We start from the raw sequence: 54,278 nt of genomic DNA on the forward strand, positions 1-54,278 counted from the left end.
CACCCCGCCCGCCCCCGCCGCCGAGCCCGGCGGCAACGCCGCGCTCACCTCGCGCTGGCAGGGCGCCCTGATGGACAACTACGGCACCCCGCGGCTGCCCCTGGTCCGCGGCGAGGGCGCCGTCCTCACCGACGCCGAGGGCGCCACCTACCTCGACCTGGTCGGCGGCATCGCCGTCAACGCCCTCGGCCACGGCCACCCGGCCGTCGTCGAGGCGGTCAGCCGCCAGATCGCCTCCCTCGGCCACGTCTCCAACCTCTTCACCGCCGAGCCGCCCGTCGCCCTCGCCGAGGAACTGCTCCGCCTCCTCGGCCGCCCCGGCCGCGTCTTCTTCGCCAACTCCGGCGCCGAGGCCAACGAGGCCGCCTTCAAGATCGGGCGGCTCACCGGCCGTACCCACACGGTGGCCACCGAGGGCGGCTTCCACGGCCGCACAATGGGCGCCCTCGCCCTCACCGGCCAGCCCGCCAAGCAGGCCCCCTTCCTGCCGCTGCCCGGCGAGGTCACCCACGTGCCGTACGGGGACGCCGACGCCCTGCGCGCCGCCGTCACCGAGGAGACCGCCGCCGTCTTCCTGGAGCCGATCCAGGGCGAGAACGGCGTGGTCGTCCCGCCCGCCGGCTACCTCAGGGCGGCCCGCGAGATCACCCGCGCCACCGGCACCCTCCTCGTCCTGGACGAGGTGCAGACCGGCATCGGCCGCACCGGCCACTGGTTCGAGCACCAGGCCCACGAAGGCGTCGACCCCGACGTCGTGACCCTCGCCAAGGGGCTCGGCGGCGGCCTGCCCATCGGCGCCACCGTCGCCTTCGGCCCCGCCGCCGACCTGCTCCGTCCCGGCCAGCACGGCACCACCTTCGGGGGTAACCCCGTCGCCTGCGCCGCGGGGCTCGCCGTCCTGTCGACCATCGCCGCCGACGGCCTCCTCGACCAGGTGAAGCGGGTCGGCGAGCGGCTGCGCGCCGGAATCGAGGGGCTCGGCCACCCGCTCGTCGGCCACGTCCGTGGTGCGGGCCTGCTGCTGGGTATCGTGCTCACCGAGCCGCTCGCACCCACCGTCCAGCAAGCGGCCCAGGACGCCGGCCTGCTGGTCAACGCGCCCGCCCCCGACGTCGTACGGCTGATGCCGCCGCTGGTGTTCACCGACGAGGAGGCGGACACCTTCCTGCGGGCCCTGCCCGGCGTCCTCGACACCGCGCGGGAGACCGCTCGCACGACCGACCAGGGGGAACGATGAGCCGCAGAACGGGACGACGACGATGAGCCAGGCGCACGAGAACGAGAGCGCCCAGGCGGTGCCGCAGACCCGCACCGCCCGCCACCGCCGGATCGTGGACATCCTCAACCGGCAACCGGTGCGCTCCCAGAGCCAGCTGGCCAAGCTCCTGGCCGACGACGGACTGAGCGTCACCCAGGCCACCCTCTCCCGCGACCTCGACGAGCTGAACGCCGTCAAGATCCGCAACGCCGAGGGCGACCTGATCTACGCCGTGCCGAGCGAAGGCGGCTTCCGCACACCGCGCGCCCCGCTCGGGGAGTCCGCCAAGGAGGAGCGGATGCGGCGGCTCTCCGGCGAACTGCTGATCTCCGCCGAGGCCTCGGCCAACCTGGTGGTGCTGCGGACCCCGCCGGGCGCCGCCCAGTTCCTCGCCTCCGCCATCGACCAGGCCGAACTCCACGACGTGCTGGGCACCATCGCGGGCGACGACACGCTGATGCTCATCAGCCGCGCCCCCGAAGGCGGCCAGGCCCTCGCCGAGCACCTGCTGCGGCTCGCCCAGAACGACCACTGAGCCCCGCGCGCCCGCCCGCTCCCGCACCGGGGGCGGGCGGACGCGTACCCCAGCGGTCGACAGGGCCGTACCCCACCGGACGTAGCGGCGGCCCGTACGGTTCGCCCCCGGGGCCGAGGACGGGACGGGCCGCCCGTCCTACGCTGGCCGCATGCCCTCCCCAGCCCGGAGCCGCCTCCGGCTCCCGCGAGGCCGCGCCGCCGACGCCGCCCTCGCCTCGGGGCTCTTCCTGGTGGTCGGCCTCGGGACGCTGCGCTCCCTGATCGGCGCCCGCGAGGAGCCCTGGGCGGTCACCGCCGCCAACTGGGTGCTGATCGCGGTGGCCTGCGGCGCCCTCTACTTCAGCTCCCGCCGCCCGGTGGCCGCCGCCTCGGTCGCCGCCCTCGCCACCGCCGTCTACTACGTCACCAGCGCCTACGACGGGCCGCTGCTGCTCGCCGTGGTGGTGGCCCTCTTCCTGGTGGCCGCCGCCGGACGGCTGCACGCCGCCGTGGTCATCGCCGCCCTCTGCCTCCTCGGCACCGCGCTGGGCACCATCCGGGGCAACGGCGACGTCAACCAGGTCGCGCTCTTCATGCTCACCGGCTGGTTCGTCGCCATGATCACCCTCGGCGGGCTCCGCCACAGCCACCTCGCCCGCGCCCGGGAGACCGAGGAACGGGCCGCTGCCCAGGAACGGCTGCGGATCGCCCGCGAACTCCACGACGTGGTCGGCCACCACCTCTCCCTCATCAACGTCCAGTCCACCGCCGCCCTGCGCCGCCTCACCAAGGACCCCGCCGCCGGGGCGGACCAGGCCACCGAGGCGCTCGGCGCCGTCAAGGACGCCAGCCGCGAGGCCCTGCGGGAACTCCGCGCCACCCTCGGCGTGCTGCGCGAGGCCGGGGAGGCCGCGCCGACCGCGCCCGCCCCCGGCCTCGGCCGGCTCGGCGAACTCACCGACGCGGCCGGCGCCGCCGGCCTCGCCGTCACCGTCCACCGCACCGGCGACACCGGGCCGCTCCCGGTCGAGGCGGACCTCGCCGCCTACCGCATCGTGCAGGAGTCGCTGACCAACGTCGCCCGGCACGCCCGCGCCACCCGCGCCGACATCCACCTCGACGGCGTCGGCTGCCGGCTGACCGTCACCGTCACCGACGACGGGCGCGGCCCGGCCGCCGACCCCGCGCGCACCGGCCCGCCCGGATCGGGCATCACGGGGATGCGCGAGCGCGCCCGCGCCCTCGGCGGCGACCTCACCGCCGGACCCGCCCCGGGCGGCGGCTTCAGCGTCCGCGCCACCCTGCCACTCGCCCGTACGACCGCCACGGAGGAACCCCGCCGATGATCACGGTGCTGCTCGCCGACGACCAGCGGCTCGTCCGCGCCGGATTCCGGTCGATCCTGGAGGACGAGGAGGGCATCGAGGTGGTCGGCGAGGCCGCCGACGGGGAGGAGGCCGTCGCCGCCGCCCGGGCGCTGCGGCCCGACGTCGTCCTCATGGACATCCGGATGCCCGGCACCGACGGCCTGGAGGCGGCCCGCCGCATCACCGCCGACCCGCGCCTGGAGACGGTCCGCGTCGTCATTCTCACCACCTTCGACCTGGACGAGTACGTCTACCGGGCGCTGCGCGAGGGCGTCACCGGCTTCCTCGTCAAGGACACCGAACCCGAGGAACTGGCCCACGCCATCCGCGTCGCCGCCCGGGGCGACGCCCTGATCAGCCCCTCGGTCACCCGGCGTCTCATCGCCGAGTTCGCCGGCCGTGTCGCCCCGCCCCCGCCCGACCCCCGGCTGAACGCCCTCACCGACCGCGAACGCGAGGTGCTGCGCCTGGTCGCCGGCGGTCTCACCAACGACCGGATCGCCGCCACCCTCGTCGTCAGCCCGGCCACCGCCAAGACCCACGTCAGCCGCGTCATGACCAAACTCGGCGTCCGCGACCGCTCCCAGCTCGTCGTGCTCGCCTACGAGTCGGGGCTGGTGTCGCCGGGGTGGCTCGGCGGCTGAACGCGAGCCCCACGGGCGTACGCCGCGCGCCGCCGGGGACGCCCGGGGGAGTACCCGGCCCGCAACCCGGGGCGGACGCGCGGCGGGTGACCCCCGGCCCAGGCTCGGTGGCATGACACCACACACCTCCGCGCCGGGCAGGGCACCGGCCGCCGCGACGGGCCTTCTCGTCGGCGGCGCCGCCGGATTCCTGCTCACCGAAGCCGTCGCCGTCCTGGCCGGCCTGGCCCTCGGCGAACCCCTCGACGTGGGCGGCGGCGGTCCCCTGCGGGCCGTCCTCGTGGCCGCCGTGCTGCTCTGCGCCCTCGCCGGAGCCGTGACCGGACTCCGCCGCGCCGGCCGCCCCGGACCGCGCCCGGAAGGGGGCCGCTGAGATGGCACGCACCGAAGCCGCCCCGGCCTCCGCCGCCGCGACCCCGCCCCCCGGCCGCCTCGGCCGGATCGCCGCCGGGTCGATGCGGCACCGCAGGACCGCCCTGCTGCTCTGGCTGGTCCTGGTCGCCGTCCTCACCGCCGGCGCCCAGGTCGCCGGGGACGGCTACCGCAACGACCACTCGCTGCCCGGCACCGACTCCCAGGCCGCCGCCGACCTCCTCGCCGCGCACGGGGCCGAGCCGGAGGACCGCACCGCCCGTGTCCTGCTGAAGCACGCGGACGGACTGGACGCCGACCGGGACCGGATCGCCGCCCTCCTCGACCAGGTGAAGGCGCTGCCCTCGGTCGACTCCGTGCAGGACCCCTGGTCCGCGGGGGGTGCCGTCTCGCGGGACGGCACGATCGGCTACGCCACCGTCGCCCTCGACGAGGGGGACGACCCGCTCCCCGCCGAGGACCTGACCCGGCTGCTGGACACCGTCCGGGAGGCCGGCGGCGACGGGCTGGTGACCGCCGTCGGCGGCGAGGCCACCCGGGGCGCCGAGGAGGCGGGCGGCGGGGCCGCCGAGGGCGCGGGGATGCTCGCCGCCCTCGTCGTCCTGGTCCTCTTCTTCGGCTCGCTGGTCGCGGCCGCCGTCCCCCTGGTCACCGCCGTCTTCGCGGTCGGCGGCGCGCTCGGGCTGATCGGGCTCGCCGCGCACCTCTTCACCGTCGCCGACTTCACCCCGCCGGTGATGATGCTGGTCGGCCTCGGCGTGGGCGTCGACTACGCCCTGCTGATCTTCCACCGCTACCGCACCGAACTGCTGGCCGGAGCCGACCGGCACCACGCCGCCGTACGGGCCATGGACGTGGCCGGGCGCACCGTCCTCTTCGCCGGCTGCACCGTCATCATCGCCCTGCTCGGCCTGGTCGTCCTCGGCCTCGGCGCCCTCCAGGGCGTCGCCCTCGCCGTCGCGCTGACCGTCTTGGTGACCATGGCGGCCTCGGTCACCCTGCTGCCTGCCCTGCTCGCCCTCGCCGGAGCCCGGATCGAGCGGCACGTCCGGGCCCGGGAGACGAAGCGGCGCACCCGGCGCGGGGAGGCCGGCGCGGACCCGGCGGACGGCGGACGCTGGGCCGCCCTCGCCACGGCCGTCGGGCGCCGCCCGCTGCCCGTGCTGCTCGCCGGGGTCGCGGTGCTGGTGGCGCTCTCGGCACCGGTGCTCGGGATGCGGCTCGGCTTCGCCGACGCCGGGACCGATCCGGCCGGGTCGAGCAGCCGCACCGCGTACGACCTGACGGCGGAAGGGTTCGGGCCCGGCTTCAACGGGCCGCTGGTGGTCGTCGCGGAGGGCGGTGACGGAGCCTCGGGGAAGGAGCTGGCCACGGCGCTCGGCGAGGCGCAGGGCGTGGCGGCGGTCCAGGGTCCGTTCCCCGCCGGGGGCGGGGAGGTCGCCACCGTGCTGGCCTTCCCGGAGGCCGGGCCGCAGGACGAGGCCACCGCGGAGCTGGTGCGCGAGCTGCGCGCCGAGGTGCTGGCGCCGCTCGCCACCGAGACGGGGGCGCGCTACCTGGTGGGCGGGCCGACCGCCGCCGCGCTGGACTTCGCCGACTCGGTCTCGGCGCGGATGCCGCTCTTCGTCGCCGTGGTCGTGGGCCTCTCCACGCTGCTGCTGCTCGCGGTCTTCCGCTCGCTGCTGGTCCCGCTGAAGGCGGCGGTGCTCAACCTGCTCTCCATCTCGGCGGCGCTCGGCGTCATCACGCTGGTCTTCCAGAACGGCTGGTTCGGGGCGAGCAGCGGGCCGGTGGAGGCGTTCATCCCCGTGATGGTCTTCGCCATCGTCTTCGGCCTCTCCATGGACTACGAGGTCTTCCTCGTCTCCCGGATGCGTGAGGCGTGGCTGCGCACCGGGGACGCGCGGCCGGCGGTGGGGGAGGGGCTGGCCGCCACCGGCAAGGTGATCACGGCGGCCGCCGCCATCATGATCGTGGTCTTCGCCGCCTTCGTGCTGAGCCCGAGCCGGATGCTCCAGCAGTTCGGCCTCGCCCTCGCGGTGGCCGTCCTGCTGGACGCGGTGGTGATCCGCTGCCTCATCGTCCCGGCGGTGATGCGGCTGCTGGGCGCCCACGCCTGGTGGCTGCCCGGGCCGCTCGCCCGCGTACTGCCCAGGTCGGGGGCAGGGGAGGGCTGAGCTACGAGGGGCCCGCACCTCGGGGGAGGTGCGGGCCCCTCGTCCGTGCCGGGCGGTCTCAGGTGGCCGGTGCCCCGGCCGCCTCCAGGGCCTCGGTGCGGCGGGCCCGGTGGGCCATCCAGGCCGCGACCAGGGCGCCGGAGACGTTGTGCCAGACGGAGAAGACGGCTGCGGGCAGGGCGGCCATCGGGGAGAAGTGGGCGGTGGCCAGGGAGGCGGCGAGGCCGGAGTTCTGCATGCCGACCTCGAAGGACATGGCGCGGCTGGCGGGGGCGCCGAGGCCGAAGAGGCGACCCGCCCCGTAACCGAGCGCGAGTCCCAGGCCGTTGTGGAGGACCACCGCGAGGATCACGGTGAGCGCCGCCGACTTGATGGCGTCGGCGCTGCCGGAGACCACCGCCGCGACGATGGCGGCGATGGCGAGCGAGGAGAGCCACGGCATGGCGGGCAGCACCCGGTCGACGTACCGGCCGGCGACGAGGCGGACCAGGACACCGGCGATCACCGGCAGCAGCACGGTCTTGAGGATGTCGCCGACCATCGCGCCCGCGTCCACCGGCAGGTACTCGCCGGCCAGCAGCAGCGTGAGCGGCGGGGTGATGAGCGGGGCCAGCACGGTGGAGACGGTGGCGACCGAGACGGAGAGGGCCACGTCGCCCCGGGCGAGGTAGGTGACCACGTTGGAGGCGGTGCCGCTGGGCGCGCAGCCGACCAGGATCACGCCCGCCGCCAGCGCCGGCGGCAGGGAGAGCGCGTGGGCGACGAGCCAGCCGAGCCCCGGCATGATCACGTAGTGCGCGACCAGGCCGAGCGCCACCGCCCACGGCCGCTTGACCACGCCCTGGAAGTCCAGCGGCGTCATGGTCAGGCCCATGCAGAACATCACGCAGCCGAGCAGGTACGGCACGCCGCTCGTCCACCCGGCGAAGAGGGAGGGGGTGGCGAGGCCGAGGGCCCCGGCGGCGAGCACGAGGAGCGGGAAGAGCGTGACGGCGTGGCGGGCCGCGCGGTCCTTGGCGCCGTCACCGGCGCCGCTGCGGGGGGTCATCTGTTCGGACTGCACGCCCGCGATGCAACGCCCGGCGGGCGGGCACCGCAAGCGTGTCTCGTCATGTGGTCACTACATCTACCCCGGGCGTCCTCATCCGTCCTCGCCCCCGGCGGTGACCGGGCCGGTGCGCGGCGGCAGGGGCAGCGGCAGCCCCGGCAGCCCGTCCATGCTGGTGCGGATGTGCTCCTTCTGCGCGAAGTACGCGCCGAGCGAGGCGTCGTCCTCGCGGGAGAACCGCTTGGCGTGCAGGTCCCGGTCCGACTCGTACGCCATGAAGGGCACCGCGTAGCCGCAGGAGTCGCGGATCGTCTCGGCGTGCACCACGATCACGGCGCGCAGGCCGTGCGGGACCGGGTCGACGCCCGGGAAGCGGGCGACCAGTTCCTCGAAGCGCGGGTCGTCGCGGAATACGGGTTCGCCCCTGCCGTGCACCCGCACGATGGTGGGCGGGCCCTGGAAGGCGCACCACATCAGCGTGATGCGGCCGTTCTCGCGGAGGTGGGCGATGGTCTCGGAGTGGCTGCCGGCGAAGTCCAGGTAGGCCAGGGTGAGCGGGTCGAGCACGGTGAAGGAGCCGCTGACGCCCTTCGGGGAGAGGTTGACGGTGCCGTCCCCGGCGAGCGGGGCACTGGCCGTGAAGAACACCGGCTGGGCCTCGATGAAGGTGCGGAGGCGGCCTTCGACGCGTGCGTATTCCTTACCCATGCGGGTCATTATTCGCTTCCCTGTGCGGCCCTGGCAGAGTTTTTCGGGCCACGGGGGCGTCGCGCTTTGACGAAACATACGGAGGGGTGCATAGTTATGCCTATCGGTGTGCACCGTAGGGGGAGTCTCGCCCGGCGGCCCGCGCCACCGGCACACCCACTCCGTCCGCGCGAGGAAGCGAGTACAGCAGTGAGCAGCAACAACGGTGACGTCCGCCTCTGGGGCGGCCGGTTCGCGGACGGCCCCGCCGAGGCGCTGGCCAAGCTCTCCGCCTCGGTCCACTTCGACTGGCGGCTCGCCCCGTACGACATCGCGGGCTCCCGCGCCCACGCCCGTGTGCTGCACACCGCAGGCCTGCTCACCGAGGACGAGCTGACCCGGATGCTGGCCGGCCTCGACCAGCTGGAGGCGGACGTCGCCGACGGCTCGTTCACCGGTACCATCGCCGACGAGGACGTCCACACCGCCCTGGAGCGCGGCCTGCTGGAGCGGCTCGGCCCCGACCTCGGCGGCAAGCTGCGCGCCGGACGCTCCCGCAACGACCAGGTCGCCACCCTCTTCCGGATGTACCTGCGCGACCACGCCCGGGTCGTCGGCGGCCTGCTCGCCGAACTCCAGGACGCGCTGGTCGGCCTCGCCGAGGCCCACCCGGACGTGGCCATGCCCGGCCGCACCCACCTCCAGCACGCCCAGCCGGTGCTTTTCGCCCACCACGTCCTCGCCCACGTCCAGTCGCTCTCCCGGGACGCCGAGCGGCTGCGCCAGTGGGACACCCGCACCGCCGTCTCCCCGTACGGCTCGGGCGCGCTGGCCGGCTCCTCCCTCGGCCTCGACCCGCAGGCGGTCGCCAAGGACCTCGGCTTCGAGCGCGGCTCCTCGGGCAACTCCATCGACGGCACGGCCTCCCGGGACTTCGTCGCCGAGTTCGCCTTCATCACCGCGATGGTGGGGGTCAACCTCTCCCGGATCGCCGAGGAGGTCATTCTCTGGAACACGAAGGAGTTCTCCTTCGTCACCCTCCACGACGCCTTCTCCACCGGCTCCTCGATCATGCCGCAGAAGAAGAACCCGGACATCGCCGAGCTGGCCCGGGGCAAGTCCGGCCGCCTCATCGGCAACCTCACCGGCCTGCTCGCCACCCTCAAGGCGCTGCCGCTGGCGTACAACCGGGACCTCCAGGAGGACAAGGAGCCGGTCTTCGACTCCGTCGACCAGCTGGAGATCCTGCTGCCCGCCTTCACCGGCATGATGGCCACCCTCACCGTCCACCGGGAGCGGATGGAGGAGCTGGCGCCCGCCGGGTTCTCGCTCGCCACCGACATCGCCGAGTGGCTGGTCCGCCAGGGTGTGCCGTTCCGGGTCGCCCACGAGGTGGCCGGCGAGTGCGTCAAGGTCTGCGAGGCCGAGGGGATCGAGCTGGACCAGCTCACCGACGAGCAGTTCGCCAAGATCTCCGAGCACCTGACGCCCGAGGTCCGCACCGTCCTGAACGTCCCCGGCGCCCTCGCCTCACGCAGCGGCCGCGGCGGCACCGCGCCCTCCGCCGTCGCCGCCCAGCTGGTCGAGGTCAAGGCCGACCTGGTCGTCCAGCACGCCTGGGCCGAGGCGAAGCAGCCGGCCGGCAGCTGACCCGTATCCCTCCCGTGGACCCCGTACCGGCGCGCCGGTACGGGGTCCACGTGCGAAAAGATCTTGCCCGCCCCTGCCCTGAACTGCTGAGATGCCCCGACGCGCGGGCACCGGTCCGCGTGCGGAGGCGGGAGGCGGCGCGATGCGCGAGGGGTACGGCACCAGGGCACCCAGGGCCGAGGAGGCCGAGCAGGTCGCGGCCCTGGTCCACGAGGCCGAGCGCAGCCAGGACCCGACGGCGGGGGCCCGCACCCCGGCCGAGTTCCGGGCTGTCTGGTCCCGGCTGGACCTGGCCCGCGACGCCCGGGTGGCCACCGCCCCCGACGGCACCCTCGCCGGGTACGCCCAGGTCGACGTGGTCCGCCCCGGCCGGTTGCACGCCGACGGCTACACCCGTCCCGGCCACCTCGGCACCGGGATCGGCGCCGCCCTGATCGACTGGTCCGGCGACCGGGCCCGCCGGCTGGCCTCCACCGCGCCCCACGCGGGCGCCCCGGCGACCCTCCTCCACTACGTGATGCTGGACGGGGCCGCCGACCGGATGCTCCGCGCCCGCGACTACCGCCTCGTCCGCGTCCACCAGCGGATGCGCCGCTCCCTGACCGGGCCGTTGCCCGCGCCCCGGTGGCCCGAGGGCGTCACCGTCCGCCCCTGCGACGGCACCCCCGAGGAGCTGCGGCGCGTCCACGCCTGCGCGGAGGAGGCGTTCGCCGACCGGTACGAGGGGGTGGGCCGCACCTTCGAGCGGTGGAGCGCCGACCTGGTCCACGAGCGGACCGACCCGGCCCTGTGGGTCCTCGCCGAGCGCGCCGGGCGGATCGTCGGCGTCGCCGTCTGCGACCTGACCACGGTCCAGGGCGCGCCCTCCGGCGAGGTCTGCCAGCTCGCCGTCGCCCGCGAGGCGCGCCGGACCGGCCTCGGTAAGGCCCTGCTGCTGGCCGCCTTCGCCCGCTTCGCCGACCGTGGTGTCACCACCGTCGGCCTCGACGTGGACAGCGAGAGCCCGACCGGCGCCCACCGCCTGTACGCGGGTGCCCAGATGGCGGTCACCGCGACCATCGGCCAGTTCGAGCTCGGCCTGCCCGCCCGCTGAGCCGGGGCCGAGGGGTCAGCCGGCGTCCGCCCACCGCTCCAGCCGGTCGAAGTCGGCCTGCCGCAGGCCCACGCTCCGGTCGATCTGCAGCAGCAGGGCGGGCGCCGGGTGGTGGCGCCGGGCCCACAGGTCGTCGGCCTCCGTGAGGTCGTCGTCCACCCACGCGAACCGGCGGCCGTCGGCGTAGGCGAGCAGGCGGCGGGTCTTCCAGAAGGTCCCGGCCGGTCCCGGCACGGCGGGGGCCGGGAAGTCGACGTACGGCAGCGGCGGCAGGCCGAGCACCGGGGCGATCCAGGCGTTGGCCTCGTCCTCCCAGGTCGTCGCCCAGACCAGCTCGTAGCGGCGCTGGAGCGCGCGCAGCCGCGTGCCGTGGTCCGGGTCGAGGAGCACCGTCAGCGGTTCGGGCCAGCTCCAGCCCGCCGGGCGCATCCGGTGCGGGTGGAAGCCGTCCGGCGGCGCGGGCGCGCTGAGGGCCCCGTACGGGTTGAGGGGCCCGTCCACGTCCAGGAACAGCAGCGGCTTCATCACCCCAGGGTGCCCGCTCGGCCCCGGGGAGGCGGGACGCGGCCCCGGACTGCTCGCCGCACGGCGTGTCGTACGCCCTTGCGGTGAGACGCATGCATCTCCAGTGAGACATCACTGTCTCACGTGGGCTATGGTTGTCCCATGTCCGTAGACCGTGACCAGATGCTGCGTGCCGCTGCCACGCTCCTCTCCCGCAAGCCGGGCGCCCCCATGGACGAGGTGGCCCGCGCCGCCGGCGTGGGCCGGGCGACGCTGCACCGGCACTTCGCCGGGCGGGACGCCCTCGTGCGCGCCCTGGAGGAGCGGGGCATCGCCGAGTTCGGCGCGGCCATGGACGCCGCCCGCCTCGACGAGGGCAGCTCCGAGGAGGCGCTGCGGCGGCTCATCGCCGCCCTGGAGCCCGGCGCCCAGCTCTACGGCTTCCTGGTCAACGAGGCCCAGCTCTTCCAGGAGGACGTCAACGAGGGCTGGGACCGCCTCGACGCCCGGATCGCCGCCTTCTTCCGGCAGGGCCAGGAGCGCGGCGAGTTCCGCATCGACCTGCCCGCCGCCTGGCTGACCGAGGCGCTCTACGGCCTCCTCGGCGCCGCGGTCTTCGCGGTCCAGCAGGGCCGCGTCGCCGCCAACGACTTCACCTACCTCATGGCCGAGCTGCTGCTCGGCGGAGCACGCCGGAGCGTGACCGCATGACCGCCCCCCTTTCCACCCCGACCCAGCACGAGGAACTCAGCCGGCCCGGCCGGTGGATCGCCCTCTCCGTCCTGGTCCTCGCCGTCCTGCTGGTGGCCGTGGACGCCACCGTGCTGGGGCTCGCCACCCCGTTCCTCAGCGAGGACCTCAAGCCCACCGGCACCCAGCTGCTGTGGATCGGCGACGTCTACTCCTTCGTCATCGCCGGCCTGCTGGTCTCCATGGGCAGCCTCGGCGACCGCATCGGCCGCAAGAAGCTGCTGCTCACCGGCGCCACCGCCTTCGGCCTGGTCTCGGTCCTCAACGCCTACGCCACCTCGCCCGAGCTGATGATCGTGGCCCGCGCCCTGCTCGGCGTCGCCGGTGCCACCCTGATGCCCTCCACGCTGGCGCTGATCCGCAACATCTTCCACGACGCCCGCGAACGCAGCGTCGCCATCGGCATCTGGGGCGCGGCCGCCTCGGCCGGTGCCGCCGTCGGCCCGGTCGTCGGCGGGTTCCTGCTGGAGCACTTCTGGTGGGGCTCGGTCTTCCTCATCAACCTGCCGGTGATGGCCGTCCTGGTGGTCGTCGGCGTCAAGCTGCTCCCCGAGTCGAAGAACCCCGCCCCCGGCCCGTGGGACCTGGCCAGCGTCGGCCTCTCGCTGATCGGCATCATCGCCGTCGTCTACGCGATCAAGGAAGGCGCGGTGCACGGCGTCTCGTGGGGCGTCGGCGCGGCCGCCGTGGCCGGTGTCGCCACCCTGGCCTGGTTCGTCCGCCGCCAGCTGACCCTGAAGTCGCCGCTGCTGGACATGCACCTCTTCCGCAACCGGGGCTTCTCGGCGGCGGTCCTCGCCGACCTGCTGACCATCCTGGGCCTCGCCGGCCTGGTCTTCTTCCTCTCCCAGTACCTCCAGCTCGTCCAGGGCAGGCGGCCGCTGGAGGCCGGGCTCGCCGAACTCCCGGCCGCGATCGGCGCCGTCGTCGCCGGTCTCCTCGCGGGCCGGGCCGCGCGCCGCTTCTCGGTCCGGGCGGTGGTCTCCGGCGGCCTCGCCGCGATCGGTCTGGCGCTGGGGGCCATCACCCTGGTCGGCCAGAACACGGGTTACCCGCTGCTCGGCGCGATCCTGCTGGTGGTCGGCGTCGGCGCGGGTCTCGCCTTCACCGTGACCGCCGACGTGATCCTCTCCTCCGTGCCCAAGGAGCAGGCCGGTTCGGCCTCGGCCGTCTCGGAGACCGCCTACGAACTGGGCGCCGCCCTCGGCATCGCCCTGCTCGGCTCCATCGTCACCGGCGTCTACCGCGGCTTCCCGGTCCCCGAGGGGACGCCGGGCCCGGTCGCCGACGCCGCCCACGAGTCGCTGGGGGGCGCCGTCGAGGCCGCCTCCGCCCTGCCGGGACAGACCGGGGCCGAACTGGTCGCCGCCGCCCAGCGGGCCTTCGTCGACGGCCTGCACACCGCCTCGTCGATCGGCTGCGTGGTCCTGGTCGCCACGGCCGTGGCCGCCTGGTTCCTGCTGCGCGGGCAGCGGCTGGAGGACGGGGCCGGGGCGCACCACTGAGCCGCCCGTCCCAGGACGCGCGAGAGGGCCCCGCTGCCGCAGCGGGGCCCTCTCGCGTCTTCGCCTGCCGACGGGTCAGGCCGCCTTCGCCTTGGTGGCGTACATGTCCACGTACTCCTGGCCGGAGAGCCGCATGACCTCGGTCATCACCGAGTCGGTGACGGCGCGCAGGACGTACCGGTCGCGGTCCATGCCGTCGTAGCGGGAGAACTCCATCGGCTCGCCGAAGCGGATGGTGACCTTGCCGGGGCGCGGCATCCCCTTGCCGCCCGGCTGGATCTTGTCGGTGCCGATGACGGCGAACGGCACCACGGGCGCGCCGGTCATCAGGGTGAGGCGGGCGATGCCGGTACGCCCCCGGTAGAGGCGGCCGTCGGGGGAGCGGGTGCCCTCCGGGTAGATGGAGAAGACCTTGCCCTCCTCCAGCACCCGGCGGCCCGTCATCAGCGCCGCCACGCCGCCGCGTCCGCCGTCCCGGTCCACCGGGATCATCCCCGCGCCCCGGAAGAACCAGGCCATCGCCCGGCCCTTGATCCCCTTGCCCGTCACGTACTCGTCCTTGCCGATGAAGTAGACCGGCCGCTCGCAGCAGACCGGAAGGATCAGCGAGTCGATGAAGGTGAGGTGGTTTCCGGCCAGAATGACCGGCCCGGTGCCGGGAATGTTCTCCGCCCCCTCCACCTGCGGCCGGAACATCAGGCGCAGAACGGGGCCGAGGGTGGCCCTCATGAACGCGAGGCTGGACAAGTGGCCCTCCGATGGCTCGGGTTGGCTGGCAGGTCGGCGCGAACGCCCGCCGTCACCCGGGGGCGGCGGGGCCCGGCGCGGCGGGCCGGGCGGTCACCCGGCACGGAACCACGCAGGTGAGGACGATACTCGCGGTTCGCCGCGGTGCGCACATCGGGTTGATGAACCCGATACGCAGTGTTGACCTGTGTTGGTCCGCCGTTCGGCCCAGGGTCTCCCGCAGGCAAGCGGAGCGCCCCTACGATCGAGCCGCTTTGTCAGGTTCGGGACACCCAGTGAAACGGAGTCGCTCCATGCCGAAGTCCTCCTCCGGACAGCCCCCCGCCGCCGGCGCCCCGCGCCGCGCCCTGCTCGGAGCCACCGTCGCCTCCGCCGCGGGCCTCGCCCTCGGCCTTCCGCAGGCCGCGCAGGCCGCCGAGGCGGCCGCGAGGAAGCGCCCCGGCTCCTTCCGCGACCTGCCGTACCCGACCGTCATCGCCCACCGCGGCGCCAGCGGCTACCGGCCCGAACACACCCTCGGCGCCTACCAGCTCGCCCTCGACATGGGCGCCCACATCGTCGAGCAGGACCTGGTGCCCACCAAGGACGGCCATCTCGTATGCCGTCACGAGAACGACATCACCGGCACCACCGACGTCGCCGACCGCCCCGAGTTCGCCGGCCGCAAGGCCACCAAGTCCATCGACGGGGTGAAGCTCACAGGCTGGTTCACCGAGGACTTCACCCTCGCCGAACTGAAGACGCTGCGCGCCACCGAGCGCATCCCCGGCACCCGGCAGCACAACACCCTCTACGACGGCCGGTGGTCCGTGCCCACCTTCGAGGAGGTGCTGCGCTGGGCCGACCGGGCGGGCAAGGAGCGCGGCGCGCCCGTCTGGCTCCACGTGGAGACCAAGCACCCCACCTACTTCCGCTCGCTCGGCCTCGGCCTGGAGGAGCCGCTGGCCCGGCTGCTGCGCAAGTACCGCCGCGACCGCGCCACCTCGCCCCTCTTCGTCCAGTCCTTCGAGCCGACCAGCATCGAGAAGCTCCACCGGCTCGTCGCCACCCCCGGTGTCGTCCTGCTCTCCGGCGCGAACACCCGCCCCTGGGACTTCGTCGACTCCGGCGACGCGCGCACCGTCGCCGACCTCATCACCCCGGCCGGGCTGAAGGAGATCGCCCGCTACGCCAAGGGGATCGGCCCCACCCTCGACCTGGTCATCCCGCGCCGCGCCGACGGCAGCCTCGGCACCCCCTCCACGCTGGTCGCCGACGCGCACGCCAAGGGGCTGATCCTGCACCCGTACACGATGCGCAACGAGAACCAGTTCCTGCCCGCGGAGTTCCGCCGGGGCACCGACCCCAACGCCTACGGCGACGCCTTCGGCGCCTTCCGGGCCTACTTCGAGACCGGGATCGACGGCATCTTCTCCGACCAGTGCGACACCGCGCTGCTCGCCGCCGCCGAACACCGGCGGCGCTGACCCGCATCCCCGCGCCGCCCACGAGGCGGTACGCGCCCCCCAGGTGTCCACCGGCGTACGCCGGGTGTCACCGGAGGGGGTGACAGGCGGCCGCCCGGAGCAACCGACCGGGGGGCCGCCTCGTCACGCCGGGCATGACGAAGACCGACCCCGCCGGGTGGCTGACCCGTGACGCCTACACCGCGCTCCGGCCGCCGCTGGCCCGGGCGGCGGCCGCGGAGGCCGTCCTGACCGGACTGGACGCCGCCGACCTCGAACAGGCCGCCTGGCTGCGGCTGCTGGAACAGGCCAAGGCCCAGGGCCCGCCCGCCGACCCGCGCCCCGGACTGCTCGCCGCTGTCCGCAGCGAGGCGCGGGCGGCCCTGGGGGCCCTGCGGCGCGAGGGGGCAGGACCACGGCGGCCCCGCCCGCTGGCCACCGGGCCCGGCGGCTGCCCCGAGGGCCGGTTCCTGAGCCGGGAGGCCGCCGCCGAGTTCCGCCGGGCGGTCGACGCGCTCACCCCGCGCTGCCGCACCCTGGTCGCCGCCCTGCTCTCCGGGCGCGATCTCACGTACCGCGAAATCGCAGGAACGTTGGGTATCTCACAGGGCAGCGTGGGGCCGGAACGTTCCCGTTGCCTGGGATGCCTGCGCAGAATGCTCGCGACGGAGGTTGGAGCTCCTGGCGCGGGGGGAATGGAGCGATAGACAACCGGCGGAACAGGTGAGCGAGAGGCATGCACACATGGGCATGAGTGTGATCGTCGCTGCGGCGCGGGAGAGCGACGCCGAGCAGATCTTCCGGCTGCAGTACCTGTGCTTCCAGAGCGAGGCCGAGCGGTACGGCAACTACCGCATCGAGGCGCTGGTCGAGTCCCTCGACTCGGTCCGGGCCTCGGTGGGCCGGGACTGCGTCTTCGTGGCCCGCCTCGGCGACGAGGTGGTCGGCGCCGTCACCGGCACGGTCGGCGAGGACGGCACCGCGCGGATCGGCAAACTCTGCGTCCATCCCCGTCTCCAGCGGCACGGCCTCGGCGCCCGCCTGCTGCTCGCCGTGGAACGGGCCCTGACCACCGAGCGCGGCGCCAGCCTGCTGAGGCTGCACACCGGTCACCGCAGCGACCTCAACCTCCGCCTCTACCGGCGCGCCGGATACGCGGCCGTGGGAGACACCACGGTCGACGGCGTCCAGCAGATCGTGCTGGAGAAGGCCGCGCCCACCGGGCAGGAGTACGCCGCCAGCGCCTGACGGCCGCCTGGCCGCCCCGGACACGCGGACGGCCCGCCTCCGGTGAGGAGACGGGCCGCCCGGCCGCGGTCGCGCGGGGAACTCAGGCGCGCGGGCGCCGCAGCCACAGGATGCCGGTCACCGGCAGGATCACCGGGATGAAGAGGTAGCCCCGGCCGAACTCCGACCAGACCGTGGAGTCCGGGAAGGCCGAGGGGTCCGCCAGCGTCCAGATCCCGACCAGCACCACACCGGCCAGCTCCACCGCGCAGCAGACCAGCGCCGCCACCCGGGCGCGCTCGCCGCCGCGGACCAGCGTGTAGGTGATGAAGGCGTACACCACGGCGGCCACCGCCGAGAGCGTGTACGCCAGCGGGGCCCGGTCGAACTCGGTGGCGATCTGGTAGGCCGAGCGCGAGACCGCGCCGACCACCATGACGCCGTAGACCCAGACCAGCAGCGTGCCGGGGCCCGTGACCAGCTTGCGGCGGGGTTCCGCGGCCGCCTCGCCGGCGGGCTCCGGGCCCTGTCGCGTCTCGCTCATCCTCAGCCTCCCCAGATGTCGTAGAGCCGTACTTGGAGGACGGCGAGGACCACGCCGCCGGCCAGGACCGTCATCGAGCCCCAGCGGGTCCGCTCGGCCAGCGACATGAAGCCGGCGGCCGGGACACAGGCGGCGGCGCCCAGCAGGTACGAGACGAAGAGCACGGTGCCCTGCTCCGGCGACTGGCCCCGGGCCAGCTGCACCACGCCGACGACCAGCTGCGCGACGGCCAGCAGCGACACCACGGCCATGCCGATGAAGTGCCAGTCCTTGGTCGGCTCGTGGCGGGCGAACGCCAGGCCGCACCAGGCGGCGAGCAGCAGCGCGCAGACCGCGGTCGCGATCGTCAGGGCATCCAGCATGCGGCGAACCCTATTACGGGCCATTTCACCCGCCGTCGGCGGCCCACCCCCTGCACGGGCCGGACCGGCGGCCGCCGGTCGTACAGTCGGGCACCATGAAGATCGAAGCCGATGCCCTGCTGTTCGACAACGACGGAACCCTCGTCTCCTCCGTGGACTCCGCGCTGCGGTGCTGGACCCGCTGGGCCGAGGAGGCGGGGCTGACCGCCGCCGACTTCGCCCGGGTCCCGATGCACGGCAGGCCGTCCGCCGAGATCGTCGCCGACCTCATACCGGCCGCCGGGGTGCCCGCCGCCGTCGCCCGGATCGAGGACCTGGAGGTCGAGGCGGTGGCCGAAGGGGTCGAGCCGGTGCCCGGCGCCCTCGCCCTGCTCGGCTCGCTCGCCGCCGGCCGGTGGGCCGTGGTCACCTCCGCCAGCCGCCGCCTCGCCGAGGCGAGGCTGGCCGCCGTCGGCATCCACCCGCCCACCGTGATCGCCGCCGACGACATCACCCGGGGCAAGCCCGACCCGGAGCCCTTCCTGCTGGCCGCCGCCCGCCTCGGCGTCGCACCCGAGCGGTGCGTGGTCTTCGAGGACGCCCCGGCCGGACTCGCCTCCGGCCGGGCGGCGGGCATGCGGACCGTGGCCTTAACCACATCGCACCCTGCGGCCGAGCTGACGGCCGACGCCGTGGTGAGCGACCTGACGGCCGTGTCCGTGCAGGTCAACGGGGGTTCGCTGGAAATCCTCGTAGCGGACTGACGGGCTCCGGTTGGCGGTCCGCGCGCTGTCCACGGCTGTCCGGCATGCGGACAGTCGTGACCGCGCCGGTCCGCTTGTCTGCTTTACTGGTCCGCATGACCACGACGAGCAACCGCGTACCCGCGACCGAGGCGATCACCACGCCCGGTGCTCGTTGTCTGCGCACCCGCCGAATGCGCGCCTTCTGAGGGCCCCTGCCGCATCTCTCGCGCCCCGAAGCGAGACGGCTGAGGCGCCACGCCTGTCCCACGCCCCGTAGCGGGCCGGACGCCGCACGCGCCCACCCCACCCGGACACGGTTCCCCGCGGTCTTCGCCGCGCCCCGGACCGTGCCGCGTTCCCCACGAATGCCCCCGCGTCCGGCGTACGCGCCGCCGCGCACTCGACAGTGATGGATACCCCTGTGATCACCACATCGGGACTGACCAAGACCTACCGCACCCGCGGCCGCGAGGTCACCGCCGTCGACGACGTCGACCTCACGGTGCGCGAGGGAGAGGTGTACGGCGTCATCGGCCAGAGCGGCGCCGGCAAATCCTCCCTCATCCGCTGCGTCAACCTCCTGGAGCGCCCCACCTCCGGGACGGTCACGGTCGACGGCACCGACCTCACCGCGCTCGCCGGGCGCGGCAACCGCGCCGGCCGCGAACTGCGCCGCGCCCGCAGCCGTATCGGCATGGTCTTCCAGCACTTCAACCTGCTGTCGACCCGCACCGTGCAGGACAACATCGAGCTGCCGCTGGAGATCCTGGGCCACTCCGGTGCCGCCCGCTCCCGCAAGGCGCTCGAACTCCTCGACCTGGTCGGCCTCGCCGACAAGGCCAAGGCGTACCCGGCGCAGCTCTCCGGCGGGCAGAAGCAGCGCGTCGGGATCGCCCGCGCCCTGGCCGGGGACCCGAAGGTGCTCCTCTCCGACGAGGCCACCAGCGCGCTCGACCCGGAGACCACCCGCTCCATCCTCCAGCTCCTGCGCGACCTCGGGCAGCAGCTCGGGCTGACCGTGCTGCTCATCACCCACGAGATGGACGTGGTCAAGTCCATCTGCGACTCGGCCGCGCTGATGGAGCGGGGCCGGATCATCGAGTCCGGCACCGTCCCCGAACTGCTGGCCACCCCCGGCTCGCAGCTGGCCTCCGCCCTCTTCCCGGTGAGCGGCGAGTCCGGCGACCCCGAGCGGACCGTCCTCGACGTCACCTTCCTCGGTGAGTCGACCTCCCGGCCGGTCATCTCGCAGCTCTCCCGTACGTACAACATCGACATCTCGATCCTCGGCGCCGCCATGGACACCGTGGCCGGACGCCAGGTCGGCCGGATGCGGATCGAACTGCCCGGCCGCTACGAGGACAACGTCGTGCCGATCGGCTTCCTGCGCGAGCAGGGTCTGCACGTCGAGAACGCAGCGGACGCGGCGGACGCGGCCCCCTCGGTCGCCGAGGCCGCCCCCGCGCTGGTGAAGGAAGGTGCCAAGTGACCTGGTCCGAGATGCAGCCCCTGCTGGAGCAGGCGAGCTGGGACACGCTGTACATGGTCGGCTGGTCCACCGTCATCGCCGTCCTGCTCGGCCTGCCGCTGGGCATCCTGCTGGTCCTCACCGACCGGGGCGGGCTGCTCCAGAACTCGGTGGCCAACAAGGTCATCGGGCAGATCGTGAACATCGCCCGCTCGATGCCGTTCATCATCCTGATGGTCGCGCTGATGGGCTTCACCCGCTGGCTCACCGGCACCACCATCGGCCGCGAGGCCGCCATCGTGCCGCTGGCCATCGGCGCCATCCCGTTCTTCGCCCGGCTCGTGGAGACCTCCGTACGCGAGGTCGACTCCGGCCTGGTCGAGGCGGTCCAGTCGATGGGCGGCTCGACCTGGACCGTGGTCCGCAAGGTCCTGGTCCCCGAGTCCCTGCCGTCGATGATCGCCGGTGTCACCACCACGATCGTGACCCTCATCGGCTACTCGGCGATGGCCGGCACCGTCGGCGCCGGCGGCCTCGGCGACATCGCCATCCGCTACGGCTACCAGCGCTTCGAGTCCGGCCTGATGTGGATCACCGTCGCGGTCCTGGCCGTCGTCATCTCCCTCATCCAGTTCGCTGGCGACTTCGCCGCCCGGGGCCTGCACCGCCGGGGCGGACGTTCCGGCGCCGCCCCCAAGCTGCGCTTCCTGCGCGACCGCACCCCGGCCGCCACCGGGAAGACCGGTACCGAGCCGGAACTCACCAAGGCTTCCTGACCCACCGCACCACCCCGTCCCCAGCCTGTGACCCCTTGTTCTAAGGGCGAGGCCGACACCCTGAAAGAGGCACTTGTCGTGCGTAAGAACCTGAAGATCACCACCGCTTTCCTCGCCACCGGCGCCCTCGCCCTCGGCCTCTCCGCCTGCGGCGGCTCCGAGTCCGACTCGGCCGGCGGTGACAAGGACGGTCCGCTGACCGTGGCGGCCAGCCCCACGCCGCACGCCGTCATCCTCGACTACGTCAAGAAGAACCTGGCGAAGGACGCCGGGCTCGAACTGGACGTCAAGGAGTTCACGGACTACGTCCTGCCGAACACCGCCACCGAGGACGGCTCGGTCGACGCCAACTTCTTCCAGCACCAGCCCTACCTGGACGACTTCCAGAAGAAGAACGGCACCCACCTGAAGTCGCTGGTCCCGGTCCACCTGGAGCCGCTCGGCCTCTACTCGAACAAGATCAAGAGCGCCGGCGACCTGAAGAAGGGCGCCACGATCGCCCTGCCCAACGACACCACCAACGAGGCGCGCGCCCTCCAGCTCCTCGCCGACGAGGGCATCATCGAGCTGAAGAAGGGCGCCGGCGAGTCCGCGACCCCCAAGGACATCGCGAAGAACCCGAAGGACCTCCAGTTCAAGGAGCTGGAGGCCGCGCAGGTGCCGCGCTCCCTGGACGACGTGGACGCCGCGATCGTCAACGGCAACTACGCCGTCGAGGCCGACCTCAGCCCCAAGGACGACTCGCTGATCCTGGAGAAGGCCGAGGGCAACCCGTACGCCAACCTCCTGGTGGTCAAGGAGGGCGAGGAGAACGACCCGCGCGTCAAGAAGCTCGCCGAGCTGCTCAACTCGCCCGAGGTGAAGAAGTTCATCGAGGACGAGTTCAAGGGCTCCGTCCTCCCGGCCTTCTGAGCCCCGCAGCGGTCACGAGAGAGCGAGACAGCACCATGCGCAAGACCCTGCTCACCGCCGCGGCGGGCGCCCTCACCCTGGGCCTGACCCTCACCGCGTGCGGCTCGGGCTCCGGCCCGGACGACGCGTCCGGCGCCGAAGGCCCCCTGGTCGTCGGAGCCACCCCCACCCCGGCCGGGGAGATCCTCGAGTACGTCAGGAAGAACCTGGCGAAGGACGCCGGACTCGACCTGGACGTCAAGGAGTTCACGGACTACGTCCTGCCGAACACCGCCCTCCAGGAGGGGACCCTCGACGCCAACCTGTACCAGCACAAGCCCTACCTGGACGAGTTCAACCAGTCCAAGGGCACCGAGCTGGTCGCGCTGGACGAGATCTACCTGCCGCCGACCGGTGTCTACTCCGAGAAGGTCAAGGACATCGCCGACCTCCGGAAGGGCGCCACCGTCGCGGTGCCCAACGACGTCACCAACGAGGGCCGTGCCCTCAACCTCCTCGCCGAGGAAGGGCTCATCGAGCTGAAGAAGGGCGCCGGCGCCGACGCCAGCCCCTCCGACATCGCGAAGAACCCCAAGAACATCACCATCAAGGAGCTGGACCCCGCCCAGCTCCCGCGTTCCCTCAGCGACGTCGACGCCGCCGCGATCAACAACAACTTCGCCCTCGACGCGGGTCTGAGCCCCCGCGAGGACGCCATCCTCCTGGAGGAGGCGAAGGACAACCCGTACAACAACGTCCTCGCCGTCAAGAAGGGCAACGAGAACGACCCGCGGGTCAAGAAGCTCGCCGAGCTGCTCACCTCGCCCGAGGTGAAGAAGTTCATCGAGGACACCTACAAGGGCTCCGTCATCCCGGCCACCGCCGGCTGACCCACCCTCACCCACCGGCCGCGCCACGGCACTCCGCTCTCCGCGAAGGGAGCGCGACCCCGTGGTGCGGCCGAGTGCCGTGATGCTGCATGCTGGGCACTCGGCCAGGCCAAGAAGGTTACGGAGAGCGGCGCATGACAACCACCTTCCCGGACATCTCCCTCAGCACCGAACGGCTGGTGCTGCGCCCCCTGGAAGTGGCGGACATCCCCCCGTTCACCGAGATGATGAACGACGAACTGGTCACCGCCTGGACCACCGCCCCGCACCCCTACACCGAGGGCGACGCCCACGACTGGATCACCCGGGCCGCCCCCGCCGAGCGGCTCCGCGGGCGCGGCATCGTCCTGGCCGTCACCGAGTTCCTCACCCAGCGCCTGGTCGGCACCGTCCACCTGCGCCACGTCGACCGCCGCGTCCGCTCCGCCGAACTCTCCTGCGTCGTCGCCCCCTGGGCCCGCGGCGAGGGGTACGCCTGCGAGGCCGTCGTCGCCCTCGCCCAGTGGCTCTTCGGCGACCAGCGCTTCGAACGCCTGGAGATGCGCACCGCCGCCGGGAACACCGCCGCCCAGCAGGTCGCCCAGAAGACCGGCTGCATCAGCGAGGGCGTGCTGCGCGGCGCCCGGATAGCGCGGACCCGCACCGAGGACGGCAGCTGGGCGGAGTTCCGCACCGACCTGATCGTGTGGAGCCTGCTCCCCGAGGACCTCGAAGGCGTCGGCGAGCAGCTCGCCGAGTCCGGCGGCTACCCGGCGTACTCCGACTGGAACTGACCCCGCACCCCGCACCCCCGCACCCCGCACCCCCGCACCCCGCGTTCCCGCCCCCACCTCCGCCGTCGTCGGCCACCCGGTACCCTGCACCCCCGGACCGCCGGGCACCCCCACCTCCGCACGCCCCCACCAGCGCCCCGGCGCAGAGTTCAGGAGAGAGACGACGATGGCCGACCGGGTCACGGTGATCGGCTGGGACGGTACCCCCCTGACCGAGGCGGCCCGCTCCGCCCTCGCCGCCGCCACCCTGGTGGCCGGCGCCGCCCACCATCTCGCCCTGCCCGAGGTCCCCGCCCGCGCCGAACAGGTGCGGCTGGGCTCCGTCCACCTCGCCGCCCGGCGCATCGCCGCCCACCGCGGCACCGCCGTCGTCCTCGCCGACGGCGACCCCGGCTTCTTCGGCGTGGTCCGCGCCCTGCGCGCCCCCGAACACGGGCTGGAGGTCGAGGTCGTCCCCGCCGTCTCGCTGGTCGCCACCGCCTTCGCCCGCGCCGGGATGCCCTGGGACGACGCCGAGATCGTCGTCGCCCACCGGCGCACCCTGCGCCGCGCGGTCAACATCTGCCGCGCCCACACCAAGGTCGCCGTGCTCACCTCGCCCGGCGCCGGACCCGCCGAACTCGGCCTGCTGCTCGGCGACATCCACCGCACCTTCGTGATCTGCGAGGAACTGGGCACCGACCGCGAGCAGGTCACCGTCGTCACCTCCGACCGGGCCGCCGACCACAGCTGGCGCGACCCCAACATCGTCCTGGTGGTCGGCGGCACCGCCGCCCAGAGCCCCGACGGCGGCTGGCGGGCCGGCCGCGACCTCACCCGCAACCGCCGCGGCTGGGCCCTGCCCGGCGCCGGGCAGGACGGTCCGGCCGGCCACGAGGGCGAGGGCCAGCGGCTGCGCGCCTGCCAGCTGGCGCTGCTCGGGCCGCGCCCCGGCGACCTGGTCTGGGACATCGGCTGCGGCTCGGGGGCGGTCGCCGTCGACGCCGCCCTGTTCGGGGCCGCCGTCATCGCCGTCGACGCCGACCGCGCCGCCTGCGAACGCACCGCCGAGGCCGCCCGGCGCGACGGCGTCCAGCTCCAGACCGTCCACGGCAGCGCCCCGCACGTCCTGGAGGACCTGCCCGAGCCCGATGTGGTCCGGATCGGCGGCGGCGGGCCCGCGGTGGTCTCCGCCGTCGCCGACCGGCGCCCCGCCCGCCTGGTCACCCACGCCTCCACCAGGGACGCGGCGGAACTCGTCGGCCGCGACCTGACCGCCCACGGCTACCGGGTCTCCTGCTCCCTGCTCCAGTCGGTGGAGCTGTCCACCGACACCTGGAGCGAGCGGGAACGCACCGTGGTCTTCCTGCTCTCCGGAGAGCTGCCCGACCGCGCCCCGTGACGGGCTCCGTACCCGGCGCGCGGTAGGCTGGCGGATCGTTGTACCGCACGCGGGCCCGTGGCGCTTCCTCCGGCGATATCCGGACAAGGGGCACCGAAGGCCCGGGCCGTCGCGGTAGGACAGGCCGGGGGGAGCGCGACGTGGCGCACTCCGCAGCGGGCCACGGGGCCGGCCGCCGCAGCAGCGGCGGACAGCAGCCGCTGCCCGTCCGGTACGTGCCGCGCGGCACGGCCGCTCGTTGACACGACGGGCGGACGGCGCCGAGGGCCGCGTCCGCCGGGGCAGGGCCGTCAGGAGAGTTACGACGCACATGGGCGAGGGGTACGCATGACCGACACCGGCCAGATTCCGGGTGAGGATTTCCCGGGCAACGCGGGTGCGGTGCCGCAGCAGGGCTCCGTCCCCGGGACCACGCACGCCCCCCGGCGCGGCGAGGACGAACTCCTCATGCCCGGCGCCCAGGGCGCCTGGAGCGAGTACCCGGCATCCGAGTGGTCCACCGGCCAGTTCCCGGCCGGCGACGGGCAGCAGCACGCCACCGGGCAGTACGCCACGGGCCACGAGCAGCCGTACCCCGCCGAGGGCCTGCCGTACGCCGCCGGCCGGGCCCCCGAGGCCGAGCCGCAGCCGTACGCCGAGGCCCCGGCCCAGGAGGCCCAGCCCCACGAGGCCGGTGCCCACGAGCGCGCGGGCCGGGACAGCGGCGCCGTCGACCTCTCCGCCGTCCGGGCCGCCGAGGCCGCCCAGACCCCGCCGCCGCGCCGCCCGCTCCACATGGGCCCGCCCGTCCCCGGCGGCACCAGCGGCAGCCAGGTCCGCTCCCTCGCCGACCGGGGCCCCGCCGCCCACCCGGCGCCCGCCCGGCAGGCCGCCCCGGCCACGACCGGCCCCGAGTACCTCGACCAGCCCGACCCGGCCACCCTGCCCGGCCCCCAGCTGGGCGCCCTGCCGGAGACCGACCCGGCCTGGACCGGCGGCCAGGACGCCTCCTGGAACACCGGGCAGCACGCCTCGTACGGCGACGCGGCACCGGTCGGCCCGGCCTACGCGCCGGACCACTCCGGCCACACGCCGCTGCCCGCGCAGCCGGAGGCCGCGGCCCACGACACCGCCCCGCAGGCCCCGCACACCGAGGCACAGCCCTTCCCGGAGGCCCCGGACGCCTCCACCGCCACCTACCAGGACGCCTCCGGCACGGCGGAGTACGTGCCCGCCGGGCAGGACCCGGCCGCCGCTGCCGTGGAACTCCCCGGGCAGCGGACCGGCGCCGCTCCGGAGGCCGAGGCCGCCGAGCCCGTCGAGCCGCAGGCGCCGCCGGTGGAGGAGAACCCGGCGGCCGAGCCCGTACAGCTGCCCGCCGACGCCTCGCTCGGCCAGTTCGTCGCCGTCCCCGGTGCCGTGCCGACCGACGGTCACCTCGCGCCCGCCGAGACCCTGCCCGAGTGGGGGACACCGCCGGCCGGGGTGCCGGTCGAGGCGGTCACCGAGGCCGCGTCCGCCCCCGCCCCGGTCCAGGCGGCGGCCGGGACCGTGGCCGAGCCGGAGGAGGCCGCCCCGGAACAGGCCGCCCCCGAGGCTGCGGAGGCCGAGGAGCCCCAGCCTCAGGCCGTCGTGGAGACCGCGCCCGTTCCCGTCACCGAGGAGGCCGGGCAGGCTCCGGCGGCGGACGAGACCGCCGCGGAGGCTCCCGCCGAGGTCCAGGTCCCCGCCGAGGTTCCGGTGCCCGCAGAAACGGTCCCTGAGACCGCCGAGCCGCAGGACGCCGAGCCGGAGGCGGGGGCTCCCGAGGCCGTCCCCGCCGAGCCCGTCGCCGTCGAGGCCGCTGAGGCCGGGTCCCCCCAGGAGACCCAGGTCGCGGAGGAGGAGGCCGTCCCCGGGGAGGAGACGCCCGCCGGACTCCCGCAGGAGGCGCCCCGGCCCGCCGCCCCCGGCTACGCCGAGGCCGAGCGGGACGCCGTGCTGCGCGTGATGCGCGAGCGGCGCGACATCCGTAACGGCTTCCGCTCCGACCCCATCCCGCACGACGTGCTGCTGCGGGTCCTGGAGGCGGCGCACACCGCGCCCAGCGTCGGCCACTCCCAGCCCTGGGACTTCGTCGTCATCCGCTCCGCCGACACCCGGCGGGCCATGCACGAACTGGCCGAGCGCCAGCGCGAGGCGTACGCCACCTCGCTGCCCAAGGGCCGCGCCAAGCAGTTCAAGGAACTGAAGATCGAGGCGATCCTCGACACGCCGGTCAACATCGTCGTCACCGCCGACCCGACCCGGGGCGGCCGCCACACCCTCGGCCGGCACACCCAGCCGCAGATGGCCCCGTACTCCTCGGCGCTCGCCGTCGAGAACCTCTGGCTCGCCGCCCGCGCCGAGGGCCTGGGCGTCGGCTGGGTCAGCTTCTTCGACGAGCGGGAGATGGTCCGCGAACTGGGCCTCCCCGACCACCTGGAGGTCGTCGCCTACCTGTGCGTCGGCTACGTCGACGAGTTCCCCGAGGAGCCCGAACTGATGCAGGCCGGCTGGTCCAAGCGGCGCCCCCTGTCCTGGGTCGTCCACGAGGAGACGTACGGCCGCCGCGCGCTGCCCGGCGAGGAGCCGCACGACCTGCTCGCCGAGACCGTCGCCAACATCCGCCCGCTGGACGCCAAGGCGCTCGGCGAGGCGTGGGAGCGGCAGAAGCGGATGACCAAGCCCGCCGGCGCCCTCGGCATGCTGGAGATCATCTCCGCCCAGCTCAGCGGCCTCTCCCGGAAGTGCCCGCCGCCCGTCCCCGAACCGGCCGCCGTCGCGGTCTTCGCCGGGGACCACGGCGTCCACGCCCAGGGCGTCACCCCCTGGCCCCAGGAGGTCACCGGCCAGATGGTGGCCAACTTCCTCGGCGGCGGCGCGGTCTGCAACGCCTTCGCCGCCCAGGTCGGCGCCGAGGTCTGCGTCGTCGACGTGGGCGTCGCCACCGAGCTGCCCGCCACCCCCGGCCTGCTGCCCCGCAAGGTCCGCCCCGGCACCGCCGACATGACCACCGGCCCCGCCCTCACCCGCGAGGAGGTCAAGGCGGCGATCGAGGTCGGCATCGAGACCGCCCGCGACCTGGTCGCCGCCGGGAACAAGGCGCTGCTCACCGGCGAGATGGGCATCGCCAACACCACCGCGTCGGCCGCCCTCATCTCCGTCTACACCGGCGCCGACCCGGCCGAGGTCACCGGCCGCGGCACCGGCATCAACGACGAGACGCTGGCCCGCAAGACCGACGTGGTCCGCCGCGCCCTCGAACTGCACCGCCCCGACCCGGCCGACCCGATCGGCGTGCTCGCCGCCGTCGGCGGCCTGGAGCACGCCGCCATGGCCGGGCTCCTGCTGGGCGGCGCCAGCCTGCGCACCCCCGTCATCCTCGACGGGGTCAGCGCCGGGGCCGCCGCCCTGGTCGCCCGCGCCATCGCCCCCGAGGTGCTGGCCGCCTGCATCGCCGGGCACCGCAGCGCCGAGCCGGGCCACGTCGCCGCTCTCAACAAGCTGGGCCTGCGCCCCCTGGTCGACCTCGACCTGCGCCTCGGCGAGGGCACCGGCGCCCTGCTCGCCCTGCCGATCGTGCAGAGCGCCGCCCGCGCCATGCACGAGGTCGCCACCTTCGACTCGGCCGGCGTCACCGAGAAGTGAGCCCCGCGGCCGCCCGTCCCCGACCGGGCCGGGCGGCCGCGACGACCCCTCCCACCAGGGCCGGGGCCCGCCCGCCCCCGTCCCCGCCGTATCGTGGAGGCCGACAGCGCCCCCGCGCGGGCCCGCGTGTCGTACGCCGCTCCACCGTCGCAGCGGCCCTCCTCCCGCCTGCCCGTCCCCAGGAGCCGCACCGCCATGGCCCATTCCGCCGACCACCCCGCGTACCCCGTCGGACTCCGCCTGTCCGGGCGGCGCGTCGTCGTCCTCGGCGGCGGCCAGGTGGCCCAGCGGCGGCTCCCCGGACTCGTCGCGGCCGGCGCCGAGGTCCTGCTCGTCTCCCCCTCGGCCACCGCCTCCGTCGAGGCCATGGCCGACGCCGGCGAGATCACCTGGGAGCGCCGCGGCTACCGCCCCGGCGACCTCACCGACGCCTGGTACGCCCTGATCGCCACCAGCGACCCCGAGGCCAACACCGCCGCCTCCGCCGAGGGCGAGGCCCACCGCGTCTGGTGCGTACGCGCCGACGACGCCGAGGCCGCCACCGCCTGGACCCCGGCCACCGGCCGCAGCGCCGGAGTCACCGTCGCCGTGCTGACCCGCGACGCCGAACGCCGCGACCCCCGCTACACCGCCGCCGTCCGCGACGCCGTGGTCGACGGGCTGAGCGACGGCACGCTGCTCGCCGCCCGCCGCACCTCCCGGGCCGGCTCCGACGCGCCGCGCGTCTCCCTGGTCGGCGGCGGCCCCGGCGACCCCGACCTCATCACCGTGCGCGGCCGCCGCCTGCTCGCCGAGGCCGACGTGGTCATCGCCGACCGGCTCGGCCCGCGCGACCTGCTCGCCGAACTGCCCCCGCACGTCGAGGTGATCGACGCCGCGAAGATCCCCTACGGCCGGTACATGGCCCAGGAGGCCATCAACGCGGCCCTCGTCGAGCACGCCAAGGCCGGCAAGGCCGTGGTGCGGCTCAAGGGCGGCGACCCCTTCGTCTTCGGGCGCGGCATGGAGGAGGTCGAGGCACTGGCCGAGGCCGGCATCGCCTGCACCGTGGTGCCGGGCATCTCCAGCTCCGTCAGCGTCCCCTCGGCCGCCGGCATCCCCGTCACCCACCGGGGCGTCGCCCACGAGTTCACCGTGGTCAGCGGCCACGTGGCCCCCGACGACCCGCGCTCGCTGGTCGACTGGGCGGCCCTCGCGAAGCTGCGCGGCACCCTCGTCGTGCTGATGGGCGTCGACAAGATAGGTGCCATCGCCGAGGCCCTCGTCGCCCACGGCCGCGACCCGCACACCCGGGTCGCCCTCGTCCAGGAGGGCACGACCGCCGCCCAGCGGCGCGTCGACGCGACCCTCGCCACCGTCGCGGAGACCGTCCGCGCCGAGGAGGTGCGGCCGCCCGCCGTCATCGTCATCGGCGAGGTCGTGGGCGTCGGCCCGACCGCCTGACGCGACCGCCACCGAACGGGAGCCCGCACCCCATGGCCGTACCGCAGCCCGTCACCGACCCCGGTGACCCGCGCCTGCACGACTACACCGACCTCACCGACGTCGCGCTGCGCCGCCGCCGCGAACCGGCCGAGGGCCTTTTCATCGCCGAGGGCGAGAAGGTCATCCGCCGTGCCGTCGAGGCCGGTTACACCCTGCGCTCCCTGCTGCTCTCCGAGAAGTGGCTGGACGTCATGGCCGACGTCATCGAGGCCGCCGACGCCCCGGTTCACCTGGTCACCCCCGAACTCGCCGCGCAGGTCACCGGCTACCACGTGCACCGGGGCGCCCTCGCGGCCATGGAGCGCAAGCCGCTGCCCGACCCGGCCGACATCCTCACCACCGCCCGCCGCGTCGCCGTCCTGGAGGACATCGTCGACCACGCCAACGTGGGCGCCGCCTTCCGCAACGCGGCCGCACTCGGCGTGGACGCCGTCCTGCTGAGCCCCCGCTGCGCCGACCCCCTGTACCGGCGCGCGGTCAAGGTCTCGATGGGCGCCGTCCTCCAACTGCCCTGGACCCGGCTGCCCGACTGGCCGGCCGACGCCGGACTCCTCGGCCGCCACGGCTTCCTGACCGCCGCCTTCTGCCTCGGCGACCGCTCCATCACGCTGGACGAACTGGCCGCCCGCCGCCCCGAGAAGCTGGCCCTGATGTTCGGCACCGAGGGCGACGGCCTCACCCCCGGCGCCCTCGCGGCGGCCGACACCTGGGTGCGTATCCCGATGGACGCCGGCATCGACTCCCTCAACGTCGCCGCCGCCTCGGCGGTCGCCTTCTACGCGACGCGGGGCTGAGCACCGCGTTCCGGACGGGCCCCGCCGTCCCGTGGTGACCGCAGACAGAGCCCCGTACGGGGCGACGTCCGCAAGTACGACGGAACGCCGCCCCGGCTCCGCCCCGCCGAGCGCGGGAACAGCGGAACCGGAGCGGCGTACGCCAGTGAGGGACCGGGTCAGGAGGCGGCCGCGCTGCCGGCCAGGGCGGCGTCCTCGCGCTGCTCCTCGGCGTCGGCCTGCTCGGCCTTGCCGGGCGCCCCCGCCCGGGGCACCTCCGCCGGGATGCCCTTGCCCTGCCGGGCGCGGTGCGCCAGCCAGAGGTCGGCGAGCAGGTTGAGGACGAGACCGGCGCCGCCCCAGGCCGCGATGGTCAGCAGGTTCCCGCCGAGGCCGGTGGAGTCGAAGTAGACCAGCGAGCGGGCGATGTCCACGGCGGCCGGCAGCGGCAGCACGTCCTGGAGGGTGCGGAAGATGTCCGGCACCATCGAGATCGGCAGTCCGCCGCCGGAGGCCGGGACGCCCAGCAGCATCAGGACGATCATGACCGGCACGATCGCCGCGAGGCCGATGGTCCGGGTGAAGGCGCCGGCGGCCAGGGCCACGCAGAAGATGGTGGCCGCGCCCGCGCCGATCAGCACGCCGGCGTGCCCGTTCACCGCGCCGATCAGCACGTCGAAGAGGAACCACAGCCACACCGCCATGCCCACGGCCCACCCCGCCAGCAGCGGCAGGAACTGCCGGAACCGGCGCAGTTCGGGGGCGCCGCCGCGCAGCACCGCCATGATCAGGAACCCGGCCATGATCCAGGACATCGCCACGTAGAGGCTGTTGGAGCCCATCGTGTCGTCCCCGGTCAGCGGCCGGACGTCCGTCGTCTCCAGCGCCATCTCCTGCTTCTCGGCGACCTGCTGGAAGACGCTCCGCAGAATCGTCTGCTGGCTGGGACCGGCGGCCGAGGCGGTGAGCAGCTCGGCGCCGCCGCCCGGCGCGGTGGGCAGCACGTACGCGCTGGCCACCTCCTGGTCGGTCAGCTGTGCGGTGGCTTCCCGTACGGAGTCGACGGGCCGCAGGTCGAACATGGCGCCGAGACTGGGCTCCAGCCCGGCAACGGCCTGCCGTGCCTGCTGTTCGGTGGCGCCCACCACGGCCACCGGCATGTCCCGCACCTCGGGCTTGTGCATCGAGGCGCCCATCAGCCCGACCACCGCGACCAGGATCGACAGCGGGAACAGGACGGCGGCGACGTACCGCGTACGCGGGGCCCGGACGGGGCCGCCGGCCAGCGCGGGCAGCGGCTCCCCGGGCCCGTCCACGGCGGGGGCCGCCGGGATGGCGTGTCCGGAGCGGCGCTCCTTCAGCAGGCAGAGGGCCGGCGCGGCGAGGACCCACACCGTCAGCGTCAGTAGGTGGGAACCGAGGCCCCGCCCGTCGAAGTACAGCAGCGAGCGGAGCGCCTCGCCCGCCGCCGGGAGCGGCAGCACCCCGTGCAGGAACTGGAAGAAGCCCGGCATGGTGTGGATCGACAGCGACAGCCCCGAGGAGGGCATCCCGAAGACGACCCAGAGCAGCATGCCGAAGAGCACGGCGAGCGGGCCGACCAGCTTGGTGAAGAGCAGCTGGGTCAGGGCGACGGCGCCGGTGGCCAGCATGCCGATGCCGAGGAACTGCAGGTAGTGCCCGTCGACGGCGCCGACCACCGGGCCCAGGATCGTCCAGATGACGGTGCTGGTCACGGCCGACCAGCCCAGCGCCAGCGGGAGGAAGCGCCGCAGCCGCAGCAGGTACGGCAGGGACATCGTCATGAGGCTCAGCGGGACGTACCCGGCGAGCATCATGCCCATCCCGGCGAAGAGCACCGCGGTGCCGGACATGTCGCCGTCGGCGAGCGGCGCGACGTCCTCGACCGAGGTCCGCCACTCGTTCTCCACCGCGACCGGCGCGAGGACCTGCTGCACGGTGCTCGCCTGGGAGGCTCCCGCGGCGTTGGCCGTGTAGATCGTGGCCGTGCCGCCGGCCTCGGCGGGCGGCAGCAACGCCCCGGCTATGTCGCGGTCCTTCAGCAGGCCGACCGCCTCGTCCTCGGTGGCGACCAGGCGCGCGTCCACGGTGTCCCCGGGCGCGGCGTCCAGCCCGGCGACCAGCTGCTCGGCGGCCGGTCCCGCGCCCACCACGGCGACCGGCAGGTCGCGCGGGGCCGGCGCGTGCATCGTGCCGACGTACGTCGCGTACATCATCGTCACCATCAGGAAGGGCATGGCGAAGAGCGCGACGTACCGCGCGATCCGGGTCTTGCGGTCCTCCTGGGGCGGGCCCGCGGGTGATGCTTCGACGGTTCCGCCGTCCGGCGGGGCGCTGGTGGACGGGTCCACGGACTGCTCCTAGCTGTGAGGGTTCGAGGAAGGTGCGACGGGCCTGTCTCGCCACGCCGCACTGAGTGGGGGGCCGTCGGACCTGCCCACCATACGCCACCTGACTTAAAAACTCGGGATGGGCTAGGTTGGCCTCCGTCCCCACGCCCGTAAGGGCGTACGCCACCTGGGAGAACGCGACCACCGATGGCCAGATCAGACAGGTCCCGCACGGCGCTGCTCGACGCGGCGGAACGACTGTTCGCGGAGGCGGGGATCGCCCAGACCTCGGACCGCAAGATCGCCGAGACGGCGGGCAACAGCAACCACTCGGCCGTCGGCTACTACTTCGGTGGCCGGGAGGGCCTGCTGAGGGCCCTGCTGACCCGGCACATCACCGGACTGGAACCGCGCCGCCAGGAGATGTCGGCGGCCTCCGCCTCACTCCTCGACGAGGTCCGCAGCCTGGTCGTGCCCGCCACCGACGCCCTGGGCGAACTCGCCGCACAGGCGGGGGAGGGGAAGCCGACCTGGCGGGCCCGTTTCGTCCGCGCCGCCCTTCACGACCCCCAGGCGGCGGAGATCCTGCGCGGCCTGGGCGACGAGGCCCCCGCCGCCGCCCGTATCGTCCACGCGATCGTCGCCCGCCTCGACCACCTCCCGGCCCACATCGTCCGGGGACGCGCCGCCCTGATGACCCACATCATCACCTCGGCCTGCGCCGAACACGAGGAACAGGCCGCCCGCGACGCCGTCACCCCCCGCTGGCAGGCCACCGGCGACTTCCTCGCCGACGCCATCACCGGCATGCTCCAGGCCCCGGTCACCCAGCCCTAGCGCCCTCGGCCACATTCAGCCCGGCCGGCGTGCGAGGCCATCTTGAACCGGCGCGATGGCGCCGAGACTCAGCCAAAACCAGCCCGGCCGGCGCTTGAGGCCAATCAGTGAGCCCGGCTCACGGAGAGCCCGACCCCTCCATCCCGACCGAGGCCACCCGTCCCCCGTCGAGGCGGGCCCCTTCAGCGGGCCCCTGGCATCCCTGCGCAGCAGCAATCCCCAACGCCACCATCAAGGTGACCACCACGAACACCACCAACCGCTGCCGCAGCAGCCGAGGATTGGCAGGCCGCCGCCCGGTCCCGGTCGCCCGGGGAGCCGCCCCCCGCTGCCCGCCCCGGGGCCGCTGCCCGGGACCGCGCGTCCCCCCGGTCCTCGGGTTCCCCCCGCCCCGGGAACTCCCCCCGGTCCGGGGCCGGGAGACGGAGTTCGGGTTCCGCGCCGACTCGGGCCCACCGCGCCCCGCCCCGGTCCGCGGCGTCTGCGGCCGCGCTCCCTGCGGCCGCGCCCCCTGCGAGGGACGCGGCGTCGACCCGGAGTGCTGATGCCGCTGCGTACGCTGCCCCTCGGGCGGCACGGTCATCCGCCCGGTCGGCCGGTCCTGCTCGCCCCGCGGCCCCGGCGCCCGGGCGTCGCTGGGCCCCTGCGCCTCACGCGCCGCGATCTCCTTGAGCCGCAGCGAAAGCTCCAGCGTGCTGGGCCGCTCCTCGGGCACCTTGGCGAGGCAGGCCAGCAGCAGCGGCGCCAGCGCGTCCGGCACCCCGGAGAGGTGCGGCTCCTCGTGCACCACGCGGTACAGCATCACCTCGGAGCTGCCGTGCCCGAAGGGCGAGTCGGCGGTCGCCGCGTACGCCAGCGTCGCCCCCAGGGAGAAGACGTCGGTGGCCGGGGTGACGGCCGCGCCGCGCACCTGCTCGGGCGCGAGGAATCCCGGCGAGCCCACGGCGGTCCCCACGTGGGTCAGCGTCGAGGCCCCCGTGGCCCAGGCGATGCCGAAGTCGATGATGCGCGGGCCCTTGGGGGAGAGCAGGATGTTGGAGGGCTTCAGGTCCCGGTGGACCACCCCGGCCTCGTGGACCGCGACCAGCCCTTCGGAGAGCGCCGCCCCGACCGAGGCCACGTCGGCGGCGGAGAGCGGCCCCTCGTCGGCGACCTTGTCGTGCAGCGAGGGCCCCGGTACGTACTGGGTGGCGAACCACGGCCGGTCGGCTTCAAGATCGGCGGCGACCAGCCGCGCCGTGCAGCCGCCCCGGATACGCCGCGCGGCCGAGACCTCGCGGGCGAACCGCGACCGGAACTCCTGGTCCTCCGCCAGATCCGGGCGGATCACCTTCAGCGCCACCCGCTGGCCGCGCCGGTCGGAGCCCAGATAGACCACGCCCATCCCGCCCGCGCCGAGCCGCCGGTGAAGCCTGAACGAGCCGACGACACGCGGGTCCTCGCGTCGGAGCCGCATCATCGCCATGTCCATCTCCGCTGCCCGGTCCCTGTGACGAGCCACAGCTTACGGTTCCCCGGCCCCCGGCGCTCTCAGGCCGCGCCCTTGCTTGTGCATCGATTCTGCGTGCGGTAGGCGCGAACTGAGCGCCGGTCACCAGCCGTTCACCGATTACCTTGTTGACGCCACGTCTGCTCCAACAGGCGGTGCGAAACACCCCTCTGACGCCCCGTCGGGGACGTACGACCGGGGCCCCGCCCCGCCCTCCCGGCCCCTTCCCCGCCCCCGTCCGGACACCCGGACGACACCCGGGACCACGCTCCGTACGCCTCCCCGGCCTCGTACACGTGAGCGAAGTCACCACTCGCGCCGCCGGTCCCCTGGGGGAGATCCCGTACCTCCGCCCGGTCTCCTGCAACCACAGGAGTACGCCACCGGGGAGGCCGTCATCCTGCGGGAGGCCCGCACATCGGTACGCCGGCATGACGCCCCGCCGCCGCCCCGCGCATAGATTCATGGTCAGGCGGCGGACACGGGCTGCGCATCACGGCCCGGGTTTGCCGCCGTCCGGAACGAACAGGAGAGGGACATGGCTGAAGCGCTGCGCACCCGAGGACGCCGGACACTGGCGGCGCTCCCCACGGTGCGCCCCTTCGGCCCGCCGCGCGGAGACCGGCGCCACCCGCTGGTCGCCACGGCGATGGTTCTTCCCCTGGCCGCCCTTCTCGTCGTCCTCTTCGGCGGCTGGGAAGCGGTGGTGGCACAGGCGTCGTCCGTAGGTGTGATGCTGGGGCGCTGACGCGCCCCGGTCCGGGAGAGCGGCCCGGGACCCCGTGGGGACGGGGGTACGACGGACGACAGGACGCCCGCGCGGTCAGCCGCGCGGGCGTCTTCGTGCTCCCGGCGCGCGCCCCGAGCCCTCCCCGCCCCGCACCTGCGGCCCCCGGCGGGCAGGCCGCCCGGGAGCCAGGCAAGCTGACCCCATGCCATGCGAGGACCTGCACGCCGCCCTGGCCGACCACGCCGCCCACCGAGCCCACCCCGTCGCCCCGCCCCGCCCCTGTGCCTGCCCCGTCCGCGTGCTGGCCGACCGGCCCGACGGCACGGTGGTGCGCCACGGCCACCTCGTGGTGAAGGCCCACGCCCCGGACGCCGGCCCCGCCCTGCACGCCCGCCTCACCGCCGCCGCCTCGCCCGGCCTGGCGGGCATCGTGCTGCGCCCCCTGGCCGGCGCCCCCGTCGAGGCGTCCGGCCGCCTGCTGACCTGCTGGCCCTACGGCACCCCGGTCGACCCGGCGGCCCCCGGCGCCGCCCCCTGGGAGGAGACCGCCACCCTCCTCGCCCGCCTCCACCAGGCTCCGCCGTCGGTCCTCGGCCAGGCCCCGCCCCCGGCCCGCGGCCCCGAGAAGGCGGAGCGCGCTCTCGCCCGGCTGCGGAACTCCCCGCTGCGAGGCGCCGCCCGTGAGGCCGTCCTCGCAGCGGGCGCCGCCGTCCCGGTACCCCCGGCCCGGACCGGGCCGGCCGTCTGCCACGGCGACCTCCACCTGGGGCAGCTGGTGCGCGACCCGGAGCCGGGGGGCGGCTGGGTGCTGATCGACGTGGACGACATGGGCCTCGGTGACCCGTCGTGGGACCTGGCCCGCCCGGCGGCCTGGTTCGCCTGCGGCCTGATGGCCCCCGAGGACTGGGTGCGCTTCCTGAGTGCCTACCGGGAGGCGGGCGGCACGGCGGCGGGCCCGCCGGGGGAGGAGTGGCGTCAACTGGACGGACCCGCCCGGGCCCTGACGGCCCAGATCGCGGCGCAGGCCCTGGTCAAGGCGGAGCAGGCCGCCCGGCCCCTGGACGAGGACGAGTCCGCCTTCGTGGACGCCTGCGCCAGGATGACCCCGCTCCCGCACGGACCGGCCCTGGACGCCGCGACGTAGGGTGCCAGGGACCGCGCCGGGGCAGTATCCCGGCGCAGGTCCCGTCCACAGGCGAGGAGTTGAGCCGAACGATGCACTGTCCGAAGTGCCACGCCCCGATGCACACCTACAACCGCAACGGCGTCCAGATCGAGCAGTGCGGGGGGTGCCGGGGGATATTCCTGGACTACGGGGAGCTGGAGGCGCTGACCCGTCTGGAGTCCCAGTGGTCCCAGCAGGCCCCGCCGCCCGCCGCCCCGCCCGCGCCGCAGCCCCCGCACGGGCAGGCGTACCCGGCACCGCCCGCCCCGGCCTGGGGCGCCCCGCACCACGGCGGCCACCACTACGGCCACCGCCGTGACCGCGGCTTCGGCCGCATGCTCTTCTCCTCCTGACCCCCTCGCTTCCGGCCGCACCGGGCGGGCCCTCACGTCAGAGGGGCTCCCGTCCGGTCCGGCGGGCCGGAGACGGGGGAGCGGGCGACGACGACGGAGCCCCCGGCCGCCTGAGGCGACCGGGGGCTCCGGGTGGTGCGCGATACTGGGATTGAACCAGTGACCTCTTCCGTGTCAGGGAAGCGCTCTCCCGCTGAGCTAATCGCGCGGGACCGACCGCGACCGGAGACCGGCCGGAGTTCGGGGAGTGTGGTGCTGCGTGCGCGATACTGGGATTGAACCAGTGACCTCTTCCGTGTCAGGGAAGCGCTCTCCCGCTGAGCTAATCGCGCGGGCGGAACCGTGAGGTTCCGAGTGGACGATACTGGGATTGAACCAGTGACCTCTTCCGTGTCAGGGAAGCGCTCTCCCGCTGAGCTAATCGTCCTTGGAGGTGGAGACGGGATTTGAACCCGTGTAGACGGCTTTGCAGGCCGTTGCCTCGCCTCTCGGCCACTCCACCACTGCGGGGGCTCGGGAAGATCCCCCACGTCGAGCGGACGACCAGGTTCGAACTGGCGACCTCAACCTTGGCAAGGTTGCGCTCTACCAACTGAGCTACGTCCGCTTGTCTTTCCCGGGGCGCTTGCGCGTCCCGGCGACGTGTTGAACTCTAGCGGATTCCTGGGCCAGCACAAAAACGCGTTTGCGCAGCGTGCTGCGGTGACCTCGGCGAGGGGCCGCCCGAGGTGGGCCGACCTAGACTCGCGAACGTGCACAACCCCGCTTCCCCTCTTCCCCCGCTGGCCCGCTTCGGCGAGCTGCTCGCCACCGGTCTGCGCGACGTCACCCACGATCCCGAGGCGCTCGGCTCGGAGGGCTTCTGGGCGGTCGTCGCCGACTTCGAAGCTGGCCTGACCTGCGCGCGCTTCGACGAGGTACGCCGCGAGCCGGTCCCCGCGCCGCGTCCAGGGGCCTGGCGCGGCCCCGCCCCCGACGCCTGGGAGTCCTCGCTCGGGCACGGTGCGTACACGGAGGGGGTGCGGCGGATCAGGGCCGCCGTCGCGCGGGGCGAGGTGTACCAGGCCAACCTCTGCCGGGTGCTCTCCGCGCCGCTGCCGGACGGCGCGGCCGCCGACGTCGACGCCCTCACCGCGCTGCTGGCCCGGGGCAACCCCGCCCCTTACGCAGGAACGGTTCGCCTGCCCGGACACGGCATCGGGGTGGCCACCGCCTCACCTGAGCTGTTCCTGCGCCGGCGGGGCTCCGTCGTGGAGTCGGGCCCGATCAAGGGGACAGGCGCCACCGAGGCGGACCTCCTGGAGAAGGACTACGCCGAGAACGTCATGATCGTCGACCTGGTCCGCAACGACCTGGGCCGCGTCGCCGCCACCGGCTCCGTCCACGTCCCGGAACTCTGTGTGGTCGAGAAGCACCCCGGGCTGGTCCACCTCGTCTCCACGGTCCGCGCCACCCTGGCGGAGGGCGCCGGCTGGCCCGGGCTGTTCGGCGCGGCCTTCCCGCCCGGCTCGGTCACCGGGGCGCCCAAGTCGAGCGCGCTGGAGATCATCCGCGAACTGGAACCCGTACCCCGGGGCCCGTACTGCGGGGCGGTCGGCTGGGTCGACGCAGACCGGGGTGCGGCCGAGCTGGCGGTGGGTATCCGCACCTTCTGGACGGAACCAGGCGACGACGGCGGCGTGGCGCTCAAGTTCGGCACCGGCGCCGGTATCACCTGGGGGTCCGATCCCGAGCGGGAGTGGCGGGAGACCGAGCTGAAGGCGTCCCGGCTGCTGGCGATAGCGTCTGCGGGACACGAGGCGAGTGGAGGAACCCTTACGTGAAGATCTGGCTCGACGGCGCCCTGCGGGACGCCGGTACCGCACAGGTGTCCGTCCTGGACCACGGGCTCACCGTCGGCGACGGCGTCTTCGAGACGGTCAAGACCGTCGACGGCCGTGCGTTCGCGCTCACCCGCCACCTGGACCGCCTCGCCCGTTCGGCGCGCGGCCTCGGCCTGCCCGAACCCGACCTGGACGAGGTGCGCCGCGCCTGCGCCGCCGTCCTGGCGGCCGAACCGGTGCCGCTGGGCCGGCTGCGGATCACCTACACTGGGGGCCTCTCGCCGCTCGGCTCGGACCGCGGCGACGACACCCCCACCCTCGTCGTCGCCCTCGGCGAGGCCCACCCGCGCCCCGAGACCACCGCCGTCGTCACCGTCGACTGGACCCGCAACGAACGGGGCGCGCTGTCCGGGCTCAAGACCACCTCGTACGCCGAGAACGTGGTCGCGCTCGCCCGCGCCCGCGAACAGGGCGCCACCGAGGCGCTGTTCGCCAACACCGTGGGCGCGCTCTGCGAGGGCACCGGCTCCAACGTCTTCGTCGTCATCGACGGCGAGATCCACACACCGCCGGTCTCCTCCGGCTGCCTCGCCGGGATCACCCGCGCCCTGACCGCCGAGTGGACCGGGGCGCGCGAGACCGAGCTGCCGATGGACGTCCTGGAGCGGGCCGACGAGATCTTCCTGACCTCCTCCCTCCGCGACGTGCAGGGTGTCCACCGCGTCGACGGCCGCACCCTGGCCGCCGCACCCGGACCGGTCACCGCCAAGGCCATCCGGATCTTCGCCGAGCGGTCCGCCGCCGACATCGACCCCTGAGACCGCCCGAAACGGTGGTGACAGGCCCCGCCCGGCGGGGGTAGAACCAGACCGATGACCACCACCCTGCGGCCCGCGGCGCCGCTTCAGCGCGAGCCGGACGGCACGGTCCGCCCCCGGCCGTACGACATCTGCGTCAACGGGCGGACGGTGGGGAGCCTCAGCGTCGGCACCGCTCCCGGAATGGGGCCCACCGTCGGCTTCCTGGACGGCCTCACCGTCCAGCAGGCCGACCGGGGCCGGGGCAGGGCGACGGTGGCGCTGCTCGCCGCCGAGGAGGTGCTGCGCGGGTGGGGCTGCACGCAGGCCCGCTGCACGGTGCCCGCCGACGCCGGCCCCGCGTTGCGCCTGGCCACCGCCCTCGGCTGGACCGAGGGCGGCCGGAACATGGTCAAGACCCTGCCGCCCACCCCGCCCCCGCTCCCGGCCGGCGTCACCGCGCGCCCCATGACCGAGGGGGAGTACGCACAGTGGGAGACGGCCTCACGGGAGGCGTACGCCCAGGAGTGGGCCAACCGCGGCCTGCCCGAGGAGCAGGCCCGCGCCCGGTCCGAGGCCAGCTACCGCGACAACCTCTCCCAGGGACTCGCCACCCCCGGCGTCACCTTCGGCGTGGTGGAGGCGGACGGAGCGCCTGCCGGACACGTCTGGGTCTCCTCCGGCCAGGCCGGGCCGGGCGTACCCGGCGCCTACGTCTTCGACATCGAGGTCCGCCCGGAGTTCCGGGGACGGGGGCTCGGGCGGGCGCTGATGCTGCTCGCCGAGGGCGCCGCCTTCGAGACGGGCGACAGCCTCATCGGACTGCACGTCTTCGCGGACAACACCCCGGCCCGGCGGCTCTACGACTCCCTCGGCTACACCCCGACCCGGCTCCACTGGTCCAAGCCGCTCTGAGGCGGCTCGGGGCGCCGGTCAGCCCGCCAGCAGCCGGTCGGCGATCTCCTCGATCCGGGCCCGCAGCCCCTCCTGGCTCTTGCCGCCGTCCAGCCGCTCCCCGCCGATCACGTAGGTCGGCGTGCCGGTGACCTTGAGTGCCTTGCCCTCGGCCTGGTCGGCGTCGACGATCAGGATGTGCCGCCCGTCGACCAGCGCGGTGTCGAACTCCTCCGCGTCCAGCCCCAGCTCCCCGGCGATCTCGACCAGCAGCGGCTCGCCGACCCGGTCCAGCTCCCCGACCCGGTCCAGCACCGCGCGCACGTACTCCCAGCCCTTGCCCTGCACCAGCGCCTCCTCGGCGGCCTGGGCGGCGGCGAAGGCGTGCCGGTGCTTCTCCAGCGGGAAGTGGCGCAGGCGGATGTCCATGCGGTCGCCGTAGCGCTCGCGCAGCGCGTCGAGGTCGGCGAGGGCGGTGTGGCAGTCGGGGCACTGCAGCTCGCACCAGACGTCGAGGACGACGGGGGAGGAGGAAGGCGAAGAGGAGTCGTTCATGACCGACAGTCTTCCAGCCGGTCACCGGCCCGCCGAATCCGGCGGTGGCGCCCGCCCGTGGGAGGGCGGCGTCCCGGAGTTCTCCCGGAGATCGGGCCGGCCCCCGCCACGGGGCGTGGCCATTCGCACCCCGGTCGGTGCAGGATGGAAGGAGCCCCATCTCACTGCCTGGAGGACCGGATGCTTGCCGAGACCGTGTGTTCAGCCGTGGCCGCGGCCGGCCTGGGCATTGCCGCCGTGACCGCCTACCGCAAGCGGTTCCTCACCGCGACGCGGATCGCCGCCTACGCCCTGGTCCCCGCCGGACTCGTCCTGACCGGCGCGGTCGCCTGGATCGCCAGGACCGCCTTCAGCCCGAGCGCCTGGGCCGGATTCGGGGTGCTGGGGCTCGCCTGGCTGCTCTTCATGACGACCCGGACCGTCGAGCGCCGCCGGGGGACCCGCAAGGAGCGGGCGGCCGCGGCGCCGGAGGCGGTCACGGGCGGCGCGCGCCCCGCCGTGGGCGGGAGCACCGGCGCCGGCAAGGCGTCCCAGGCCCCCGCCGCCGGGAAGAAGCAGGCCGGCGGGGACGACGACTTCTCCGACATCGAGGCCATCCTCAAGAAGCACGGCATCTGAGGAAGGCCGGCGCGAGGCCGCTCCCGCCGCGCGCCCGGAGGCGGCGTACGCCCCCGGGCGCGCGGCTTCTTCGTACGCGCCTTGGCGCGCACGTGGCGCGCTCACGGGAACCGGTGAACCTGGCGCCCCGTCCCTGGTGGACGGCGGTCCTGGGGTCTTCGGGCGGGTCATGATCTCCGCGAGATGCTCGACACCACACCGCCCCAACACGCCCCCGCACGCCCCGACGCCGAGCGCCGCGGCTGCCTCTTCGCCCTCTCCCAGCCGCCCCTGATGATCTTCCTTCTGGTGATCGGCTGCCTGCTGATGCTGGGGGCGGTGCATGACCTGTTCCTGTTGTGAGCCGGGCGGGCGCCCCGCGGCTCAGCCCGCCGCCTCCCGGCGCCGCGCCCGGTACGCGGCCACGTGCAGCCGGTTGCCGCAGGTGCGGCCGGAGCAGTAGCGCCGCGAGCGGTTGCGGGAGAGGTCGACGAAGGCGTTGGCGCAGTCCGGCGCCTCGCACCGGCGCAGCCGCTCGCACTCCCCGGCGACCACGAAGATGGCCAGCGCCATCCCGCCGTCGGCCGCGAGGTGGTCGGCGACCGAGGCGCCCGGCGCGAAGTAGTGCACGTGCCAGTCGAAGCCGTCGTGGTCGGTGAGGCGGGGGGTGGTCCCGGCCGCCGCCACCAGTTCGTTGATCACCCGGGCCGCGTCCCCCAGGTCCCCGGCGGCGAAGACCGCCTCGAAGCGCTCCCGCACCCGGAGGACGGCGGCCAGGTCGGCCTCGCCGAGCCGCCCCACGTCGCTCACCCCGTGCGCGTCGACGAAGGCACGCAGCGCGGTCACGTCGCCCAGTCCGTCGGAGTGGCCGTCGCCCGGCGCGGTGTTCACCAGGCCGACCACGGCGTCCAGCGCACATCGGGTGTCGTGAGTGATCAGCACGGGCCGCTCCCTGGGCTGGAGGTCGGGCCGGTGCCCGCCGGTGCTGGCCGATGGTAGACGAGCCGTCCGACGGCTGCCCGGGAACGGGCGGTGCGCGGCCGGTCCGGGACGCACGAGAGCCGCCTCCCGCGCTGGGCGCGCGGTGGCGGCACTCGTACTCCGTGAGCGGTTGTCGTACCCCGGGCCGCCTCCCCGAGTCGGGCGGCCGGGCGGAGCTGGCGCGCTGCCCGGGAGGGTCAGCTCTCGGCCAGGATGTGCGACAGCTCCGTGTCGAGATCGAAGTGACGGTGCTCGGTGCCCGGGGGCACCGCCGCGTCCGTGCGCTTCAGGAAGGATTCCAGCGCCCGCGCCGGGGCTTCGAGCAGAGCCTCACCTTCGGGGGAACTCAGGGCGATGCAGACGACGCCCTGACCGTGGCTGCGGGACGGCCAGACTCGGACGTCGCCGGTGCCGGTGGGCCGGTGCAGGCCCTCGGCGAGGAGATCGCGGGCGAACACCCACTCGACCGTCTCCTCGGCTCCGGTGTGGAAGGTGGCGTGCACGGCATAGGGATCGGCCGTGTCATACCGCAGTCCTGCGGGAACAGGCAGTGAGGACTCGCTCGACACAACGAGGCGCAGGTGCAGCTCGCAGCTGACCGTGGTGTTCATAAGCGCCAGGGCCTTTCGCTCAGTGTGCGCTCGGGGATTCGCACGTCGGCGAAATCGACATGCCACCTACGGTGCCGTTGTAAACCCCTCTGGGCATTTTGCGAAGGTTGAGATACCTCGTACGGCCGAGTATTCGGCGCGGGTGCGGTCATTCCGGCGAGGTGTGCGCGTCAGGTACGTTTGTCCTCATGAATACGGGGAGTGACGACGCCGGTTCCACCGCGGTGGCGGAGGGCGAGGCGCAGAAGAAGCCCGAGCGGCGGCTCGGGTCGCGGGCGCCGCGGTTCATCCGGCGCAGCCGGACCCTGCACCTGAGCTGGCAGGTGGGCGTCTTCGTGGTGGGCCTGGCCGTCGTGGTGGCGGGGGTGCTGATGCTGGCCCTGCCCGGGCCGGGATGGCTGGTGATCTTCGCCGGCATGGCCATCTGGTCCACGGAGTTCGTCTGGGCGCAACTGGTGCTGCGCTGGACGCGCCGGAAGGTCACCGAGGCGGCCCAGCGCGCGCTCGACCCGAAGGTCCGCCGCCGGAACCTCATCCTGACCTCGGTCGCCGTGGTGATCGGCGCCGCGCTCTGCGCCCTGTACCTGTGGCGCTTCGGGCTGACGATGCCCTGGAACATCACCTGGTGAGCCCGGCCTGCGCCGACCGTCCGGCCGGTGCGCGCGGGGGTGTCGGGGGCACCCGCTGACATGCGGTAATGTTCTCTCTGCACCCGGGCGATTAGCTCAGTGGGAGAGCGCTTCGTTCACACCGAAGAGGTCACTGGTTCGAACCCAGTATCGCCCACCCCGGGACTGCGGCCCGAAGGCTTCCGGCCTTCGGGCCGCAGTCGTGTGCGGAGCCGGGCGCGCCCGCCACCGGCGTGACGCCCGGTGACCGGGGGAGCGGTGCGGACATCCGCGAGAAATGCCCGGAATAAAGGTTCTGTCGCTATGCGGGGCGTACGCCACGCGGATCGTCCGGGTGACGCTTCATCAGTTCCGGACGGCCTCCGGGAATTCACGTACCGGAATGCGTTCCGCCCTTTCCTGTTTTTCGTACTCCCCGTTTTTCTGCCCCTAATGCGGAATGCGCCCCGCCGGACGGGTGGCTGACGGGGTATTTGTCGACTTGCCGTCAGAAAGTGCGGCGGGCGTGGCCGTCCGGGCGGCCGGGCAGCCTTGCGGCATGGACCTGAACCGCTACCGCTTCCACAGCCGCTGGAAGCTGCCGGCCGCCCCCGACGCCGTCTACCGGGTGCTGGAGGACGTCCCCGGATACCCGCACTGGTGGCGCGAGGTCCGCGAGGTGCGCCGCACCGGCGAGACGGAGGGCGTGCTGCGCTTCCGCTCCCTGCTCCCGTACGACCTGCGGGTCACCGCCCGCGTGAGCAGGCAGGACCCGGACGCCCGGCTGATCGAGGCGGCGCTCGGCGGGGACCTGGTGGGGACGCTGGTGTGGCGGGTCGGCGCCGTCCCCGGCGGTGCGCGGGTCGACTTCGAGCAGGACGTCCGGGTCACCTCGCGGATGATGCGTCTGCTGGCCGTGCCCGGACGCCCCTTCTTCCGTGCCAACCACGCCCTGATGATGCGGTCCGGGCGCGCGGGGCTCGCCCGGCTGCTCGCGGCTCCGAAGCCGGTTTGAACGGCGGGCCCCGGGGCCTGTATGGTTCAGTCCGTTCCCGGGCGATTAGCTCAGTGGGAGAGCGCTTCGTTCACACCGAAGAGGTCACTGGTTCGAACCCAGTATCGCCCACCCCGGGAGAGCCGGTCCGTCGTCGACGGACCGGCTCTTCGTCGTCCGGGCGGCTGTCGCGGGTCCGTTCAGACGGCCGCCGCCGCCCGGGGGCGCAGCGGCCACGTCGTGTCGGCCCGCTCCCGCGCCGGGCGCGCGGCCCCGCCCCGTACCTGCGCGGTGTGCCAGTCCTCCTGGAGCGCGTGGAGTTCGCCCGGGGTCAGCCGCTGCAGCCGGGGTGCGAAGACCCGCGCCAGCGCACGCACCACCTCGATCGCCGTCCGCGCCTCCTCCGCCGCGTCGTGCGGGGGCGGCGCGGGAACGCCGTAGCGGACGCAGAGGGCGTCGAGCTGGCGCGAGCCCTTGCGGTACCGGTCCAGGTGGGTGTCGAGGACGCGCGGGTCCAGCACACTCAGCGGCACCCCGGCGAGGTAGGCGCCGAGCGAGGAGGCGCGGTGGCGCCGCAGTTCACGGTCGAGCAGGGTCAGCGCCGCCGGGGCGTCGTCGACCACCAGCGGCCGGCCGGCCGCCGCGTGCGCGGCCAGCGAGCGTCCGACCTCCTCCATCACCGGCGCCGGCCAGCGGCCAGTCCGCTCCACCTGATCCCGCGTCAGCCCGTGCCGCGCGGCCTCCTCCTCGGTCACCGTCACCCCCGGGCTGACCAGCCAGCGCAGCACCCTCGGGCGCGCCCCCGCCAGGTCCTGGACGACGACGGCCGCCGTCACCAGCCGGTCCTCCTCGGCGTCAGGACCGGTCGCCCTGAGGCGCAGTGCGGCCAACGGGCCCTCGTACCAGTGCGTCATGACGAACCAGCTCCTCCCACCCGCGCGGACGGCGTCCCGCCCGGGAGGTGATACCCGTCCGCCCGCACCGGTACGCGGCGTGCGGGCGGCTCAGCCGGTCAGCGGGCGGTGCGCCCACAGGTCGCGCAGGGTGCCGATCTCCGCGCCGTGGTGGACGATCTCGCGGGTGATGTGCAGGACCAGCCGTGCCATGCGGTCCTCGGCGAACGGGCCCTCGGACGGGCCGCAGGGCTGCTCCAGCCCCTCCTGGCCGAGGGACCGCACCCCGGCGGTCCACTCCGCGTACCGGGTGTCGAGCTGGTGCAGGGCCTCCTCGGCGGTCCCGGCGTAGGCGAAGCTGCCGTAGTCGGTCTCCGGGCCGCCGAAGTGGGCGGCGAGGCGGGTGCCGAGGACGCCGACGATCAGGTGGCCCAGCCGCCAGCCGATGGTGGTGACCGGCGGCGGGGCGGGCTCGGGGAAGGCGTAGTCGATGGTCCACTCGCCGGAGCCGGCCGCCGACGGCCACGGGCTGGTCCCCGCCGGACGGATGTTCCAGCACCCCTCGACCGGTTCCCAGAAGTACTCGGCGTCGGTGAGCCCGGCGAGGCGCGGACGCAGCAGGTGGGTCCAGTACCAGTCGAGCTGATCGGTGAGGAGGCCGTTCCAGTCCGTAGTCATGCGGGCACGGTAGGCGGCCCGCAGGCTCCGGGCGAGCGGACGCGTCGGCGGAACCCTTTCGCGTCAGCCCTCCCCGGCTCGGTACCATCGGCCCCGTGCGTGCACGCCAGATCCGGCGCACGCTCCCCACCTCAGTCAGGAGAGACCGGTGTCAGACGTCCGTGTGATCATCCAACGCGATTCCGAGCGGGAAGAACGCGTGGTGACGACGGGCACTACGGCCGCCGACCTCTTCGCCGGCGAGCGCACCGTGATCGCCGCCCGGGTGGACGGTGAGCTGAAGGACCTCGCGTACGTCCCGGGCGACGGCGAGAGCGTCGAGCCCGTCGACATCTCCTCCGGGGACGGCCTCGACATCCTGCGCCACTCCACCGCGCACGTGATGGCCCAGGCCGTGCAGGAGCTCTTCCCCGAGGCGAAGCTCGGCATCGGCCCGCCGGTCAAGGGCGGCTTCTACTACGACTTCGACGTCGCGGAGCCCTTCACCCCGGAGGACCTCAAGCGCGTCGAGAAGAAGATGCAGGAGATCCAGAAGCGCGGCCAGCGCTTCTCCCGCCGGGTCACCACCGACGAGGACGCCCGCGCCGAGCTGGCCGGCGAGCCGTACAAGCTGGAGCTGATCGGGCTCAAGGGCAACGCGGCCCAGGCGGCCGACGGCGCCGACGCGGAGGTGGGCGGCGGCGAGCTGACCATCTACGACAACCTCGACGCCAAGACCGGCGAGCTGTGCTGGAAGGACCTCTGCCGAGGCCCCCACCTGCCCACCACCCGGAACATCCCCGCCTTCAAGCTGATGCGCTCGGCCGCCGCCTACTGGCGCGGCAGCGAGAAGAACCCGCAGCTCCAGCGGATCTACGGCACCGCCTGGCCCTCCAAGGAGGAGCTGAAGGCGCACCTGGAGTTCCTCGCCGAGGCCGAGAAGCGCGACCACCGCAAGCTCGGCACCGAGCTGGACCTCTTCTCCTTCCCCGACGAGCTGGGCCCCGGCCTCGCCGTCTTCCACCCCAAGGGCGGGGTGGTCCGCAAGGAGATGGAGAACTACTCCCGCCGGCGCCACGAGGACGCGGGGTACGAGTTCGTCAACACCCCGCACATCTCGAAGGAGCACCTCTTCGAGACCTCGGGGCACCTGCCGAACTACTCCGAGGGCATGTTCCCGCCCATCGAGTTCGACGGGCAGAACTACCGCCTCAAGGCGATGAACTGCCCCATGCACAACCTGATCTTCAAGGGTCGGGGCCGCTCCTACCGCGAACTGCCGCTGCGCCTCTTCGAGTTCGGCACGGTCTACCGGTACGAGAAGTCCGGTGTGGTGCACGGCCTGACCCGCTCGCGCGGCTTCACCCAGGACGACTCGCACATCTACTGCACCAAGGAGCAGATGCCGGAGGAGCTGGACTCCCTGCTCACCTTCGTGCTGGACCTGCTGCGCGACTACGGGCTCAACCAGTTCGAGCTGGAGCTGTCCACCCGCGACCCGGAGTCGGACAAGTTCATCGGTGAGGACGCCGAGTGGGAGGAGGCCACCGAGGCGCTCCGCCAGGCGGCCGAGAAGCAGGGCCTCCCGCTCGTCCCCGACCCGGGCGGCGCCGCGTACTACGGTCCGAAGATCTCCGTGCAGGCCAAGGACGCCATCGGGCGCTCCTGGCAGATGTCGACCATCCAGGTCGACTTCCAGCAGCCGAAGCGGTTCGGCCTGGAGTACACGGCGGCGGACGGCTCGCGTCAGCAGCCGGTCATGATCCACCGGGCGCTCTTCGGCTCCATCGAGCGGTTCTTCGCGGTCCTGCTGGAGCACTACGCGGGCGCCTTCCCGGCGTGGCTCGCCCCCGTCCAGGCGGTCGGCATCCCGATCGGCGACGCGCACGTCTCCTACCTCCAGGAGTTCGCCGCCGACGCCAGGGCGCGCGGGCTGCGGGTGGAGGTCGACTCCTCCTCCGACCGGATGCAGAAGAAGATCCGCAACCACCAGAAGGCCAAGGTCCCGTTCATGATCATCGTCGGTGACGAGGACATGAACGCGGGCACCGTCTCCTTCCGGTACCGCGACGGCTCCCAGGAGAACGGCATCCCCCGCGAGGACGCCCTCGCCAAGCTCCAGGACGTGGTGGAGCGGCGCGTCCAGGTCTGAGACGCGGGTACGTGACCATGGCCGGCCCCCGGTGAGCGCTCAGCTCGCCGGGGGCCGGCCCGCTCGCTCGCCCTCCTCGGCGAAGGCCTGGAGCAGCCAGGAGGCGAACGAGCCGGTCACCGCGCCGAGCAGCGCGAGGCCGCCGGCCATCAGCGCCACCAGGACGAGGCGGCCGAGGAAGGTGACCGGGACCGCGTCGCCGTAGCCGATGGTGGCCAGGGTGGCGCAGACGCACCACACCGCGTCGCCGAAGCTCTGGATCGACGAGCCCTCGGCCGAGCGTTCCGCCGCGTAGACGGTGAGCGCGCCGGCGAAGCCGAGGAGCAGGGCGGCGAGGCTCGCGTAGCTCATCACCCGGGCGTAGAGGTTCAGGCGGGGGCGCCGGTGTCTGCGGCGGACCGCCTCGTAGACCGGGACCACCCGCAGCGGGCGCAGCAGCGGCAGCAGGAGGACGGCCGTGTCCAGGCCGTGGCGCGCCCAGAAGAACGGGCCCTCGCCGCTGAGCCGCCAGCGCACCGCGTAGTCGACCGCGAAGAGCAGCCAGCAGCCCAGCAGCAGCGCGAGGCAGGCGTCGTGGACCTCCGGCGGCAGGCCGGAGCCCAGCACCCGCAGGGCGTACGAGGCGAGGAAGACCAGGGAGGCGGCGGCGAGCGGCAGCTCCGTGCGGTTCTCCCAGCGGGCGAGGCGGGTGGACATGGCGCCCAGCATCGCGGCCCGGCCCGGCCGCCGCCCCGGCGACACGCGCCCGGCGGCCGAGGTCATATGCTGCAGGGCATGACGACTGAGCCGGAGCAGCAGTTCGGAGTGGGGACGCCCGACGCGTTCCAGCGCCTGTGGACGCCCCACCGGATGGCGTACATCCAGGGTGAGAACAAGCCGACCGGTCCTGGTGCCCAGGACGGCTGTCCGTTCTGTGTGGTCCCGGCCAAATCCGACGAGGACGGGCTGATCGTCCGGCGCGGCTCGCACGCCTACGCGGTGCTCAACCTCTACCCGTACAACGGCGGCCACCTCCTGGTGGTGCCCTACCGGCACGTCGCCGACTACACCGAGCTGGACGCCGCCGAGACGGCCGAGGTCGCCGAGCTGACCAAGCAGGCGATGACGGCGCTGCGCTCCGCCTCCGGCGCGCACGGCTTCAACATCGGGCTCAACCAGGGGTCGGCCGCAGGCGCGGGCATCGCCGCCCACCTCCACCAGCACATCGTGCCCCGGTGGGGCGGGGACACCAACTTCATGCCGGTCATCGGCGACACCAAGGTGCTGCCCCAGCTCCTCGGCGACACCCGGGCCATGCTCGCCGCCGCCTGGCCCGAGGCCGACGGTCCCGAGCTGACCGACACCGACGCGGGCTGACGGACCGGGCCGGGCGCCGCTTCGCGGCGACCGCCCGGCCCCGGCCCGCTCAGGCGTCGTACAGGTCGGCCTTCTTCGGCGCCGCGTCCTGGACGGCGCCGCTCAGTCCCGCCGCGCGGCCCGCGAAGCGGCTGGTGTCCACGCCGTTCTCCTCCAGGACCCGCAGCGCCGCCTTGTGCACCACCCGCAGCACCGGCGCCGCCGTGCGCAGCGCGTCGTCGGCCATGAAGCGGTTGGCCCACGGCCGCCCGGCCCAGACGTGGCGCAGCCCGAAGGGCTCGGGGAGCGACATCTTCCCGCCGAGGTGGTCCAGGACCGCCGGGTACGGGGTCAGCGGCGCGCGGACCAGCAGCCGCACCACCTCGGTCGCGTCGACCAGCGGCAGCTTGTGGGTCTTGGTCTCCCAGAACTTGATCGGCTTGGCCGTGGTCCGCTGGCGCGCCGCGGGGCCACCGCTGAACAGCCCGTGCACCGGGCCCAGCGCGTGGCCGGTGACCTCGATGCGCAGCGTGTGGTGGAGCACCGTCACCGTGATCAGCATGGTGAGCACCAGCTGGCCGTCCCAGAGCACGAACTGCACGCCGAGATAGTGCCGGTTGCCGTTGCTGAACTGCTGCTCGTTGCAGATCCGCTGGATCTCGTGCGGCTTGACCTGGTACGCCTCGACCGTCTCGCCCTCGGGGCGCGAGACACCGCCCGCGTTCTCCCCGACCGGGGAGACGATCCAGTGCTTCACCGAGGGCTTGGGGAAGCCGCCGGTGTGCAGCGGGCCGCGCTCCAGCATCTGGAGCTGGTCGTGGATGGCCCGGATCACGTCCCAGGAGCGGAACGGGTTGATCTCCTTGCCCGCCTCCGCCGGCTCCAGGTCCTCCGCCAGCTGCCAGCTGCCCCACCGGGTGCCCATGCCGAGGATGCCCTTGGGACCGGCGTAGAAGACCGAGTTGCTCTGCTGCTCGGCGGCGAGCTTGGCGAGGCTGACCCGCAGCTGCTCGGCGGCGGCGTCGTCGGGGTTGGCCGGGACCGCCTCGGGGATCTTCGCGCCGGAGCCGCCGCCCGCCAGCAGACTGCTCCAGTGGGCCCGCAGGTCCTGCGCGGTCCGCTCGGCGAGCTGCTTGGCCACGAACCAGCCGAGCACCGGGCCGAGGATGCAGCCGCGGATGTACCAGGGCAGGATGCCCTCGGTCGGCAGCCCGACCAGCAGCACCACCGAGGCGATGCCGCCCACCAGCATCAGCAGCGTCCCGAGCAGGTCGGCGCCCTTGGCCACCCACTTGCCCGACATCGCCCGCAGCTGGAAGGCGAGCACCCACAGGGCCGCGCCGGGCAGGAAGAGCACCCCGCAGATCAGCGCGACCAGCGTCAGCCGCCGGTCGCGCTGCTTGCGCAGCCGGCTCGCCGCCAGGCAGTGCTCGACCACCACCTGCGGCTCCATGCCGAACGCCTGGATCAGCGGCGACCGCCCCGCGCCCAGCATCCGCACCACGACGGCCTGCGAGAACGCCTCACCGAGCAGCGGCGCGAAGATCTTCAGCTTGCCCGGCTTCACCGCCGTCTTGTGCCACTCGCCGTCCGCCTCGGTGATCTTGTCGAGCGGGTCGTCGCGGTACGCCACCGAGGCCAGGGCATGGGTCGCGGCCGTGCCGCCCGCACCCCCGGTGACGGGGATCTGCGCCCCGGGGCTGAAATCGAAGAAGTCGTCCGCCATGCCGCCCCCATCGCCGCGCTGCCGGAGCGCTGTCGCCGCCTCGTCGCCTTCCGGACCCGACTGCCGCGCCCGGCCTTTCTGCTGATCCGCAGTCAGGGTATCGGGGCGCGGGGGCGCGCGGCAGGGGACAGGGAAGGTCGTGGGGGAGCGCACCCGCCGCCGGGCCGTCCGCGCGGGTGGGCGGGGCGCGTCGGCGCGGGTGCCCCGACGGCGGGGCGGCGTGCGCGTGACTACGATGGGCCAGCCGATGCCCGGCCCGGACACCGGCCCCCACCGACCCTCGGGAAGGCCATGCTGAACAAGTACGCGCGAGCGTTCTTCACGCGCGTCCTCACACCGTTCGCCGCGTTTCTGCTCCGCCGCGGGGTCAGCCCCGACGCGGTCACCCTCATCGGGACGGCCGGAGTGGTGGCGGGTGCGCTGGTCTTCTTCCCCCGGGGGGAGTTCTTCTGGGGCACCATCGTCATCACCCTCTTCGTCTTCTCGGACCTGGTCGACGGCAACATGGCCCGCCAGGCCGGGATCTCCAGCCGCTGGGGCGCGTTCCTCGACTCGACCCTCGACCGGGTGGCCGACGGCGCGATCTTCGGCGGCTTCGCCCTCTGGTACGCGGGCAACGGCGACGACAACGTGCTGTGCGCGGTCGCCCTCTTCTGCCTCGCCGCCGGACAGGTCGTCTCCTACACCAAGGCGCGCGGCGAGGCCATCGGCCTGCCGGTCGCGGTCAACGGCCTGGTGGAGCGCGCCGAGCGGCTGGTCATCTCGCTGGTCGCGGCGGGCCTCGCGGGCCTGCACGCCTTCGGCGTCCCCGGCATCCAGGTGCTGCTGCCGATCGCCCTGTGGGTGGTCGCCGTCGGCAGCCTGGTCACGCTGATCCAGCGGGTGGTCACGGTGCGCCGCGAGGCGATCGAGGCCGACGGCCCGGCGGGCCAGGGGGCCGCCTCGTGAACGAGCGGCTCTCCGACGCGCTCTACGGCCTCGGCTGGAGCACCGTCAAGAAGCTGCCCGAGCCGGTCGCCGTCCGCCTCGGGCAGACCCTCGCCGACACGGTCTGGAAACGGCGCGGCAAGGGCGTCCTCAGGCTGGAGGCCAACCTCGCCCGGGTCGTCCCCGACGCCGGCCCCGAGCGGCTCGCGGAGCTGTCCCGGGCCGGGATGCGCTCGTACCTGCGGTACTGGATGGAGTCCTTCCGGCTGCCGGCCTGGAGCGAGACGCGGATCAAGGAGGGGTTCGAGCCGGAGGGCCTGCACCACCTCACCGACGGTCTCGCCGCCGGCAAGGGCGTCATACTCGCCCTGCCCCACCTCGGGAACTGGGACCTGGCCGGCGCCTGGGTCACCCGCAACCTCGGGGTGCCCTTCACCACCGTCGCCGAGCGGCTCAAGCCCGAGACCCTCTACGACCGGTTCGTCGCCTACCGCGAGGGCCTGGGCATGGAGGTGCTGCCGCACACCGGCGGCTCCGCCTTCGGCACCCTCGCCCGCCGGCTGCGCGCCGGCGGCCTGGTCTGCCTCGTCGCCGACCGCGACCTGTCCGCCTCCGGCGTCGAGGTGACGTTCTTCGGCGACACCGCCCGGATGCCCGCGGGCCCGGCGATACTCGCCCAGCAGACCGGCGCCCTGCTGCTGCCCGTCACTCTCTGGTTCGACGCCACCCCCGTCATGAAGGGCCGCGTCCACCCGCCCGTCGAGGTGCCGGAGACAGGTACCAGGGCCGAGAAGACGTCCCTCATGACACAGGCCCTCGCGGACGCCTTCGCCGAGGGCATCGCCGACCACCCCGAGGACTGGCACATGCTCCAGCGCCTCTGGCTGGCCGACCTGGAACCACGGGAGCAGTCATGAGGATCGGCATCGTCTGCCCGTACGCCTGGGACGTCCCCGGCGGCGTCCAGTTCCACATCCGCGACCTGGCCGAACACCTGATCCGCCTCGGCCACGAGGTCTCCGTCCTCGCCCCGTCCGACGACGAGACGCCGCTGCCGCCGTACGTGGTCTCCGCCGGACGCGCCGTCCCCGTGCCCT

Annotated in this window: 54 protein-coding genes and 7 tRNA genes (2 of these 61 running past the window's edge); 41 read left to right on the forward strand and 20 right to left on the reverse strand. The window is 74.1% G+C overall.

Features of this window, described 5'->3' with window-relative positions; all coding sequences use genetic code 11:
* The 6 genes from IF45_RS0116020 to IF45_RS0116045 form a co-directional block, all read left to right on the forward strand.
* Positions 1–1,237: the 3' portion of an acetylornithine transaminase gene (locus IF45_RS0116020; protein WP_008412507.1), read on the forward strand. Its footprint begins 8 nt before the window's first position; only the last 1,237 of its 1,245 coding nucleotides appear in the window; the start codon falls outside the window, past its left edge; the stop codon is at positions 1,235–1,237.
* Positions 1,238–1,259: 22 nt separating this feature from the next.
* Positions 1,260–1,793 (forward strand): arginine repressor, encoded by a 534-nt coding sequence (locus tag IF45_RS0116025; RefSeq protein WP_003947119.1) that lies wholly within the window; start codon positions 1,260–1,262, stop codon positions 1,791–1,793.
* A 151-nt stretch (positions 1,794–1,944) separates the two neighbouring features.
* Positions 1,945–3,120, forward strand: a complete 1,176-nt coding sequence (locus tag IF45_RS0116030; RefSeq protein ID WP_003947118.1) for a sensor histidine kinase — start codon at positions 1,945–1,947, stop codon at positions 3,118–3,120.
* Positions 3,117–3,785: a response regulator gene (locus IF45_RS0116035; protein ID WP_003947117.1), complete on the forward strand. Its 669-nt coding sequence runs from the start codon at positions 3,117–3,119 to the stop codon at positions 3,783–3,785. The genes IF45_RS0116030 and IF45_RS0116035 overlap by 4 nt, the downstream gene beginning before the upstream one ends.
* 112 nt (positions 3,786–3,897) lie before the next feature.
* Positions 3,898–4,158 carry a G protein-coupled receptor family protein gene (locus tag IF45_RS0116040; protein ID WP_003947116.1) on the forward strand — a complete coding sequence of 87 codons (261 nt, stop codon included), beginning with the start codon at positions 3,898–3,900 and terminating at the stop codon, positions 4,156–4,158.
* Position 4,159: 1 nt separating this feature from the next.
* Entirely contained in the window at positions 4,160–6,334 is a 2,175-nt protein-coding gene (locus tag IF45_RS0116045; protein ID WP_030308057.1) for an MMPL family transporter, read from the forward strand.
* 58 nt (positions 6,335–6,392) lie between these two features.
* On the opposite strand, the gene IF45_RS0116050 is transcribed toward IF45_RS0116045, so the two are convergent.
* A complete protein-coding gene (locus tag IF45_RS0116050) occupies positions 6,393–7,382 on the reverse strand; it encodes a bile acid:sodium symporter family protein (RefSeq protein WP_030308059.1) in 990 nt (329 codons plus the stop codon).
* A gap of 93 nt (positions 7,383–7,475) precedes the next feature.
* Complete coding sequence (locus IF45_RS0116055; protein ID WP_174905215.1) at positions 7,476–8,099, reverse strand: pyridoxamine 5'-phosphate oxidase family protein; 624 nt, start codon at positions 8,097–8,099, stop codon at positions 7,476–7,478.
* Between the two features lie 180 nt (positions 8,100–8,279).
* Between IF45_RS0116055 and argH the strand changes: the two genes are divergently transcribed.
* Together argH and IF45_RS0116065 are read left to right on the forward strand one after the other, a co-directional pair.
* On the forward strand, positions 8,280–9,719 hold the full coding sequence (gene argH / locus IF45_RS0116060) for an argininosuccinate lyase (protein ID WP_003947112.1): 1,440 nt from the start codon (positions 8,280–8,282) through the stop codon (positions 9,717–9,719).
* Positions 9,720–9,810: 91 nt separating this feature from the next.
* Complete coding sequence (locus IF45_RS0116065; RefSeq protein WP_236586763.1) at positions 9,811–10,812, forward strand: GNAT family N-acetyltransferase; 1,002 nt, start codon at positions 9,811–9,813, stop codon at positions 10,810–10,812.
* Positions 10,813–10,827: 15 nt separating this feature from the next.
* Here the strand turns inward: IF45_RS0116065 and IF45_RS0116070 are convergent, their stop codons facing one another.
* Complete coding sequence (locus IF45_RS0116070) at positions 10,828–11,337, reverse strand: HAD domain-containing protein (protein WP_008412499.1); 510 nt, start codon at positions 11,335–11,337, stop codon at positions 10,828–10,830.
* Between the two features lie 141 nt (positions 11,338–11,478).
* Here IF45_RS0116070 and IF45_RS0116075 point away from each other — a divergent pair, with 141 nt between their 5' ends.
* Entirely contained in the window at positions 11,479–12,027 is a 549-nt protein-coding gene (locus IF45_RS0116075; protein ID WP_008412497.1) for a TetR/AcrR family transcriptional regulator, read from the forward strand.
* Entirely contained in the window at positions 12,024–13,571 is a 1,548-nt protein-coding gene (locus tag IF45_RS0116080; protein ID WP_003947107.1) for an MFS transporter, read from the forward strand. Before IF45_RS0116075 ends, IF45_RS0116080 begins: the two co-directional genes overlap by 4 nt.
* A gap of 75 nt (positions 13,572–13,646) precedes the next feature.
* Here IF45_RS0116080 and IF45_RS0116085 read toward each other — a convergent pair whose 3' ends face one another.
* Positions 13,647–14,300: a lysophospholipid acyltransferase family protein gene (locus IF45_RS0116085; RefSeq protein WP_010636594.1), complete on the reverse strand. Its 654-nt coding sequence runs from the start codon at positions 14,298–14,300 to the stop codon at positions 13,647–13,649.
* A gap of 311 nt (positions 14,301–14,611) precedes the next feature.
* Between IF45_RS0116085 and IF45_RS0116090 the strand changes: the two genes are divergently transcribed.
* The 3 genes from IF45_RS0116090 (at position 14,612) to IF45_RS0116100 (ending at position 17,011) form a co-directional block, all read left to right on the forward strand.
* Positions 14,612–15,784: a glycerophosphodiester phosphodiesterase gene (locus IF45_RS0116090; protein WP_030308066.1), complete on the forward strand. Its 1,173-nt coding sequence runs from the start codon at positions 14,612–14,614 to the stop codon at positions 15,782–15,784.
* A gap of 134 nt (positions 15,785–15,918) precedes the next feature.
* A complete protein-coding gene (locus tag IF45_RS0116095) occupies positions 15,919–16,470 on the forward strand; it encodes an RNA polymerase sigma factor (protein WP_015508150.1) in 552 nt (183 codons plus the stop codon).
* A gap of 37 nt (positions 16,471–16,507) precedes the next feature.
* Positions 16,508–17,011 (forward strand): GNAT family N-acetyltransferase, encoded by a 504-nt coding sequence (locus IF45_RS0116100; protein ID WP_003947102.1) that lies wholly within the window; start codon positions 16,508–16,510, stop codon positions 17,009–17,011.
* Between the two features lie 82 nt (positions 17,012–17,093).
* Here IF45_RS0116100 and IF45_RS0116105 read toward each other — a convergent pair whose 3' ends face one another.
* Together IF45_RS0116105 and IF45_RS0116110 are read right to left on the reverse strand one after the other, a co-directional pair.
* A complete protein-coding gene (locus tag IF45_RS0116105) occupies positions 17,094–17,534 on the reverse strand; it encodes a hypothetical protein (protein WP_030308068.1) in 441 nt (146 codons plus the stop codon).
* A gap of 2 nt (positions 17,535–17,536) precedes the next feature.
* The gene (locus tag IF45_RS0116110) at positions 17,537–17,896 is read right to left on the reverse strand and encodes a hypothetical protein (RefSeq protein ID WP_003947100.1); all 360 of its coding nucleotides are present in this window, start codon (positions 17,894–17,896) and stop codon (positions 17,537–17,539) included.
* Between the two features lie 95 nt (positions 17,897–17,991).
* Here IF45_RS0116110 and IF45_RS0116115 point away from each other — a divergent pair, with 95 nt between their 5' ends.
* The 10 genes from IF45_RS0116115 (at position 17,992) to IF45_RS0116160 (ending at position 30,727) form a co-directional block, all read left to right on the forward strand.
* A complete protein-coding gene (locus IF45_RS0116115; RefSeq protein ID WP_003947099.1) occupies positions 17,992–18,639 on the forward strand; it encodes an HAD-IA family hydrolase in 648 nt (215 codons plus the stop codon).
* A gap of 403 nt (positions 18,640–19,042) precedes the next feature.
* A complete protein-coding gene (locus tag IF45_RS0116120) occupies positions 19,043–20,110 on the forward strand; it encodes a methionine ABC transporter ATP-binding protein (RefSeq protein ID WP_030308069.1) in 1,068 nt (355 codons plus the stop codon).
* Positions 20,107–20,865 (forward strand): methionine ABC transporter permease, encoded by a 759-nt coding sequence (locus tag IF45_RS0116125; RefSeq protein ID WP_008412489.1) that lies wholly within the window; start codon positions 20,107–20,109, stop codon positions 20,863–20,865. The genes IF45_RS0116120 and IF45_RS0116125 overlap by 4 nt, the downstream gene beginning before the upstream one ends.
* 78 nt (positions 20,866–20,943) lie before the next feature.
* On the forward strand, positions 20,944–21,777 hold the full coding sequence (locus tag IF45_RS0116130) for a MetQ/NlpA family ABC transporter substrate-binding protein (protein ID WP_015508153.1): 834 nt from the start codon (positions 20,944–20,946) through the stop codon (positions 21,775–21,777).
* A gap of 35 nt (positions 21,778–21,812) precedes the next feature.
* Positions 21,813–22,646, forward strand: a complete 834-nt coding sequence (locus IF45_RS0116135) for a MetQ/NlpA family ABC transporter substrate-binding protein (protein ID WP_030308071.1) — start codon at positions 21,813–21,815, stop codon at positions 22,644–22,646.
* A gap of 134 nt (positions 22,647–22,780) precedes the next feature.
* Positions 22,781–23,419, forward strand: coding sequence for a GNAT family N-acetyltransferase (locus IF45_RS0116140; RefSeq protein WP_008412485.1), 639 nt, complete (start codon positions 22,781–22,783; stop codon positions 23,417–23,419).
* A 166-nt stretch (positions 23,420–23,585) separates the two neighbouring features.
* Positions 23,586–24,800, forward strand: a complete 1,215-nt coding sequence (gene cbiE / locus IF45_RS0116145) for a precorrin-6y C5,15-methyltransferase (decarboxylating) subunit CbiE (RefSeq protein ID WP_030308073.1) — start codon at positions 23,586–23,588, stop codon at positions 24,798–24,800.
* Positions 24,801–25,127: 327 nt separating this feature from the next.
* On the forward strand, positions 25,128–28,448 hold the full coding sequence (gene cobT / locus IF45_RS0116150; protein ID WP_030308075.1) for a nicotinate-nucleotide--dimethylbenzimidazole phosphoribosyltransferase: 3,321 nt from the start codon (positions 25,128–25,130) through the stop codon (positions 28,446–28,448).
* Positions 28,449–28,643: 195 nt separating this feature from the next.
* The gene (gene cobA, locus IF45_RS0116155; protein ID WP_018471436.1) at positions 28,644–29,891 is read left to right on the forward strand and encodes a uroporphyrinogen-III C-methyltransferase; all 1,248 of its coding nucleotides are present in this window, start codon (positions 28,644–28,646) and stop codon (positions 29,889–29,891) included.
* 32 nt (positions 29,892–29,923) lie between these two features.
* Complete coding sequence (locus IF45_RS0116160) at positions 29,924–30,727, forward strand: TrmH family RNA methyltransferase (RefSeq protein WP_008405363.1); 804 nt, start codon at positions 29,924–29,926, stop codon at positions 30,725–30,727.
* A 158-nt stretch (positions 30,728–30,885) separates the two neighbouring features.
* Here the strand turns inward: IF45_RS0116160 and IF45_RS0116165 are convergent, their stop codons facing one another.
* Complete coding sequence (locus IF45_RS0116165) at positions 30,886–33,078, reverse strand: ABC transporter permease (RefSeq protein ID WP_030308077.1); 2,193 nt, start codon at positions 33,076–33,078, stop codon at positions 30,886–30,888.
* A gap of 186 nt (positions 33,079–33,264) precedes the next feature.
* Between IF45_RS0116165 and IF45_RS0116170 the strand changes: the two genes are divergently transcribed.
* On the forward strand, positions 33,265–33,894 hold the full coding sequence (locus IF45_RS0116170) for a TetR family transcriptional regulator (protein ID WP_003947088.1): 630 nt from the start codon (positions 33,265–33,267) through the stop codon (positions 33,892–33,894).
* 118 nt (positions 33,895–34,012) lie between these two features.
* Here IF45_RS0116170 and IF45_RS0116175 read toward each other — a convergent pair whose 3' ends face one another.
* The gene (locus IF45_RS0116175) at positions 34,013–35,365 is read right to left on the reverse strand and encodes a serine/threonine-protein kinase (protein WP_030308079.1); all 1,353 of its coding nucleotides are present in this window, start codon (positions 35,363–35,365) and stop codon (positions 34,013–34,015) included.
* Positions 35,366–35,921: 556 nt separating this feature from the next.
* Between IF45_RS0116175 and IF45_RS0116180 the strand changes: the two genes are divergently transcribed.
* The 3 genes from IF45_RS0116180 (at position 35,922) to IF45_RS0116190 (ending at position 37,631) form a co-directional block, all read left to right on the forward strand.
* Complete coding sequence (locus IF45_RS0116180; RefSeq protein ID WP_008405455.1) at positions 35,922–36,131, forward strand: hypothetical protein; 210 nt, start codon at positions 35,922–35,924, stop codon at positions 36,129–36,131.
* 184 nt (positions 36,132–36,315) lie between these two features.
* A complete protein-coding gene (locus tag IF45_RS0116185; protein WP_030308081.1) occupies positions 36,316–37,257 on the forward strand; it encodes a phosphotransferase family protein in 942 nt (313 codons plus the stop codon).
* Between the two features lie 71 nt (positions 37,258–37,328).
* Entirely contained in the window at positions 37,329–37,631 is a 303-nt protein-coding gene (locus IF45_RS0116190; RefSeq protein ID WP_008405452.1) for a TFIIB-type zinc ribbon-containing protein, read from the forward strand.
* 133 nt (positions 37,632–37,764) lie between these two features.
* Here IF45_RS0116190 and IF45_RS0116195 read toward each other — a convergent pair.
* From IF45_RS0116195 to IF45_RS0116215, 5 genes are all read right to left on the reverse strand, one after another.
* Positions 37,765–37,839, reverse strand: a tRNA-Val gene (locus IF45_RS0116195).
* 52 nt (positions 37,840–37,891) lie between these two features.
* Positions 37,892–37,963, reverse strand: a tRNA-Val gene (locus tag IF45_RS0116200).
* 23 nt (positions 37,964–37,986) lie between these two features.
* Positions 37,987–38,058, reverse strand: a tRNA-Val gene (locus tag IF45_RS0116205).
* Position 38,059: 1 nt separating this feature from the next.
* Positions 38,060–38,133 (reverse strand) — tRNA-Cys (locus IF45_RS0116210).
* 32 nt (positions 38,134–38,165) lie between these two features.
* Positions 38,166–38,238: transfer RNA gene (locus tag IF45_RS0116215), tRNA-Gly, on the reverse strand.
* A gap of 145 nt (positions 38,239–38,383) precedes the next feature.
* Between IF45_RS0116215 and IF45_RS0116220 the strand changes: the two genes are divergently transcribed.
* Genes IF45_RS0116220 through IF45_RS0116230 form a run of 3 tightly spaced genes read left to right on the forward strand, consistent with a single transcriptional unit; the run spans position 38,384 to position 41,166 of the window.
* On the forward strand, positions 38,384–39,454 hold the full coding sequence (locus IF45_RS0116220; protein WP_018471442.1) for a chorismate-binding protein: 1,071 nt from the start codon (positions 38,384–38,386) through the stop codon (positions 39,452–39,454).
* Entirely contained in the window at positions 39,451–40,272 is an 822-nt protein-coding gene (locus tag IF45_RS0116225; RefSeq protein WP_030308083.1) for an aminotransferase class IV, read from the forward strand. The genes IF45_RS0116220 and IF45_RS0116225 overlap by 4 nt, the downstream gene beginning before the upstream one ends.
* Before the next feature lie 54 nt (positions 40,273–40,326).
* Complete coding sequence (locus IF45_RS0116230; protein WP_030308084.1) at positions 40,327–41,166, forward strand: GNAT family N-acetyltransferase; 840 nt, start codon at positions 40,327–40,329, stop codon at positions 41,164–41,166.
* 18 nt (positions 41,167–41,184) lie between these two features.
* Here the strand turns inward: IF45_RS0116230 and IF45_RS0116235 are convergent, their stop codons facing one another.
* Complete coding sequence (locus tag IF45_RS0116235) at positions 41,185–41,700, reverse strand: DsbA family protein (RefSeq protein WP_030308085.1); 516 nt, start codon at positions 41,698–41,700, stop codon at positions 41,185–41,187.
* Between the two features lie 180 nt (positions 41,701–41,880).
* On the opposite strand from IF45_RS0116235, the gene IF45_RS0116240 reads away from it, so the two are divergent.
* Positions 41,881–42,318, forward strand: a complete 438-nt coding sequence (locus IF45_RS0116240) for a hypothetical protein (protein WP_008405441.1) — start codon at positions 41,881–41,883, stop codon at positions 42,316–42,318.
* A gap of 183 nt (positions 42,319–42,501) precedes the next feature.
* Entirely contained in the window at positions 42,502–42,660 is a 159-nt protein-coding gene (locus IF45_RS33330; RefSeq protein WP_003947079.1) for a hypothetical protein, read from the forward strand.
* 21 nt (positions 42,661–42,681) lie between these two features.
* Here the strand turns inward: IF45_RS33330 and IF45_RS0116250 are convergent, their stop codons facing one another.
* Positions 42,682–43,239 (reverse strand): CGNR zinc finger domain-containing protein, encoded by a 558-nt coding sequence (locus IF45_RS0116250; RefSeq protein WP_010636576.1) that lies wholly within the window; start codon positions 43,237–43,239, stop codon positions 42,682–42,684.
* A gap of 236 nt (positions 43,240–43,475) precedes the next feature.
* Positions 43,476–43,889, reverse strand: coding sequence for an SsgA family sporulation/cell division regulator (locus IF45_RS0116255; RefSeq protein WP_003959770.1), 414 nt, complete (start codon positions 43,887–43,889; stop codon positions 43,476–43,478).
* Between the two features lie 188 nt (positions 43,890–44,077).
* Here IF45_RS0116255 and IF45_RS0116260 point away from each other — a divergent pair, with 188 nt between their 5' ends.
* From IF45_RS0116260 to IF45_RS0116275, 4 genes are all read left to right on the forward strand, one after another.
* Positions 44,078–44,518, forward strand: coding sequence for a TIGR02611 family protein (locus tag IF45_RS0116260; protein WP_008405383.1), 441 nt, complete (start codon positions 44,078–44,080; stop codon positions 44,516–44,518).
* An 85-nt stretch (positions 44,519–44,603) separates the two neighbouring features.
* A tRNA-Val gene (locus IF45_RS0116265) sits at positions 44,604–44,675 on the forward strand.
* A 381-nt stretch (positions 44,676–45,056) separates the two neighbouring features.
* Entirely contained in the window at positions 45,057–45,512 is a 456-nt protein-coding gene (locus IF45_RS0116270; RefSeq protein WP_008405378.1) for an SRPBCC family protein, read from the forward strand.
* Between the two features lie 39 nt (positions 45,513–45,551).
* Positions 45,552–45,623: transfer RNA gene (locus tag IF45_RS0116275), tRNA-Val, on the forward strand.
* A 68-nt stretch (positions 45,624–45,691) separates the two neighbouring features.
* Here IF45_RS0116275 and IF45_RS0116280 read toward each other — a convergent pair.
* Both IF45_RS0116280 and IF45_RS0116285 read right to left on the reverse strand, forming a co-directional pair.
* On the reverse strand, positions 45,692–46,405 hold the full coding sequence (locus IF45_RS0116280) for a 3'-5' exonuclease family protein (protein ID WP_018471448.1): 714 nt from the start codon (positions 46,403–46,405) through the stop codon (positions 45,692–45,694).
* Positions 46,406–46,495: 90 nt separating this feature from the next.
* The gene (locus IF45_RS0116285) at positions 46,496–47,062 is read right to left on the reverse strand and encodes a DinB family protein (RefSeq protein ID WP_003947073.1); all 567 of its coding nucleotides are present in this window, start codon (positions 47,060–47,062) and stop codon (positions 46,496–46,498) included.
* Between the two features lie 148 nt (positions 47,063–47,210).
* On the opposite strand from IF45_RS0116285, the gene thrS reads away from it, so the two are divergent.
* Positions 47,211–49,193: a threonine--tRNA ligase gene (thrS, locus tag IF45_RS0116290; protein ID WP_030308086.1), complete on the forward strand. Its 1,983-nt coding sequence runs from the start codon at positions 47,211–47,213 to the stop codon at positions 49,191–49,193.
* A 39-nt stretch (positions 49,194–49,232) separates the two neighbouring features.
* On the opposite strand, the gene IF45_RS0116295 is transcribed toward thrS, so the two are convergent.
* The gene (locus IF45_RS0116295; RefSeq protein ID WP_008416879.1) at positions 49,233–49,955 is read right to left on the reverse strand and encodes a potassium channel family protein; all 723 of its coding nucleotides are present in this window, start codon (positions 49,953–49,955) and stop codon (positions 49,233–49,235) included.
* Here IF45_RS0116295 and IF45_RS0116300 point away from each other — a divergent pair, their 5' ends adjacent.
* Positions 49,956–50,549, forward strand: a complete 594-nt coding sequence (locus IF45_RS0116300) for an HIT family protein (protein WP_008416880.1) — start codon at positions 49,956–49,958, stop codon at positions 50,547–50,549.
* A 49-nt stretch (positions 50,550–50,598) separates the two neighbouring features.
* Here the strand turns inward: IF45_RS0116300 and IF45_RS0116305 are convergent, their stop codons facing one another.
* Positions 50,599–52,254 carry an AbeC-like domain-containing protein gene (locus IF45_RS0116305; protein WP_018895741.1) on the reverse strand — a complete coding sequence of 552 codons (1,656 nt, stop codon included), beginning with the start codon at positions 52,252–52,254 and terminating at the stop codon, positions 50,599–50,601.
* Between the two features lie 291 nt (positions 52,255–52,545).
* On the opposite strand from IF45_RS0116305, the gene pgsA reads away from it, so the two are divergent.
* The 3 genes in view from pgsA to IF45_RS0116320 are tightly spaced (each overlapping or abutting the next) and all read left to right on the forward strand, a layout consistent with a single transcriptional unit that may run on beyond the window.
* Positions 52,546–53,202, forward strand: coding sequence for a phosphatidylinositol phosphate synthase (gene pgsA, locus IF45_RS0116310; RefSeq protein WP_003947068.1), 657 nt, complete (start codon positions 52,546–52,548; stop codon positions 53,200–53,202).
* Positions 53,199–54,098: a phosphatidylinositol mannoside acyltransferase gene (locus IF45_RS0116315; protein ID WP_018471450.1), complete on the forward strand. Its 900-nt coding sequence runs from the start codon at positions 53,199–53,201 to the stop codon at positions 54,096–54,098. Before pgsA ends, IF45_RS0116315 begins: the two co-directional genes overlap by 4 nt.
* On the forward strand, positions 54,095–54,278 hold the beginning of the coding sequence (locus IF45_RS0116320; protein ID WP_003947066.1) for a glycosyltransferase family 4 protein. The gene runs 977 nt beyond the window's last position; 184 of the gene's 1,161 nt are visible here — the first part of the coding sequence; it begins with the start codon at positions 54,095–54,097; its stop codon lies beyond the right edge, outside the window. The genes IF45_RS0116315 and IF45_RS0116320 overlap by 4 nt, the downstream gene beginning before the upstream one ends.

Origin of the sequence: Streptomyces albidoflavus (assembly GCF_000719955.1) — a bacterium.
In the GTDB taxonomy this organism is placed as follows: Bacteria; Actinomycetota; Actinomycetes; order Streptomycetales; family Streptomycetaceae; genus Streptomyces; species Streptomyces albidoflavus.

What these genes read in the sequence shown, in the direction of transcription:
- IF45_RS0116110 (WP_003947100.1), bottom strand. Translation starts at nt 17,896, where the DNA reads ATGCTGGATGCCCTGACGATCGCGACCGCGGTCTGCGCGCTGCTGCTC.
- pgsA (WP_003947068.1), top strand. Translation starts at nt 52,546, where the DNA reads ATGCTGAACAAGTACGCGCGAGCGTTCTTCACGCGCGTCCTCACACCG.
- IF45_RS0116065 (WP_236586763.1), top strand. Translation starts at nt 9,811, where the DNA reads ATGCCCCGACGCGCGGGCACCGGTCCGCGTGCGGAGGCGGGAGGCGGC.
- cobA (WP_018471436.1), top strand. Translation starts at nt 28,644, where the DNA reads ATGGCCCATTCCGCCGACCACCCCGCGTACCCCGTCGGACTCCGCCTG.
- IF45_RS0116055 (WP_174905215.1), bottom strand. Translation starts at nt 8,099, where the DNA reads ATGACCCGCATGGGTAAGGAATACGCACGCGTCGAAGGCCGCCTCCGC.
- IF45_RS0116105 (WP_030308068.1), bottom strand. Translation starts at nt 17,534, where the DNA reads ATGAGCGAGACGCGACAGGGCCCGGAGCCCGCCGGCGAGGCGGCCGCG.
- IF45_RS0116270 (WP_008405378.1), top strand. Translation starts at nt 45,057, where the DNA reads ATGGACCTGAACCGCTACCGCTTCCACAGCCGCTGGAAGCTGCCGGCC.
- IF45_RS0116170 (WP_003947088.1), top strand. Translation starts at nt 33,265, where the DNA reads ATGGCCAGATCAGACAGGTCCCGCACGGCGCTGCTCGACGCGGCGGAA.
- IF45_RS0116100 (WP_003947102.1), top strand. Translation starts at nt 16,508, where the DNA reads ATGGGCATGAGTGTGATCGTCGCTGCGGCGCGGGAGAGCGACGCCGAG.
- IF45_RS0116050 (WP_030308059.1), bottom strand. Translation starts at nt 7,382, where the DNA reads ATGACCCCCCGCAGCGGCGCCGGTGACGGCGCCAAGGACCGCGCGGCC.
- IF45_RS0116185 (WP_030308081.1), top strand. Translation starts at nt 36,316, where the DNA reads ATGCCATGCGAGGACCTGCACGCCGCCCTGGCCGACCACGCCGCCCAC.
- IF45_RS0116160 (WP_008405363.1), top strand. Translation starts at nt 29,924, where the DNA reads ATGGCCGTACCGCAGCCCGTCACCGACCCCGGTGACCCGCGCCTGCAC.
- IF45_RS0116090 (WP_030308066.1), top strand. Translation starts at nt 14,612, where the DNA reads ATGCCGAAGTCCTCCTCCGGACAGCCCCCCGCCGCCGGCGCCCCGCGC.
- IF45_RS0116040 (WP_003947116.1), top strand. Translation starts at nt 3,898, where the DNA reads ATGACACCACACACCTCCGCGCCGGGCAGGGCACCGGCCGCCGCGACG.
- IF45_RS33330 (WP_003947079.1), top strand. Translation starts at nt 42,502, where the DNA reads ATGCTCGACACCACACCGCCCCAACACGCCCCCGCACGCCCCGACGCC.
- IF45_RS0116305 (WP_018895741.1), bottom strand. Translation starts at nt 52,254, where the DNA reads ATGGCGGACGACTTCTTCGATTTCAGCCCCGGGGCGCAGATCCCCGTC.
- IF45_RS0116260 (WP_008405383.1), top strand. Translation starts at nt 44,078, where the DNA reads ATGAATACGGGGAGTGACGACGCCGGTTCCACCGCGGTGGCGGAGGGC.
- IF45_RS0116045 (WP_030308057.1), top strand. Translation starts at nt 4,160, where the DNA reads ATGGCACGCACCGAAGCCGCCCCGGCCTCCGCCGCCGCGACCCCGCCC.
- cobT (WP_030308075.1), top strand. Translation starts at nt 25,128, where the DNA reads ATGACCGACACCGGCCAGATTCCGGGTGAGGATTTCCCGGGCAACGCG.
- IF45_RS0116255 (WP_003959770.1), bottom strand. Translation starts at nt 43,889, where the DNA reads ATGAACACCACGGTCAGCTGCGAGCTGCACCTGCGCCTCGTTGTGTCG.
- IF45_RS0116070 (WP_008412499.1), bottom strand. Translation starts at nt 11,337, where the DNA reads ATGAAGCCGCTGCTGTTCCTGGACGTGGACGGGCCCCTCAACCCGTAC.
- IF45_RS0116080 (WP_003947107.1), top strand. Translation starts at nt 12,024, where the DNA reads ATGACCGCCCCCCTTTCCACCCCGACCCAGCACGAGGAACTCAGCCGG.
- IF45_RS0116085 (WP_010636594.1), bottom strand. Translation starts at nt 14,300, where the DNA reads ATGAGGGCCACCCTCGGCCCCGTTCTGCGCCTGATGTTCCGGCCGCAG.
- IF45_RS0116115 (WP_003947099.1), top strand. Translation starts at nt 17,992, where the DNA reads ATGAAGATCGAAGCCGATGCCCTGCTGTTCGACAACGACGGAACCCTC.
- IF45_RS0116030 (WP_003947118.1), top strand. Translation starts at nt 1,945, where the DNA reads ATGCCCTCCCCAGCCCGGAGCCGCCTCCGGCTCCCGCGAGGCCGCGCC.
- IF45_RS0116025 (WP_003947119.1), top strand. Translation starts at nt 1,260, where the DNA reads ATGAGCCAGGCGCACGAGAACGAGAGCGCCCAGGCGGTGCCGCAGACC.
- IF45_RS0116285 (WP_003947073.1), bottom strand. Translation starts at nt 47,062, where the DNA reads ATGACTACGGACTGGAACGGCCTCCTCACCGATCAGCTCGACTGGTAC.
- IF45_RS0116235 (WP_030308085.1), bottom strand. Translation starts at nt 41,700, where the DNA reads ATGAACGACTCCTCTTCGCCTTCCTCCTCCCCCGTCGTCCTCGACGTC.
- IF45_RS0116140 (WP_008412485.1), top strand. Translation starts at nt 22,781, where the DNA reads ATGACAACCACCTTCCCGGACATCTCCCTCAGCACCGAACGGCTGGTG.
- IF45_RS0116280 (WP_018471448.1), bottom strand. Translation starts at nt 46,405, where the DNA reads ATGACGCACTGGTACGAGGGCCCGTTGGCCGCACTGCGCCTCAGGGCG.
- IF45_RS0116175 (WP_030308079.1), bottom strand. Translation starts at nt 35,365, where the DNA reads ATGGACATGGCGATGATGCGGCTCCGACGCGAGGACCCGCGTGTCGTC.
- IF45_RS0116095 (WP_015508150.1), top strand. Translation starts at nt 15,919, where the DNA reads ATGACGAAGACCGACCCCGCCGGGTGGCTGACCCGTGACGCCTACACC.
- IF45_RS0116180 (WP_008405455.1), top strand. Translation starts at nt 35,922, where the DNA reads ATGGCTGAAGCGCTGCGCACCCGAGGACGCCGGACACTGGCGGCGCTC.
- cbiE (WP_030308073.1), top strand. Translation starts at nt 23,586, where the DNA reads ATGGCCGACCGGGTCACGGTGATCGGCTGGGACGGTACCCCCCTGACC.
- IF45_RS0116300 (WP_008416880.1), top strand. Translation starts at nt 49,956, where the DNA reads ATGCTGCAGGGCATGACGACTGAGCCGGAGCAGCAGTTCGGAGTGGGG.
- IF45_RS0116240 (WP_008405441.1), top strand. Translation starts at nt 41,881, where the DNA reads ATGCTTGCCGAGACCGTGTGTTCAGCCGTGGCCGCGGCCGGCCTGGGC.
- IF45_RS0116135 (WP_030308071.1), top strand. Translation starts at nt 21,813, where the DNA reads ATGCGCAAGACCCTGCTCACCGCCGCGGCGGGCGCCCTCACCCTGGGC.
- IF45_RS0116035 (WP_003947117.1), top strand. Translation starts at nt 3,117, where the DNA reads ATGATCACGGTGCTGCTCGCCGACGACCAGCGGCTCGTCCGCGCCGGA.
- IF45_RS0116190 (WP_008405452.1), top strand. Translation starts at nt 37,329, where the DNA reads ATGCACTGTCCGAAGTGCCACGCCCCGATGCACACCTACAACCGCAAC.
- IF45_RS0116295 (WP_008416879.1), bottom strand. Translation starts at nt 49,955, where the DNA reads ATGACCTCGGCCGCCGGGCGCGTGTCGCCGGGGCGGCGGCCGGGCCGG.
- IF45_RS0116230 (WP_030308084.1), top strand. Translation starts at nt 40,327, where the DNA reads ATGACCACCACCCTGCGGCCCGCGGCGCCGCTTCAGCGCGAGCCGGAC.
- IF45_RS0116075 (WP_008412497.1), top strand. Translation starts at nt 11,479, where the DNA reads ATGTCCGTAGACCGTGACCAGATGCTGCGTGCCGCTGCCACGCTCCTC.